This is a genomic window from Enterobacter sp. JJBC (genome assembly GCF_036936505.1).
Lineage (GTDB): Bacteria > Pseudomonadota > Gammaproteobacteria > Enterobacterales > Enterobacteriaceae > Enterobacter > Enterobacter hormaechei_C.
The window spans coordinates 3036733-3094403 of sequence record NZ_CP136935.1 but is presented as its reverse complement, the minus strand read 5'-3'; the positions used below and the strand labels follow the sequence as shown (position 1 = coordinate 3094403).

Here is a 57671-nt window from a genome sequence, read left to right as displayed (position 1 = left end):
AAGTTAAGATATAATCTCACACTGATATTAATATTGTACTTAGTGTCTCTGTTTATATCATTTGCTTATCTTTTGTTAAATAAAAACAATAGTGATTTCCAATACATTGTAGAGTCGATAGCACTCGCCAATTTCCTAATATTTGTTTTCTCATTGATCATCGTTTCTAAAAAGGAAAAACAACATGGGTAAGTATACTGAGGCATTTTTTGCTCTGTCGACTGAGTTCAAAGATCGATTGTTAGCAATTGGAAAAGATAAAGTGCCTGTTAATTATTACACTCGACATAATAATTGGGGTGATCAGCTTAACAAATATTTGATTGAGAAAATAACGAAGAAAACTGTAGTAAAAAATAATTTCAAACAATCACCTCATATACTTGCGATCGGTAGTGTTTTGTCCAGTGCATCGTCAAAAAGTATAATATGGGGAAGTGGTTTTATATCCAAGGATGCCCCGTTAAAAACCAAAGATTTAGATATTAGATCTGTACGTGGTGTTTTAACTCGTAATCGTCTGAGGAATGAATTTGGTATCAATTGCCCAGATGTGCTGGGGGATCCTGCTGTGTTGCTTCCTCTGTTCTATGATGCGAAACACATTACCAAAAAATACAAAGTGGGAGTAATTCCACATTACAAAGATAAAGAATTGCCTGCGGTACAGTCATTACTCAAAAACGGTTGTGTTTTGGTTGATATTCAGAATGATATTGAACCATTTATTGATAAAATGAATGAGTGCGAATTCATTATTTCCTCCTCACTACATGGGTTGATAGCCGCAGATACTTATGGCATACCTAATCTTTGGGTTGCTTTTAGTGACAAAGTTCTTGGAGGTGAATATAAATTCTGTGATTACTATAGTACCACTGATAACAATGCGCCGAAGGTATGTATCGTTAGCGGAGCTGGCAATTATTCGCTTGAAGATTTATTAGCAAAGTGTCGTTGTAACCAATTTACTCGTAGTAAAGAAGATTTGCTTAAGGCGTTTCCTACTGAATATCGATAACTGTTCTACTTCTTAGATGAGTTTTTAAATGCTAATAGCACTACTCGCAATATTACTTTTGCTACAATACCTTTCGTTATATCTTGAAGGTAATAAAGTAAATTCTCAGGTTTTAAATAGATTTTTATCATTTTTTGTATTTCTTACACTTCTGGTGCTATTTTTATTCAAAAATGAATATTTTGGTGCTGATACCAAGAACTATCTAAATGAATTTACGGACTATTGTTTAAATCCAGAATCTTACACTGGCTTAGACTATACCTATAAAATAATCTTTAACCTTTTGAATTTTTTAATGGCCGAAAGATGTGAAGTGAATTGGATAATTTGGCTATGGCCGTATTTTGTTATTAGCATTATTTTCATTACAACGCTGGTATTTAAGCTTGATAAACTGATAATAATAACGCTCTTCTCTTCATTTATTGGTATTGAATTATTAACAAATGCCATGAGGCAAGGGTTTTCAATTGCAATACTTTTTTTATCTTTTTCATTTTATTTCAAACGACGCTATGTTTCTTTTGGAGTCCTGGCTGCACTATCTCTACTTTTTCATCAGGCATCTGCACTAATTATTGTTATATTTATAATATCAAGGTTAAATTATAAGTTAATCGTTCCATCAATGGTAATGGGTATATTCTTATTATTTGGAACGGCATATCTAGATTTTGTGCCAGGTGTATTAAGTTTCAAAGCTTCAATTTATAAATATATGCCATATGCCAGTGATGATTTTATCGTAAGGTTAATTAGTCTAATAAATTTAATGCTAACTTTTTTTGTTTATTTGTCCTTTGCAAGAAAGTTCTTAGTAAAAGATGTCCTTACATTAAATGTTATTATTAACATAGTTGCTATATGCTCAATAGTTTCAATCGTGCCATATTTAGGCTTTAGAGTGGTTTACGGAGTATATCCTTTATTTTTATTAATGACGTATATTAGCGTTAAACGGTATAGTCAACAATCGTACAAATTTCTTTCATATGTGACATGTGGTAACATCTTTATTACCATTTTGTGGTTATGTGGTTCGGCTCATATGCGTGCAATACCTTTTGTGAGTATAATATGAAAACAAGAGAATTTGGTATCTCTGTTGTAATTCCATCTTATAATAGAATTGATACTTTACTTAGAGCTGTAGATTCAATTGATTCTTGTCAAAAAGAAAAGGTGGAGATTATAGTTGTAGATGATTGCTCAGATTTTGATATTTATTCGGTGTTACAGCGTTATAATAAAAATAATATTCCAATTCGTATTTTTAAAAATAGCACAAATAAAGGGCCACAGGTCTCCAGAAATGTAGGGATTAGGCGTGCTTCATTTGAGTTTGTTGCGTTCCTCGACTCAGATGATTATTTTAGCCCTGATAAGATTGACTGGCTTTTACAAATTTTAGCGAATCAAGACATTGATCTTTTATATCATGCCGTTGATGGTTGCGAAAAGTACAATAAAATCTCAAATTTATGGTTTAAAACTTTTGGTAAATTACTCCATTTTCGCTGGTTTATATGTCTCCTTAATCCATGTGTAACGCCTAGTGTGGTGATTAGAGTTAAAAAATGCCTTTTTAATCCAACATTAAGATATTCGGAAGATTATGCATTTCTTTTATCATATGTAGAATCCACAACTAGGGTTAAGTATTGTGATAGCGTGCATACTACGGTACCACGAGCAATTGGTACTACTGGCGGGGTGTCTGGTAATTTAATTAAAATGCGTAAAGGTGAAATTAAAGGTAAGGAAAATCTACTTCGGAAAAACAACGTATCACATATTTTCCAGTATGCCCTTTCTTTAATTTTTGTCAGTGCTCGTGTATTATCTGATTTAATACGAAAAAGATATAATTTCAAAGACTTTATCAAATCAAATTGAAATGCATATCCTTGCTAAGGATTTAGGTTTTATATGCGTAATGAGAATGCAAAAAAAAATATCGATATCATTGGGATTGTGGGGGTGCCGGCTTGTTATGGTGGTTTTGAGTCACTTGTTCAAAATCTTGTTGATCATCAAAGTGAAAAAATTAATTATACGATTTATTGCTCTGGAAAGTCTTATAAGTCAAAAAGTAAAAATTATAAAGACGCTCAACTTAAATATGTACCATTGAAGGCTAACGGCAGTTCGAGTATCCCTTATGATATATTCTCACTGATGAGATCCATGTTCTGTAAGCCTGATGTTGTTCTCGTGCTAGGTGTTTCAGGTTGTATTTTTTTGCCTCTTTTTAAATTCTTTTCTTCAGCTAAGATTATTACAAATATTGATGGGCTTGAATGGCGACGTGATAAATGGGGGAAATTTGCAAAATGGTTCTTGAAATATTCGGAAAAAATTGCGGTTCATTATTCTGATACTATAATTGCAGATAACGAAGCGATATCAAACTATGTGTTAAAAGAATATGGAGTTAAAAGTAGTGTGATAGCTTATGGTGGCGATCATGCTATCGGGAATAAAGTAGTGGCTCAAGATAAGGATAATTATTACTTTACAGTTTGTCGCATAGAGCCAGAAAATAATATTGAAATGATCCTTGAAGCATTCAGCCAGACAAATAGCTGCTTTAAAATGGTAGGTAACTGGAATTCAAGCGCGTATGGGCGTGAACTAAGAAATCGATATAGTCCTTTCAAAAATATTGAATTGCTGGATCCGATATATGACATCAACATTCTCTTTGAGTACAGAAGTAAGTGTCGAGGATACATTCATGGTCATTCTGCTGGGGGAACAAATCCTTCATTAGTAGAAGCAATGCATTTCAATACGGCTATTTTTGCGTTTGATTGTGATTTCAATAGGTATTCCACTGAGAATTCAGCCTTTTACTTTAAAAATTCTAAAGAACTAGTTAACTTGTTGGAACAACGATCACAGGTGCTCCACACAGCTGAAGATGAGATTTGCGCAAATAAATTACAGCATATTGCGGACCAACGATATACTTGGATTAATGTTACTAAACAATATGAAGATCTGTACTGATACATGAAAAATGTCAGTGCGGAAAAGCCTTTAAGGCACAACTTTACTACACAGTTGCGGCTAATTTGAGTTAACATAATTGATACATTCAAGCCACGTCTTTTGCGTGGCGACCACACCTGACAGGAGTATGTAATGTCCAAGCAACAGATCGGCGTTGTCGGTATGGCAGTGATGGGGCGCAACCTGGCGCTCAACATCGAAAGCCGTGGTTATACCGTCTCCGTTTTCAACCGCTCCCGTGATAAGACCGAAGAAGTCATCGCTGAGAATTCAGGCAAAAAACTGGTTCCTTTCTATACGGTTAAAGAGTTCGTTGAGTCTCTGGAAACACCTCGTCGTATCCTGTTAATGGTGAAAGCGGGCGCAGGAACCGACGCTGCTATCGATTCACTTAAACCGTATCTTGATAAAGGCGACATCATTATCGATGGCGGCAACACCTTCTTCCAGGACACCATTCGTCGTAACCGTGAACTGTCTGCTGAAGGCTTTAACTTCATTGGTACTGGCGTATCCGGCGGTGAAGAAGGCGCTCTGAAAGGTCCATCCATCATGCCTGGCGGTCAGAAAGAAGCGTACGAACTGGTTGCGCCAATCCTGACTAAAATCGCAGCCGTTGCTGAAGACGGCGAGCCATGCGTGACATATATCGGTCCTGATGGCGCTGGTCATTACGTGAAAATGGTTCACAACGGCATTGAATATGGTGATATGCAGCTGATTGCTGAAGCCTACTCTCTGCTGAAGGGCGGTCTGAACCTCTCCAACGAGGAGCTCGCAAAGACCTTCACCGAGTGGAACAAAGGCGAGCTGAACAGCTACCTGATCGACATCACCAAAGATATCTTCACCAAGAAAGATGAAGAGGGTAAATACCTGGTTGATGTGATTCTGGATGAAGCCGCGAACAAAGGCACCGGGAAATGGACCAGCCAGAGCTCTCTGGATCTGGGTGAGCCACTGTCCCTGATCACCGAGTCTGTATTTGCACGTTATATCTCTTCTCTGAAAGAGCAGCGTGTGGCGGCATCTAAGGTGTTGTCTGGTCCTCAGGCCAAACCCGCTGGTGATAAAGCGGAGTTCGTTGAGAAAGTCCGTCGCGCGCTGTATCTGGGTAAAATCGTCTCTTACGCGCAGGGCTTCTCTCAGCTGCGTGCAGCTTCAGACGAGAACAACTGGGATCTGAACTACGGTGAGATTGCGAAGATCTTCCGTGCCGGCTGTATCATTCGTGCTCAGTTCCTGCAAAAAATCACCGATGCCTATGCTGAAAATGCGGGTATCGCAAACCTTCTGCTGGCACCTTACTTCAAGCAGATTGCTGACGAATATCAGCAGGCGCTGCGTGATGTGGTTGCGTACGCGGTGCAGAATGGTATCCCGGTTCCGACCTTCTCCGCTGCGGTGGCATACTACGACAGCTATCGTTCTGCCGTTCTGCCAGCTAACCTGATTCAGGCACAGCGTGACTACTTCGGTGCGCATACCTATAAGCGTACTGATAAAGAAGGCGTGTTCCACACCGAATGGCTGGAATGAGTTGATTGATTCGTTGTGAATATAACCCGGAGACCTCTCCGGGTTTTTTTATGCTAAAAATAACGATTCGTTTCGAAGTTGTCTGAATGTTTGTCCTCTCGCGGGGATTACTCCTGGTTTGCCTTGACAGTTCTGTCGGGCAGGAGGTACAAAGCCCAACAGCCAAGTTTATCGCGATGGTCAGGCGACCATCTGTTCAGTTAACTTAAAGAAGTCATTAGCGAATGAAAATAACTATCTCCGGAACAGGCTATGTCGGACTCTCGAACGGTATTCTGATTGCACAAAACCATGAAGTGGTTGCGCTGGACATCGTGCAGGCCAAAGTGGATATGCTCAATCAGAAGAAGTCTCCGATTGTCGATAAAGAGATTCAGGATTACCTTTCTAATAAGTCGCTTAATTTCCGCGCAACCACGGACAAAGAAGACGCATACCGCGATGCGGATTTCGTCATCATTGCCACGCCAACAGACTACGATCCTAAAACCAACTACTTCAATACCTCAACCGTTGAAGCGGTGATCAAAGACGTTACGGCAATCAACCCGAACGCAGTGATGATCATCAAGTCGACAATTCCAGTGGGTTTCACCAAATCGATTAAAGAAGAGTTGGGTATTGATAATGTCTTCTTCTCGCCGGAATTTCTCCGCGAGGGCAGGGCGTTATACGATAACCTGCACCCATCCCGTATCGTGATTGGCGAGCGTTCCGAGCGTGCGGAGCGTTTTGCTGCGTTGCTTCAGGAAGGCGCAATCAAAAAAGATATTCCGGTGCTGTTCACCGATTCCACCGAGGCAGAGGCCATTAAGCTTTTCGCTAATACCTATCTGGCGATGCGTGTGGCTTACTTCAACGAGCTGGACAGCTATGCCGAGAGCTTAGGTCTAAACACCCGTCAGATCATCGAGGGCGTGTGTCTTGACCCGCGTATCGGTAACCATTACAACAACCCGTCCTTCGGTTACGGCGGCTACTGTCTGCCAAAAGACACCAAGCAGTTGCTGGCTAACTATCAGGCGGTGCCGAACAACCTGATTTCCGCCATTGTGGATGCCAACCGCACGCGTAAAGACTTCATCTCGGATTCCATTCTCGCGCGTCAGCCGAAAGTGGTGGGCGTGTATCGCCTGATCATGAAGAGCGGTTCCGATAACTTCCGCGCTTCTTCCATTCAGGGGATCATGAAGCGTATTAAGGCGAAGGGCGTGCAGGTCATTATTTATGAACCGGCCATGCAGGAAGATGAGTTCTTCCATTCGCGTGTGATCCGCGATCTGGATGCGTTTAAGAAAGAAGCGGATGTAATTATCTCCAACCGTATGGCGGAAGAGCTGGCGGACGTGAAAGATAAAGTCTATACCCGCGATTTGTTCGGCAGCGACTGATCAAAATCGTGATATAAAAAAACCCGGCACTGTGCCGGGTTTTTTGTTTTTAAACGTTATAGAAGTTGCGGTACCAGTCGACGAAGTTTTTCACGCCTTCTTTGACTGAGGTTTGTGGTTTAAACCCAATAACGTCATACAGCGCTTTGGTGTCCGCACTGGTCTCCAGCACGTCCCCCGGCTGGATCGGCATCATATTTTTCACCGCTTCTTTCCCCAGTGCCTCTTCAAGCGCGGTGATGTAATCCATCAGTTCGACAGGTGAGCTGTTACCGATGTTATACACGCGATACGGGGCAGAGCTGGTTGCTGGCGAACCGGCTTCGACCGTCCAGTCGGCATCGGCCTGAGGAATAACGTCCTGTAGGCGGATAATCGCCTCCGCAATATCATCGATATAGGTGAAGTCGCGCTTCATCTTGCCGTAGTTGTATACGTCGATGCTGTTGCCTTCAATCATGGCTTTGGTGAATTTGAACAGCGCCATGTCCGGGCGTCCCCACGGGCCGTAGACGGTAAAGAAGCGCAGGCCAGTGGTCGGCAGGTTGTACAGATGCGAATAGGTATGCGACATCAGCTCGTTAGCTTTTTTGGTTGCCGCATACAGGGATACCGGATGATCCACGGAGTCGTCAGTAGAAAACGGCATCTTACGGTTGAGGCCGTAAACAGAACTGGATGAAGCATACAGAAGATGCTGAACCTTGTTGTGGCGACAGCCTTCCAGCACGTTCAGGTGACCTACCAGGTTCGCATCCGCATAGGCATGCGGGTTTTCCAGCGAGTAACGCACGCCCGCCTGGGCGGCAAGATGGATCACGCGGTCAAATTTTTCATTGGCGAAGAGCGCAGCCATGCCCTCGCGGTCCGCTAAGTCCAGCTTGTGGAAAGTGAAACTCTCGGATTTGAGCAGTTCGACGCGAGCGAGCTTGAGGTTTGGGTCATAGTAATCATTCAGATTATCAAGCCCAACAACTTCATGCCCTGCATCAAGCAGGCGCTTGCTGACATGAGAACCGATAAAGCCCGCGGCGCCCGTTACAAGAAATTTCATAGCTTCCCTCATTCACAGTGTTCTTGTTGATGTCCCAGGACATCAGAATCCGACTATGATAGCGCGTCGCACTTCACTTACATAACCCATCTTTCCGATATAACTCATCGGATTCTTATAGAAAAATCGCCAGCAACAGATACACTATGGAAACAAGATTGTTTTTGCCCTTTTTCATCTGTTAGGGATTGTATGACGCACAACAACGATAACCTGGTCACACGCAACAATGACCCGGAGCAAATTGATTTACTGGATTTAGTGCTACAGCTGTGGCGTGGTAAGTGGGTAATAGGGGCCGTTATTGCTGCTTTTATCGTTCTCGCCGTTGTTTACATCACTGTTGCTAAAGAGAAATGGACATCATCGGCTATCATTGCTCAACCTGATGCTGCTCAAATAGCTACTTATTCCAATGCGTTGAATATTCTCTATGGCGGTGCTGCTCCCTCAATGCTGGACATTCAATCTCGAGCTATCAGTCGTTTCAACTCTTCTTTCTCTGCTTTGGCACAAGCACTTGAGAATCAGGAAGACCCCGAAGAACTGACTATTGAACCTACTGTAAAAGGTCAAGGTTTACCTTTGACCGTAACCTACCAGGGGGAGACAGCTGAAGCGGCACAAAAGCAGCTTGCGCAATATATCCAGCAGATCGATGAACAGACAGCAAAAGAACTGACGCTTGACCTCAATGACAATCTCAAGCAGCAGATCACAACCCTGAACGACTCCCTCCAGAACCAGGAGAAAGTCGCACAGGAGCAAAAAGATCTGCGTATTAAACAGATCACTGAGTCATTTAAGAATGCGGAAGCCGCGAAGATTACTACACCCCAGATTCAGCAAACACAGGATGTGACTCAAGAAACTATGTTCCTGTTGGGGACAGCAGCGCTGAAATCAATGATTGATAACGAAGCGTCACGTCCGCTGGTCTTCTCAGGCGCTTACTACCAAACCAAACAGAACTTACTGGATATCCAGAATCTCAACGTTAACCCAGACACTATTCACGTCTATCGTTACGTCATGAAGCCGAACCTTCCTATCCGACGCGACAGCCCGAAAATTGCTATTACCCTCATCCTTGCCGTTCTCCTCGGCGGGATCATCGGTTCTGCTGTCGTCCTCGGCCGTAACGCGCTGAGAAACTACAAACCAAGAGCCTGATTTACACACAAAAAAAGACCGGGTTTCCCCGGTCTTTTTTATTTATGCCGTTTCCGCAAATTCTCAATCACCGTCGTTAAATCCAGCTCCTGATCCTGAAGCAGTACCAGCAGGTGATACATTAAATCCGACGCTTCGTTCGTCAGCTCCTCCCGATCATGCACGGTGGCCGCCAGCGCCGTTTCAACGCCTTCCTCACCCACTTTCTGCGCAATACGTTTGGTGCCGCTGGCGTACAGTTTCGCCGTGTACGAGCTCTCGGGATCCGCTGATTTACGCTCTGCCAGCAGCTGTTCCAGCTGATAGAGGAACAGCCACTGGTGGCTCGTCTCGCCGAAGCAGCTGCTGGTGCCTTTGTGGCAGGTAGGCCCAATCGGGTTGACCAGCACCAGCAGGGTGTCGTTGTCGCAATCTGGCGTAATGCTGACCACATTCAGGAAGTGACCCGAGGTTTCCCCTTTCGTCCACAGGCGCTGTTTGGTGCGCGAGAAAAACGTTACCTTGCCGCTGTCGAGCGTTTTTGTCAGTGCCTCCAGGTTCATGTATCCCAGCATCAGCACTTCGCCTGAAACGGCATGCTGTACAACCACCGGCAGTAATCCGTCAGTTTTTTCCCAGTCCAGCTGCGCCTGTTGTTGCTCTGTTAACATACCCTGATCTCCACGCCCTGGTCGGCCAGGTACGTTTTTAACTCACCAATATTGATAATCTGTTTATGGAACACGGAGGCGGCCAGCGCGCCGTCCACGTTCGCATCGCGGAAGGCTTGAAGGAAGTGTTCCATGGTGCCTGCGCCGCCGGAGGCAATCAGCGGAACCTGGCAGACCGCGCGCACTTTTTTCAGCTGCTCGAGGTCGTAGCCGTTACGAACGCCGTCCTGGTTCATCATGTTCAGAACGATTTCACCCGCACCGCGTTTTTGCACTTCCTGCACCCAGTCCAGCGTCTCCCATTGGGTGACGCGCGTGCGGCTTTCATCGCCGGTGTACTGGTTAACGTGATATTTTCCCGTCGCGGTATCAAACCAGGTGTCGATCCCCACGACAATGCACTGCACGCCAAAGCGGTCCGCCAGACGCGTAATCAGCGCCGGATCTGCAAGCGCAGGGGAGTTAATCGAAATTTTGTCCGCACCGAAAGAGAGAATTTTCGCCGCATCGTCAGCAGATTTAATCCCGCCCGCTACACAGAAGGGAATATCAATCACCTCTGCCACGCGCGCCACCCAGCTTTTGTCCACCACGCGGCCATCGCTGGAGGCGGTGATATCGTAAAATACCAGTTCGTCTGCGCCTTCTTCGGCATAGCGTTTTGCCAGCGGAACGATGTCGCCAATGATCTCGTGGTTGCGGAACTGCACGCCTTTTACAACCTGACCATCACGCACGTCCAGGCAGGGAATTATCCGTTTTGCCAGCATTGAATCGCCTCCTTCACCGTAAATTTGCCTTCCAGCAGCGCGCGACCCACGATCACGCCGCGTACACCGGTTCCGCGCAGAGCGGCGATATCCGCCAGGTCGCCGATACCGCCAGAGGACTGGAACGCCACCTGCGGATAACGCGCGCAAACCTCTTCATACAGCGAGACGTTAGAGCCTGCGAGCGTACCATCGCGTGAAATATCCGTGCACAGGACGTGCTTCAGCCCTACGGGGAGATACATCCCGACCAGCTCTTCCAGCGTTACGCCGGAGTTTTCCTGCCAGCCGCTGACCGCGACCTGCTTATTACCCTGCTCGTCAATGCGTACATCCAGCGCCAGCACCAGCGCATCCGCACCGAAGCGGCGGAACCAGCCCTTGACCGTCTCAGGATCTTTCACAGCGGTCGAACCGACCACCACGCGCGCCACGCCCGCGTCCAGTAAGGCGGCAACATCGGCTTCCGTACGCACGCCGCCGCCCACCTGCACCGGGACGTCCACGCCAGCCACCAGTGTTTTAAGCAGCGGGATCTGGCGCTTCGCCGGATCTTTCGCGCCGGTCAGATCGACCAGATGCAACACCTCAGCGCCCTCGGCGGCGTAAGCCTGTAATCGCGGCAGCGGGTCGTTGCCGTAGTCGCGCTGCTGCCCGTAATCGCCCTGGTGGAGACGAACAACCGTGCCGTCAATTAAATCTAAAGCGGGAATTATCATCACATCTCCAGGAAATTTTTCAGCAGTTGCGCACCGGCGGCACCGGAGCGTTCCGGGTGAAACTGCACGCCGTAAAAGTTATCTTTCTGCACGGCGGCGGTGAACGCCTCGCCGTAATTGCACTGGGCGATGGTGTAGGTATTCACGGGCATGGCGTAGCTGTGGACGAAATAGAAGTACGCGCCGTCTTCAATACCCTGGAACAGCCTGTTGCCCGCCTTCGGATAAACGCGGTTCCAGCCCATGTGCGGCAGTGGCAGGCCGTGGTCGGTCATTTTCGGTACGTCTTCTTCAATAATGCCCAGCAGATCAACGCCGTTGCTCTCTTCGCTGCGGCGGCCAAGCAGCTGCATGCCGAGGCAAATGCCCAGCACCGGTTGAGTACAGGCTTTGATGAGATCTACCAGCTCGCGCTCATGGATCTGATCCATCGCCGCCTGGGCGGTGCCAACCCCCGGCAGAAAGAGTTTATCTGCGCGCAGAACCACGTCCGGGTCGCGGCTCACCACCGGCTCGTAGCCGTGGCGCATAATCGCCGACTGTACGGAGTTCAGATTGGCGCATCCGGTGTCCAGAATCACCACGTTCATTACAGCACTCCTTTCGACGAGGGCAGGGCGTCACCTTCCACGCGGATCGCCTGGCGCAGGGTACGGCCAAAGGCTTTGAACAGGCTCTCGACGCGGTGGTGATCGTTTTTGCCTTTGGTTTTCAGGTGCAGCGTCAGGCCCATAGTGTAAGAAAGCGAGCGGAAGAAGTGTTCCACCATCTCGGTGCTGAGATCGCCCACGCGCTGGTAGGTGAAGTCAGCTTTATATTCCAGGTGCGGACGTCCGGAGATATCCATCGCGCAGCGCGCCAGGCACTCGTCCATCGGCAGAACAAAGCCGAAGCGGTTGATGCCGCGCTTGTCGCCGAGCGCCAGCTTCAGGGCTTCGCCCAGCGCCAGGCCGGTATCTTCCACGGTGTGGTGATCGTCGATATACAGGTCGCCCTTAACCGTGATCTCCATACGGAAGCCGCCGTGCGTGGCGATTTGATCCAGCATGTGGTCAAAGAAACCGACGCCGGTGTGGATCTTGCTGCCGCCTTCGCGGTCGAGCCAGACCTTCACGTCGATCTGCGTCTCTTTGGTGTTGCGTTCAACGTGGGAATAGCGGTCGCGTCTGGTGAGCTGCTCGCCAATCATCGCCCAGTTTAGCGTGTCGCGGTTATAGCGCAGACCCGCAATGCCCATGTTTTCCGCCAGCGTGATATCCGTGACGCGATCGCCAATCACATAGCTGTTGGCTTTATCCAGCGCCTCTTCAGCCAGATAACGTTCAACAAGCTTCAATTTTGGCTTGCGGCAGTCGCACTCGTCGGCAGGCATATGCGGGCAGATCAGCACCTCGTCGAAGGCGATGCCCTGCGAGGTCAGCACCTGCATCATCAGGTTGTGCGGGCCGTCAAAGTCCGCCTGCGGGAAGCTGTCGGTGCCCAGACCGTCCTGGTTGGTGATCATCACCAGCTTATAGCCTGCTTTCTGAAGCTTCAGCAGCACCGGGATCACGTCGGGTTCAAACGCCAGCTTGTCGAAACGATCGACCTGAAAATCGCTGGGTGGCTCCGAGATGATGGTGCCGTCACGATCGATAAAGAGATACTTCTGACTCATACTTTCTCCGCTTTCAGGGCGTCAATCACGCGCTGGCTCTCTGCACGGGTGCCGACGGTAATACGCAGGCAGCCGCTCAGGGTAGGTTGTTTATTCTGGTCTCGTAAGATAATGCCCTGATCCCACAACGATTTAAATATCGCGCTTGAGGCGGTGAAGCGCACCAGGATGTAGTTGGTTTCCGAGTCGAACACCTCTTCCACGCACGGAATCGTTTTCAGGGCATCGACAAGATACTGACGCTCTTCCAGGATCTGCGCCACACGCTCGCGCATCGCGCTGATGCCCTGCGGGGCCAGCGCCTGTGCCGCAATATCGGCAACCGGCGTCGAGAGCGGATACGGGGCGATGACTTTCAGCAGCAGGTCGATAATTGCTTTATTTGCCAGCGTAAATCCACAGCGAAGGCCGGCGAGGGCGAAGGCTTTGGAAAGGGTACGCAGCACAACGAGATGCGGATACTCTTCAAGCCAGCCTGCCAGTGTCGCCTGTGGGCAGAACTCAATGTAGGCTTCGTCGGCCACGACCAGCGCTTTGCCGCGCGTCATTTCCAGCAGAGAACGGATATCCTGCGGATTGATAATCTGCCCGGTCGGGTTGTTCGGGCTACAGACAAACACCACCTTCACGCCGTCGAGGTTATCGGCAATGCCCTGCAAATCCAGCTGCCAGTTGTCCAGCGCCTGCACGTTGCGGCAGGCCACGCCAAAGGTTTCGGCGCTGACGCTGTACATGCCGTAGGTGGGCTGGCAGTACATCACCGCGTCTTTACCCGGCTCGCAGAAGGCGCGGATCAGCAGCTCAATCCCTTCATCCGCCCCACGGCTGACCAGCACCTGCTCAGGCTTTACGCCTGCATACTGCGCATAGTTCTCGATCACCGCTTTCGGCTGACACTCCGGGTAGCGGTTCAGCGTCTGCTGCGAGAGCTCAAAGGCCACCGACGTGGGATATTCGTTGGCATTCAGCCAGACATCGCCGTTGCCGCCAAGACGACGCGCAGACTGATAGGGCGTCAGGCGACGGACATTTTCGCGGGCTAATTCTTCGATGTTCATGCTTGCTCCTTCAGGGCGGCAACGCGCAGCGTCACGGCATTTTTGTGGGCAGTCAGGCGCTCGGCGGCGGCCAGGGTTTCAATGGTCGACGCCAGCGAGGCAAATCCCTCGCGGGAGAGTTCCTGCACGGTCATGCGCTTCTGGAAATCCGCCAGCCCCAGGCTGGAGCAGGTTGAGGTATAGCCATACGTGGGCAGCACGTGGTTGGTGCCGGAGGCGTAATCCCCGGCGGATTCCGGTGACCAGTCCCCGAGGAACACTGAGCCTGCGCTGGTTATGCTGTCGACCAGATCGCGCGCGTTACGGGTCTGAATAATCAGGTGCTCAGGACCGTACTGGTTGGAGATGGCGATGCACTGGTCAAGATCGCGGGCCACAATCAGGCGGCTAGCCAATAGCGCCTGACGCGCCGTTTCCGCACGCGGCAGGTCAGCCAGCTGACGCTCAACGGCGTCGCCCACGCGTTTTGCCATGTCGGCATCTGGCGTCAGTAAAATCACCTGCGAGTCAGGGCCGTGCTCGGCCTGCGAGAGCAGGTCAGAGGCCACGAAATCTGGTGTAGCGCCGCTGTCGGCAATCACCAGCACTTCAGACGGACCGGCAGGCATATCAATCGCCGCGCCGTCCAGACGCTGGCTGACCTGACGCTTCGCTTCGGTTACGTACGCATTGCCCGGACCAAAGATTTTGTCGACCTTAGGAATGGATCCCGTCCCGAACGCCAGGGCGGAAATCGCCTGCGCACCGCCCACTTTATAAATTGCCTGCACGCCGCACAGCTTCGCCGCGTACAGGATCTCGTCGGCGATCGGTGGCGGAGAGCAGAGCACCACCTTCTGACAACCGGCAATACGTGCCGGGGTGGCCAGCATCAGGACGGTCGAAAACAGCGGAGCAGAGCCGCCGGGAATATAGAGGCCAACGGACGCCACCGGGCGCGTCACCTGCTGGCAGCGCACGCCGGGCAGGGTTTCCACATCCACCGCCTGCAATTTCTGCGCGGTGTGGAAGGTATCAATATTTTTCACCGCGACGGCCATCGCCTGTTTGATGTCATCACCCAGACGATTGCTGGCATCATTGATTTCCTGCTCGGTAACCTGTAAAGCGCCGACTTCCGTCTTGTCAAACTTTGCGCTGTACTCGCGCAGCGCGTCGTCCCCGCGGGCTTTGACGTTATCGAGGATCTCCGCCACGGTGCGGGTGATGCTCTCCGAAGCGGAAATTGCCGGGCGCATCAGCAGCTCGCGCTGTTGCGCGTCGCTACAGGTATTCCAGTCGATGATTGTGTTAAAGCTCATGGTCGTTACTCCATCATCTTCTCAATTGGCAGCACCAGAATGGAGCTTGCGCCCAGCGCCTTCAGTTTTTCCATGGTTTCCCAGAACAGGGTTTCGCTGCTCACCATGTGCATCGCCACGCGCTGCTGGTCGCCCGCCAGCGGCAGAATGGTTGGACGCTCAGCGCCCGGCAGCAGGGCAATCACTTCCTCCAGACGCTCGGTTGGCGCATGCATCATGATGTATTTGGATTCACGCGCCTGAATCACGCCCTGAATGCGGGTCAGCAGTTTGTCGATGAGCTGCTGTTTGGCGTCGGCCATCTCGCCGTCGCGCTGGATAAGGCACGCTTTGGAGCGGTAGATCACCTCCACTTCGCGCAGGCCGTTCGCTTCGAGCGTGGCGCCGGTGGAGACGAGGTCACAGATGGCATCGGCCAGGCCCGCACGCGGCGCCACTTCAACAGAGCCATTCAGCAGACAGGATTTAAACTGCACGCCTTTTTGATCGAGGTAACGCTTCAGCAGGTGAGGGTAAGAGGTGGCGATACGTTTGCCGTTCAGCGCGGCCGGGCCGTCCCAGGCTTCATCGACCGGCGTGGCCAGCGACAGGCGGCAGCCGCCAAAGTCCAGACGACGCAGGGTAAAGTAACGCGGATCTTCGCCCTGCGCGCGGCGGGTTAACAACTCTTCTTCCAGTACGTTTTCGCCGATGATGCCGAGATCAACGACGCCATCCATCACCAGGCCCGGGATATCGTCATCACGTACGCGCAGAATGTCGATCGGCATATTTTCAGCCAGGGCGATCAGGCGCTGGGTGTGCAGGTTGATTTTAATCCCGCAGCGGGCCAGCAGTTCGCGTGAATCGTCGCTTAAACGGCCTGATTTTTGAATAGCTATGCGTAAACGTGAGTTATCTAACATTCTGTGTTCCTCGTTAACCTGTTTTAACCTGTCTGAATGCGGTCCAAAAAAAAGCCCCCGGAAGAAGATCTTCCGGGGGCTTTTTCATGCGTTCATGCACCACTGGAAGATCCAAACGTCTTCCAGCACACATCGCCTGAAAGACTAGTCAGGATGATGGTGATGATGGTGGTTTTTAAAAGGAACGCGTGTCATATAAATTCTCGTTGAATGCTTATGCATTTGATGTCTTTTAACCTAAACCAGTTGTACGCCATAAAGCAAGGGCTTTTTTTGATCATTAATTCATTTCATATTGATGGTATGAATTGTGCGTTCCACCAGGCTGGCGTAGCCTTATAACAGGCATCGTTAAGCGGAGAATGTAATGAAAAAGGTCGCGATTGTCGGGTTAGGGTGGTTAGGAATGCCACTGGCGATGTCATTAGCCGCGAAAGGCTGGCAGGTGACAGGGAGTAAGACCACCCGAGATGGGGTTGAAGCGGCACGCATGTGCGGCATTGATGGTGTCGAGCTGCGTCTCGAACCCGAGCTTATCTGCGATACCGACGAGCTGGATGAACTGATGAATGTGGACGCGCTGGTCATTACCTTACCGGCGCGGCGCAGCGGCCCGGGCGAGACGTTTTACTTGCAGGCGGTGCAGGAGATTGTCGACAGCGCCCTGGCGCACCATATCCCGCGCATCATTTTCACCAGCTCCACCTCCGTCTATGGCGCTATCGACGGTACGGCGAAAGAAAACACCGAGCGCCGTCCGGTGACCGCCAGCGGCCGGGTGCTGAAAGAGCTGGAAGACTGGCTGCACAATCTGCCTGGTACGCAGGTGGATATCTTACGTCTGGCCGGGCTGGTGGGGCCGGGGCGTCATCCGGGGCGCTTCTTTGCCGGTAAATCCGCGCCGGATGGCCAGCACGGGGTTAATCTTGTGCACCTTGAGGATGTTATCGGTGCAATAGAGCTGCTTTTACAGGCTCCGAAAGGGGGGCACATCTATAATATATGTGCGCCTTCGCATCCGCCGCGTAGTACCTTTTATCCGCTGATGGCGCGCCAGCTTGGCCTGGCGCCGCCGGTATTCAGTGATGCGCAGGGGGAGCGCAAAGGCAAAATTATTGATGGCAATCGTATTTGCCATGAACTGGGATTTGAATATCAGTATCCCGATCCGCTGGTAATGCCCATGGAATAATTGCGCCGGCGGAGACAATCGCACACCGCAAGGGGGCGAAGATGAAACCGCTGCTGGATGTTCTTGTTATTCTGGATGCGCTGGAAAAAGAGGGGAGCTTTGCCGCCGCCTCGGCGAAGCTCTATAAAACCCCTTCGGCTCTGAGCTACACCGTGCAAAAGCTCGAGAGCGATCTTAATATCCAAATCCTTGACCGCACCGGGCATCGCGCGCGTTTCACCCGTACAGGGCAGATGTTGCTGGAAAAAGGGCGTGACGTGCTGCATACGGTTCGCGAGCTGGAAAAACAGGCCGTCAAACTTCATCAGGGCTGGGAAAATGAGCTGGTGATTGGGGTTGATGATACATTCCCTTTCTCCCTGCTTACCCCGCTTATTGAGGCGTTCTATCAGCGCCACAGCGTCACGCGGTTGGTTTTTATCAATGGCGTGCTGGGCGGTTCCTGGGAGGCCCTGACGCAGGGCAGGGCGGATATCATCGTTGGCGCGCTGCATGAGCCTCCCCAGTTGAGCGAATTTGGTTTTGCGCGGCTGGGTGTTCTGGAGCAGGTTTTTGCCGTTGCGCCTCATCACCCGCTGGCGAATGAACCGGAGCCGGTTACCCGACGCGTCATTAAAAACTATCGTGCCATTGTGGTTGGAGACAGTTCTCGCCCCGAGTGCGGCATTTCATCGCAGCTGCTGGATGAGCAGGAGGCCATCACCGTTTTTGATTTTAAAACCAAGCTGGAGCTGCAAATAAGCGGCCTGGGGTGCGGTTACCTTCCCCGTTATTTAGCGCAGCGGTTTATTGACAGCGGAGCGCTGGTGGAAAAACAAGTTTTAGCGCAGAGCAGTAACGAATCGGTATGGGTGGGCTGGAATGAACAGACCGCCGGCCTTGCCAGCGCCTGGTGGCGAGACGAAATTTTAGCAAATAGTGCTATCGCGACAGTTTACACTCAGGCAGATGATGGTAAATCAACCAGTTAGAAAAATTATTTTATGGGCAGGTTTCTCAATGTATTGCCTTTTGTATCTTGAATAGGGCAAAATGCCGCCGCTGCAAACAAATAAATAATCGACGATATAAAAGGCGTCGGTTATTTTTTTTTGCATGTACGAAACGAAACTAAAAACCAAGAGGCCGGGCTTCGTACCGGATAGATACTTACTAAAATCCGACAGTTGTTGTCGCTGAGGAAGAAAGAAATGGGGCAATTTTTCGCTTACGTGGCGGTTATCACCGTAAAGGAGAATAACTATGTCGCATAACGCAACTCCAAACACCTCTCGCGTGGAATTACGTAAAACGCTTACGTTGATTCCGGTTGTCATGATGGGCCTTGCCTATATGCAACCGATGACGCTGTTCGATACATTCGGTATCGTTTCAGGCCTCACGGACGGTCATGTGCCGACGGCTTACGGCTTTGCACTGATTGCGATCCTCTTTACCGCGCTCAGCTACGGTAAACTGGTGCGCCGCTATCCGTCTGCCGGTTCCGCCTACACCTATGCCCAGAAATCCATCAGCCCGACGGTGGGCTTTATGGTGGGCTGGTCTTCGCTGCTCGACTATCTGTTCGCGCCGATGATCAACATTCTGCTGGCAAAAATTTATTTTGAAGCGCTGGTGCCATCGATTCCATCCTGGATGTTCGTCGTGGCGCTGGTGGCCTTTATGACGGCCTTCAACCTTCGCAGCATCAAGTCCGTTGCCAACTTTAACTCCGTTATCGTTGTGCTTCAGGTTGTACTGATTGCCGTGATTCTCGGCATGGTGATTTACGGTGTGTTCCACGGTGAAGGCGCGGGCACTCTGGCGAGCAGCAAGCCGTTCTGGTCTGGTGATGCGCATGTGATCCCGATGATTACCGGGGCGACGATTCTGTGCTTCTCCTTTACCGGTTTTGACGGTATCAGCAACCTGTCTGAAGAAACGAAAGATGCAGAGCGAGTAATTCCGCGTGCAATCTTCCTGACGGCGCTGATTGGTGGCCTGATCTTTATTTTCTCGACCTATTTCCTCCAGCTGTACTTCCCGGATATCTCTCGCTTCAAAGATCCGGATGCTTCTCAGCCGGAAATTATGCTCTATGTGGCGGGTAAAGCGTTCCAGGTCGGCGCGCTGATCTTCTCCACCATCACCGTACTGGCGTCCGGTATGGCCGCGCATGCAGGCGTTGCGCGTCTGATGTACGTTATGGGCCGCGATGGCGTATTCCCGAAAAGCTTCTTCGGCTACGTGCATCCAACATGGCGTACCCCGGCGATGAACATCATTCTGGTCGGTGCGATCGCGCTTCTGGCGATTAACTTTGACCTGGTGATGGCAACGGCGCTGATTAACTTTGGTGCGCTGGTGGCGTTTACCTTTGTTAACCTGTCGGTGATCTCTCAGTTCTGGATCCGTGAAAAGCGTAACAAGACGCTGAAAGACCACTTCCAGTATCTGTTCCTGCCGATGTGTGGTGCTATGACCGTGGGCGCGCTGTGGGTTAACCTGGAAGAGAGCTCAATGGTGCTTGGCCTGATTTGGGCAGGTATCGGCCTGGTTTACCTGGCCTGTGTGACGAAGAGCTTCCGCAACCCGGTTCCTCAGTACGAAGACGTCGCGTAAGACTGCGTCGGGTGGCGGCTACGTCTTACCCGACCTAAATACCCCGCAGGCCCGCGTAAGCGAAGCGCCATCGGGCAAAAAAAAAGCCGGAGACATCGCCTCCGGCTTTTTTGTACCTGCTATTCAGACAATCTCTTGCGCATACTGGAACAGCGCTTTCAGCAGCGCCTGCTTCTCAGCATTCCCTTCATACTGACCGTAAAGCATCTCCAGCTCCTGGGCGTAGCTATTAAGAAACTCCGGCGTAAACACGTTGCGCCGATGCTGTAACCAGCGCTCCTGCTCTGCTTCATCCAGCGTGCCGGGATAGTTGCGCGCGCGATAATTAAACATCAGCTTCTCAATGCGCTTATCTGCGAAGGTGATATCCAGCGCGGGCAGGTTACGCGGGTCGGTTTGCAGCACGATATTCATCGCCGCGCGATCGGCATCGCTGAAGAAGCCGTTATAAAGCTGCGCATCCACATTCTCAGACTGCACGAACGGCTCTGCTTCGGCAAATATGGCGACGACTTTCTCGCGCACCTGCGGGTTGTCGCGCAGCACTTTCAGGTTATCGAGGCAGTGCTGACGGTTAATCCCCAGCCGGTCGGCGTCTTCCGGGCGTAGCGTGTTGGCCTGCGCCAGCACCGGGCACTTATTAATGTGCACCAGTTTTACCGGTACGGCTGGCAGGTCACCCAGCGCCTCTTTCGGCGTATAGAGCCGTTCACGTAAGGTGTCGCTGTCGAGCTCAAGCAGCGGGGAGATATCTCCGGCAAGATCCACCATGATGACGGCGTTACGGTTGTCCGGATGCCAGGCAAGCGGCGCCACCCAGCTTGTGTTCCCGCGCCACGCGCCGAACATCCCTGAAATATGCACCAGCGGTTTCATCTGCGGCACGTCAATCAGTGTCATCAGCTTTTGCTTGCTGCGATGGCTCAATAGATACTCAAACAGGCGCGGCTGCGCGGTTTTTACAAGTTTCGCCATTGCGATGGTCGCGTAAACGTCTGCCATCGCGTCGTGGGCATTGCTGTGCTCAATGCCGTTGGCCCGCGTCAGGTGCTCGAGCCTGAAGCTCGGCAAGCCGTCGTCGTTCTCCGGCCAGTTAATCCCCTCCGGGCGCAGCGCATAGCAGGCGCGCATGATATCCAGCAAATCCCAGCGTGAATTACGGTTCTGCCAGCTCCAGGCGTACGGATCGTAGAAGTTGCGGTAGAAGATATTGCGCGTCACTTCATCGTCAAAACGGATGTTGTTGTAACCCACCACGCAGGTATTGGGCACCGTGAACAGGTCGTGGATGCGACGGGCAAATTCTGCTTCGCTAACGCCTTTATCCCACGCTTCCTGAGGCGTGATGCCCGTCACCATCACCGCGCCCGGCTGCGGCAGATAGTCATCGGCGGGTTTACAGTAAAACACCTCGGGTTCGCCAATGACGTTAAATTCGTCATCGGTACGGATAGCCGCAAACTGCGCCGGTCGGTCCAGCGCCGGATGGGTGCCAAAGGTTTCGTAATCATGGAACAGGAAGGTTGGTTTTTTTTCGGTGTCTGCCATAACTTATTTTTGTCCACATTAATTTACAACAGTTTACAACGTCTGATTATCAGAAAAAAGACATTATCATTTGGTCTTTTACTTGAGCGTGATATAGTTTTGTACTGTATAATATTGTTCAGCTAATAATTTTTTAAAGTTGTATGCCAAATGTTTTTTAAATGTATAAAAATTATTTATGATACCAGCGACCCATAACAAGCATATGTTCATAATAAACTATATTTAAGCTGATATATGGTTGCTTGTGCTCCTAAATTTAATATTAGCATTTTTTGCTCTATCTTTTTTTTATCATATAACACATTCATGGTGTTTAAATCTTGTATCATTTAGAATTTTGTAGATTGCCATTGAAGCTTGCTGGTTGCTACGATACTGAGTTCGATTTTTTAGCCCGCAGGCTTTTATACTTTACATAAGCCTTGACTCCAGCACTTCTGGGCATCAAGCATGTAACCTGAATGGTAAGGTTAATAATCCGCTAATTTAGTCAGGAATAACCTTTATCGAGAGCTATATCCGGAAGACGGAAAAATAATGGAGGATATATTGATAAAGTTAATATGGTTAAAATCTAGCTCAGTAAAAATTACTTACTAAGTAAGCGCTTCTTTTCGGTATCTTTCTTTCGTTAGCAATTCAACTTATTTCAATCTGTAGTCGCCAGTTCACTGGCTGAATTTTAGCGGTTGATATTAAAGGGGCTGTTTTTATCCAAATAGATTCTATAACCTGTAAAAATTTAGGTTTCCCAAAGAAAAGCCAAAAACATTTCAGATGGCCTTAGTTTTATGTGCTTCTTTTTGTGAGTGTCAAATTAAGCTCAGAAATGATAACTATATTTTGAGAAAAATGCGTTATGTTTTAACCCCAAAGTTAGATAATGCAGAGCATCTATATTATTGACATGACCGTTTAGAATGAGTAAAGACGACAACTGTTGGCTTTACCAGCATGCATCTGGTTGCGAGCAATAGAAAACCTATTGGTCAATTTTTATCATAATAAATGATTTAAATCAAAGGGATAGCTGGTTTTGCTTGGTGGCGGAGTCGTTCGGTATTGATAGGCTACTAATAAAAAATTGAAAATGCTGCATTGCAGTGCTAATATTCAAAAAAATTACAATCTCTTGGGAAATAAAATGATTTTTAGCTCTCCTGAATTTATATTCATTTTCCTTCCTGTTACGTTCTTGATATATTTTTCTTTGAATAAGGCTCGTAAGCACAAATTGGCCAAAATTAGCCTTGTTCTTGCAAGTCTCTATTTTTATAGTTATTGGAGCTTAGAATACCTCCCTTTAATGGTTGGATCTATTATATTTAATTATTCTGTTGGCGTCCTAATATCCAGTAAAACTGGGAGAGCTAAAAAGTTTTTCTTAAGTGTAGGTGTGATTACTAACCTAGCCATACTTGGATATTATAAGTACGCGAATTTCTTCCTGGATAATATAAACGCTTTATCAGGAAGCGATTTCCATACTATGTCGATAATATTGCCAATAGGAATTAGCTTCTATACCTTTACACAAATAGCCTTCTTGGTAGATAACTATAAAGGTTATGTTAAAGAATTCGATATTATTAATTATACTTTATTTGTGACTTTTTTTCCACATCTGATTGCTGGTCCGATATTGCATCACAAAGAAATGATGAGTCAGTTTAAGTCAAAATGGACCTATGCCATACGATACAGACATATTATAATGGGAGTGATGATATTTGGTGTAGGCCTTTTTAAAAAAACAATTATTGCTGATACTTTTGCTATATCAGCCAACATAGGTTTTGCTCCAGGTTTTGCTCCAGGTTTTGAACACAACTTCATTAGTGCATGGGTAGCGAGTTTATCTTACACATTTCAACTATATTTTGATTTTAGCGGCTACTGTGATATGGCTGTAGGAGCTGCACTTTTGTTTAATATATGGCTGCCTATAAACTTTAACTCTCCATATAAAGCTCTTGATATACAGGATTTTTGGAGACGTTGGCATATTACCTTGGGGCGTTACCTGAGAGATTATCTCTATATACCCTTGGGCGGCAATAGATGTCCCACTTTCAGGGTTTACATCAATCTTTTCATAACATTTGTTTTGGGGGGGTTATGGCATGGTGCGAGTTGGATGTTTATCATTTGGGGGGCCTTACATGGGCTCGCCTTGGCTATTCATAGAGCCTGGAAAACATTAGGCATGAGCATGCCTAATCCTCTTGCATGGATAGTTACATTCTTGTACGTTAATACAGCATGGGTTTTTTTTAGAGCATCATCGATACAAGACGCAATTAATATTTTGAAAGCCATGATTGATATTGATTCGATTAGTTCTGTCCCTATAAATGATATACCGATTAAAAACCTTTCCGCGTTAGGAGTCCTCGCAGATAATATGGCAGATTTTGTGCCTCTGGGGGTTGCCGCATATGTGACACAAATGATGGCAATATTATTTGGTTTCTTTATTATATCTAGAAAAAACTCCATCGAAATGTTTACATCTTCGCGCTTGGGCTACCATACAGTAATGAAAACAGCTTTTGTTACAGTGCTTGGTCTTTATATGACATTACACACAACTAGTGCGGTTTTCTTGTATTTTAATTTTTAAAGATGGTGGTTATGAATGAAATGTAGGCTGAGGGTATTTGTGGTTATTGTTTTTATTTCTCTATTGATCGTTCCTGCAATTAATTTAACGCTTGGGCGAAATGCTATGCCAAAATCTTTCCCGGAAACCTTCAAAAAACTCTATAATCTGGATATAATCGAGTCATTTATCGGTTATGCAGGATATGCAATTGGCATGTCATCTGACCCAGGTAAGGTGGTTGTAGGGCATGACGGTTGGTTGTTTTTGGGGGATGACATATCATCCCCAATAACGACAAAAATCCGGGGTGTGGACGATAAAATAAATTCAACAATAAATCCAATTCACAACAATATGTATGAGTGGAATAATTTCTTTAAGCGATGCGGAGTGAAGGAATTTAGAGTTATAATTGGACCCGATAAGGACAGTGTTTATAGTGAAAAAACACCCGCTTGGAATAGGCAAAGTGATAAAAAAATACTAAAAACATTAACTGCGGGGCAAAATCTTCTATTTGTTAATACCTACGATGCTTTCAAAATTGCTAAATCAAAGTTCATTATGCCAATGTATTTCCATACCGATACTCACTGGAATGAGTTAGGTGCGGTAGTTGCATTCAGTGCTTTGGTTAAAACTCTTGATGGATCTGATCTTAATTTTCATGCTGAACCAACCGAAAATGATTTCTATCTTAAACATAGCCGGGCCGGTGACTTAGCTGCATTTCTTCGTATTAATAAATTTATCGAGGATCAAGTTGTTTTGCACAAAGATAAGTCTATTGATAATTTAATTATAAAGAAGTATGATTTTGAATCGGGTAAGCTTATATCAAAATCAAAATTTTCACAAATTGGCGCTCCTTCATCACCAGTGCTGTTTATTTCAAATGGAGCGTTAAATAATGTAAAAGTACTATGGTTACGTGATTCATTTGGCACAGCGATGTCTCCATTTATGGTGCAGGCGTTTAAGGAAACGCTCCAGGTTCATTATGGAAAAGTTGATGCTTCAACAATAAAAAATCTTGTTAAAGCTTTTAGACCTGATTATGTGTTTATAACTGGAGTTGAAAGAGATGCTTTGTCAGCATTTTATAGAAAGTCTTTGTAAATATTTTTCCATGCGTTTGATAACCGCGTCTGTTAATGTAGTTTAAGTTGGGAGTATGCTTAAAAATATTGATAAATCTGACTGTGAACATGTTTGTTAAGCAAATATAATAATTTCAACCTTGACGCAGGTTGTCGAGGTAAAAATCAACTTCCGTATATGCACTCCTTGAGCATTGTTTTGAAAGTGCACGAATTGGGACGCAGCGTAAGTAAAGTTTATGGTGAGGCAGGTATATCAGAATGAAGCTATTTCATTTGGGGAATGTTATCCAGCTTCATAATAGCTGAAGTGATAATAAAACAAATAATATTAGTTGAAAAAACCTTCACTTGTGGCGAATGGTTAAAGATATTAAATCTCGAGTGGTATTTTCCCATAGCCCTTATCGAAAGTTCCAAAATCGATATGGAAAGTTAATTTTTTTCACTAAATACACGAGTTGTTGAACAAGTATTTTGAAATTAACTGGACGTCTGAATAACAATAGTAATATGAAATCAATAATTTTTGACTTTTTTCTCAGGTAGAACGATAACTAAAACCAGGAAAGCTAACCCAGAACCGATTTATTGAGCGTTTAAAAGAGGTTTCTTACAACGATACACAATTATCCACCACCTTATTGTAATGAATGAAGTAGGGGGAAATCAACAAGGCATGGAATAAATCCCTGGTGTTTATTCCAGTAATCTCATCCTGTTAAAAGTTGACGTCTCTATGGTAAACGATTGGGGTGAGCAGTCCGAACAAAAAGCACCGTCAGGCAAGAAATTTGCGAGATTTGTTCCGAAAAAATCTGCGTTCTGTCACATTTTTTTGCAATTAAGGCAGGTAACGACATCAGAACTCCCGTAAAAAGGTCATCGATTTTTACTGACCTGAGGATATACCGTTGAAACGCCGTCTGTTTATTGCTGTTTCTTTACTCGCTTCGAGTATTTCATCCGCGCTGGCTGCCGAGCCGCTGGATTTTTCACCTCAGCCGCCTGCCATCCAGGCTGGCTCCTGGGTATTGATGGATTACACCACGGGTCAAATCTTAACGGCGGGCAACGAACATCAGCAGCGCAATCCGGCGAGCCTGACCAAACTTATGACGGGGTACGTTGTCGATCGCGCCATTGATAGCCACCGCATCAGCCCCGATGACATTGTGACGGTCGGACGTGACGCCTGGGCAAAAGGCAATCCGGTCTTTGACGGTTCGTCGCTGATGTTTCTGAAGGAGGGCGATCGGGTTTCCGTGCGCGATCTCAGCCGCGGCCTGATTGTTGATTCCGGCAATGATGCCTGCGTGGCGCTGGCGGATCACGTGGCGGGCGGTCAGCCGCAGTTCGTCAGGATGATGAATGACTATGTTGAAAAACTGAACCTGCGCGATACCCACTTCGAAACCGTACACGGGCTGGATGCACCGGGTCAGCACAGCTCCGCCTACGATCTCGCCGTGCTTTCCCGGGCCATCATTCACGGCGAGCCTGAGTTCTACCACATGTACAGCGAGAAGAGCCTGACCTGGAACGGCATCACCCAGCAGAACCGCAACGGCCTGCTGTGGGATAAGACCATGAACGTGGATGGCCTGAAAACGGGACACACCTCGGGCGCGGGCTTTAACCTGATTGCCTCAGCGGTGGACGGTCAGCGTCGACTGATTGCGGTGGTGATGGGGGCAGACAGCCCGAAAGGACGTGAAGATCAGGCGCGCAAGCTGCTGCACTGGGGACAGCAAAATTTTGATACGGTGCAGATCCTGCATAACGGTAAAAAAGTGGGAACCGAGCGCATCTGGTACGGCGATAAAGAGCAGATCGCGCTGGGCACGGATCAGGACTTCTGGCTGGCATTACCCAAATCGGAAGTGCCGAACATCAAGGCGAAATACGTGATGGATAAAAAAGAGCTGGAAGCGCCGATCGCCGCGCATCAGCGGGTAGGGGAGATCCAGCTGTACGATCGTGACAAGGTGGTCGCGCACTGGCCATTGGTTACGCTGGAAAGCGTTGAAAAGGGTGGGCTTTTCTCCCGTCTTGGCGATTATCTGCATCATAAACTCTGACCTTTTCGGGCAGACTGGCAGTGTTGCGAGTCTGCTCACATAATAAACACTCCTGGATTGCCGATAATCTCGATTCTGCTTTACAGTGTATATATATACAGTAATAAACGGAGGCAGCATGGACTACAGCATCAGGCAGCAACAGAAACGTACGATTGCAGGCTTTCATCTCGTGGGGCCGTGGGAAAAGACGGTCAAGCAGGGATTTGAACAGCTGGTCATGTGGGTAGATGGTCGTCATATTCAGCCGCAGGAGTGGGTGGCCGTTTATTATGACAATCCGGATGACGTGCCGGCAGAAAAGCTCCGCTGCGTTACCGCCGTAACGGTAGTAGACGATTTCACTATTCCTGAAAACAGCGAAGGGGTGATGATGACCGAAATTGCTGCCGGAGAGTATGCTATTGCCGCCGCGCGCGTTGAAAATCATGATTTCGCTACTCCATGGTATCAGTTCTTCAACTCCCTGCTGGAAGACAGCAAATTCCAGATTGCAGCAAAACCCTGCTTCGAACGCTATCTGAACGATGGCAATGCTGACGGCTACTGGGATATTGAGATGTTTGTACCGGTAGAGCACAAAGTGGGATAATCCTGCGAAACGCAGGGTTTTTCAGCCGGGCGCGATCCACCCGGCTGAAAACACAGTACAATTGTGGTTTGCCGTAGAGCTGGAGACGGGTGTGCGCCCCGACAAGTCATTAACCCCTTTTGAAATTCGGTTATACAAACATTATCGCGTGGTGCACGGTTGCCGCATTGCGCTGGCGTTTGTGTTGACCTTCGTACTGGTTCGTTTGCTGGATATCCCGGAAGGGACGTGGCCGCTGATCACGCTGGTGGTGGTGATGGGGCCGATCTCATTCTGGGGGAACGTGGTCCCGCGCGCTTTCGAACGTATAGGCGGTACCGTTTTAGGCTCAGCGCTTGGGCTTATCGCCCTGAAGCTGGAGCTGATTTCATTTCCGTTCATGTTGCTGTGGTGCGCGGTGGCGATGTTTCTTTGCGGATGGCTGGCCCTCGGCAAGAAACCGTATCAGGCGCTGCTGATTGGCATTACGCTCGCGGTTGTGGTCGGCGCACCTGCGGGCGATATGACCACCGCATTGTGGCGAAGCGGGGACGTGATCCTCGGCTCGTTGCTCGCCATGCTGTTTACCGGCATCTGGCCGCAGCGCGCCTTCCTGCACTGGCGCATTCAGATGGCAAACTACGTCACGGCATTTAACCGGGTCTACCAGGCCGGGTTTTCGCCGAATCTGATTGAGCGTCCGCGGCTGGAAAAGCATCTGCAAAAAATCCTCAATGATGTGGTCAAAATGCGCGGGTTAATTACGCCAGCAAGCAAAGAAACCCATATCCAGAAAGCCATCTTTGAAGCTATTCAGACGGTCAGCCGTAATCTGGTCTGTATGCTTGAACTGCAAATCAATGCCCACTGGGCCTCACGCCCCAGCCATCTTCTGATGCTCAACGCGCATACGCTGAAAGAGACGCAGCAGATGACGCAACAAACCCTGCTGACCATCGCTCATGCGCTCTATGAAGGTAACCCGCAGCCAATACGGGCGAACAGCGAGCGGCTGAACGAAATCGTCGCCGAGCTCAAACAGCTGATGAATGAGCGCCAGGGCGACAATGTGGCGGAAACGCCCATCCATGGTTATGTCTGGCTGAGTATGGAGCTGGCGCGGCAGCTGGAGTTGTTATCGCAGCTGATTTGCCGGGCTCTGCGCAAATAAAAAGCGTATGTGATGCCTGCTGCTTCGATTCAGCAACAATTAGGGTTATGATGGTTTTAAACGATATACTCATTGTCATTCGCAGCCGCTGTCTGTTAAAACGGTTGCTTTAACGAATCCGAATCTCACATTATCAGGGGTGTAAAAATGGAAACTACCAAGCCTTCGTTCCAGGATGTTCTGGAGTTCGTCCGCCTGTTCCGCCGCAAAAACAAGCTACAGCGCGAAATCCAGGACGTAGAGAAGAAGATCCGTGACAACCAGAAACGTGTCCTGCTGCTGGACAACCTGAGCGACTACATCAAGCCAGGTATGAGCGTTGAAGCTATTCAGGGCATCATCGCCAGCATGAAGAGCGATTATGAAGATCGCGTTGATGACTACATCATCAAAAACGCTGAGCTGTCCAAAGAGCGTCGCGACATCTCCAAGAAGCTGAAAGTGATGGGCGAAATCAAAAACGTCGACGCGAAAGGCGAGTAATCGCACACTCTGTTGCCCGGTGGCGCTGCGCTTACCGGGCCTACAGGACTGTTATCACGTAGGTCGGGTAAGGCGAAGCCGCCACCCGACAATTTTACCGAACGCAAAAAAGCAAAAAGCCTGCTCTAAAAGCAGGCTTTTTAAATTTGGCTCCTCTGACTGGACTCGAACCAGTGACATACGGATTAACAGTCCGCCGTTCTACCGACTGAACTACAGAGGAATCGTTGTGGAGGCTTATCTTAGCGGCGAAAAAACTTTTGTCAAACCTGATCTCAGGCAAAAGCGTTTGTTTGATGATTCTGTCGTCATTTTGTTGTAAATCCAAACATAATTTTATGGAAAATACTTTGCAGGATACGCATTTCTGCCCCATCATTTGAAATGGAGTTTCAACTTTCTCGCTAAGGTCCATTTTGAACGTCACCGCACCCCTACGCCAGGCGATTATGCGCACGCCCTGGTATGCAAAACGTAAAAGTTATCGAGTTCTCTTCTGGCGTGAAATCACCCCCCTTGCTGTGCCTATTTTCCTGGAGAATACCTGCGTCCTGTTGATGGGCGTGCTGAGCACATTCCTGGTGAGCTGGCTCGGTAAAGAAGCTATGGCCGGGGTAGGGCTGGCGGACAGTTTCAATATGGTGGTGATGTCCTTCTTTGCCGCTATCGATCTCGGTACGACGGTGGTGGTGGCGTTTAGCCTGGGTAAGCTCGATCCGAAGCGTGCCCGCGAAGCGGCCAGACAGTCGCTGATGATCATGACCCTCTTTTCGATCATCCTTGCGGCGGTTATCCATTATTACGGCAAAGAAATTATCGACTTTGTCGCGGGAGAAGCGACCAGTGAGGTGAAGGATCTGGCTCTCACCTACCTGGAAATGACGGTGCTGAGTTATCCGGCGGCTGCCATCGCGCTGATTGGTAGCGGTGCGCTTCGTGGAGCAGGGAATACCAAAATTCCGCTGCTGATCAATGGCGGCATGAACATCCTGAACATCATTATCAGCAGCGTTTTGATTTATGGCGTCTTTTCCTGGGAGGGGCTGGGCTTTGTCGGCGCGGGTTTAGGGCTGACCATTTCCCGTTATATTGGTGCGGCAGCGATAATTGGCGTACTGATGGCGGGAATTACGCCATCGCTGCGCCTGACGCTGAAAAGTTATTTCCGTCCGCTTAACTTCGCCATTATCTGGGAAGTGATGGGGATCGGGATTCCGGCCAGCATCGAATCCGTGTTGTTTAACGGCGGGAAACTGCTGACGCAGATGTTTGTTGCCGGGATGGGAACAGACGTCATCGCCGGCAACTTTATTGCCTTCTCCATTGCCTCACTCATTAACCTGCCGGGAAACGCGCTGGGGTCGGCGTCGACGATCATCACCGGCAGACGTCTCGGAAAGGGGCAGATAGGGCAGGCGGAACGGCAGCTTCGGCATGTCTTCTGGCTTTCAACCATTGGGCTGACGGCGATTGCGTGGGGAACTGCGCCTTTTGCCGGGCTGATGGCCTCGTTCTATACGCATGAAAATGACGTGAAAGAGGTCGTGAAGGTGCTCATTTGGCTCAACGCGGCGTTTATGCCAATCTGGGCCGCGTCCTGGGTACTTCCTGCCGGGCTGAAAGGGGCGCGCGATGCCCGGTTTGCGATGTGGGTCTCCATGCTCGGCATGTGGGGCTGTCGCGTCGTGGCGGGCTACACGCTGGGGGTGATGTTAGGTATGGGCGTTGTCGGCGTCTGGCTGGGGATGTTCCTTGACTGGGCCGTGCGCGGCGCGCTGTTCTACTGGCGCATGGTGAGCGGGCGCTGGCTGTGGAAATATCCGCGAAAAAAACCGGAGCAGGAGGTTTCGGAAACGACAAGTGCCTGACAAATGTGCGAAGTGGAGAATAAATCGGCAAACGATTGAAAATCTGCATTCACCCTTTGACATCCTCAGGGCGCATCGATAATATGCGCCCCGTTCACACGATTCCTCTGTAGTTCAGTCGGTAGAACGGCGGACTGTTAATCCGTATGTCACTGGTTCGAGTCCAGTCAGAGGAGCCAAATTTAAAAAGCCTGCTTTTAAAGCAGGCTTTTTGCTTTTCTGCGTTCGTGAAATTGTCGGGTGGCGGCTTCGCCTTACCCGACCTACGAAATCCCAGGCCGGGTGAGTGGTATGCGTGATGTGTCCTTGTTATCAGCGGAACGGTGGCTCATTGAAGGTGCGCAGCTTGCGGGAATGCAGTTTGTCGCCCTCTGCACGCAGTAAATCGATGGCGCGAATACCAATCTGAAGGTGCTCTGAGATCGCCCCTTCGTAAAAACGGTTCGCCTGGCCCGGCAGTTTGATCTCGCCGTGCAGCGGTTTATCGGACACGCACAGTAGCGTGCCGTAAGGGACGCGGAAGCGGTAGCCCTGCGCGGCAATGGTGGCGCTTTCCATATCGATTGCGACCGCACGGCTAAGATTGAAACGCAGGGCGGAGGCGGAATAGCGCAGCTCCCAGTTACGATCGTCGGTGGTGACGACCGTACCGGTACGCAGGCGCTGCTTCACCTCTTCACCCGGCATGCCGCTCACCTCTTTGGTGGCGTCGTACAGGGCGCGCTGCACTTCCGCGATACTCGGGATAGGAATATCCGGCGGCAGAACCGCGTCAAGAACATGGTCGTCACGCAGATAAGCGTGGGCGAGGACGTAATCGCCAATCAGCTGGCTTTCACGCAGGCCGCCGCAGTGGCCGATCATCAGCCAGACGTCCGGGCGCAATACCGCCAGATGGTCGCAGATGGTTTTCGCATTCGACGGGCCAACGCCGATGTTAATCAGCGTAATGCCCTGACCGTCGGCGGTGATCAGGTGCCAGGCTGGCATCTGGTGCTTTTTCCACGCCAGGTCGGAGATGGCCTCTTCCGGTGCTTCGGTTTCGGCGGTGATCCAGATCCCGCCCGCGCAGGAGAGGGCGACGTAAGGGCTGTCCGGGTCGAGGATCTGGCTACAGCCCCAGCGGACAAATTCGTCTACATAGCGGGTGTAGTTGGTAAACAGCACGAACGGCTGGAAATGTTCGGCTGGCGTGCCGGTGTAGTGGCGCAGGCGTGCCAGCGAGAAATCGACACGGCGGGCATCAAAGTGCGACAGCGGTGAAAACTCTGCCGGGTGATAGATCCCGTCCGCCGTCTCATCGCCAATCTGCGACAGCTCAGTGGTCGGGAAATGACGGGTCAGCCCTGCGCTCATGGAGCGATCCAGCGTCAGCGCTGAGCCGTCTATCACGTACGGGTAAGGGATCTCGTGCAGGGACGGCTCAACGCTGATATGCGCGCCGTAATCCTGATACAGCAGGGTAAGCTGCTCTTCCAGGTACGGGCGGAACAGCGCAGGTCGCGTGATGGTTGTGCTGTAACAGCCGGAGTGGGTGAAACGCGCATAGGCGCGGGTTTTCGGATTACTGCTGGCGCTGCCGTCCCAGGTGACAGAGAGCGATGGATAAACAAAAAGGCCCTGGGTTCTGGCCTTTTCATCGGGAAGTTTCCCTGTTTCGATATAGTCACTGATGGCGCTGCGCAGTGCATTGACGGACTGTTCATACAGCGCGTCGAGTTTTTCCAGTGCCTGAGCCGGGGTCAGGCTGGAGCCCTTATTATTCATGTCTGTCTCCTTGTTCCACAGGTGTGCGGCTATACCCGATAGTATGTCACACGCCTGTGAAACAAAAGTGAGGAGATCAGCTGTGCGCGGTTTCCTTCATCAACAGGGCGGTGGCAGCAGAAAGCAGGCAACCCGCCAGCAGATAAATCGCCACGCTATGCCAGTTACCGCCGGAGAACGTCACCAGCGCGGCGGCGATAAACGGCGTAAACCCGCCGCCGACCACGCTCGCCACCTGATATCCCACGCCCGCGCCGCTGTAGCGGTAGCTTGCGCCAAACAGCTCGGTAAACATCGGCTGCTGCACGCAGACCACCATATCGTGAGCGATGTTCGCAAGCATGATCGCGAAGAAGACAATCCAGAAGACCGACTGTGCCTCCAGGGCCATAAAGAACGGCCAGGCGCTAAGTGTGCCTATGAGCGCCCCGGTGATATACACCCGTCGACGGCCAAAGCGATCCGCCAGCCAGGCGAAGCAGGGGATGGTCAGGCAGCTGATCCCGCCCACCACCAGGCCAATATTCAGGAACAATTCCCGCGGAAGGCCGAGGTTTTGCGTGGAATAGTTGAGGGCAAAGGCGGTGACGATATACATCGTCAGCAGTTCGCACAGGCGCAGGGCGATAATTTTCAGAAAAGCGCCAGGGTGCTGCACCAGCGCTTCCATCACTGGCAGCCGTTTTTTGGCGACCGGTTTTTCGCGCTGCTGCCGCTCAAACTCAGCCGACTCTTCCATGCCGTTACGGATCCACAGGGCCACCACGACCAGCACAATGCTGAAGATAAACGGAATACGCCAGCCCCAGCTCAGGAACTGCTCGTCTGTCGTGAGCTGGCTTATTAGCGACACCAGGCCCGTGGAGAGCAGCAGACCCACGCCATAACCTACCTGCACGCCGCTGCTGTAGAACGCTTTCTTGTTCTTCGGCGCGCTTTCCACGGACAGCAATGCCGCACCGCCCCATTCGCCGCCAACGGCAAAGCCCTGAATGGCGCGCAGCGTCACCAGCAACACCGGGGCCCACCAGCCAATCGATGCAAAGGAGGGCAAAATACCGATTAGCGCGGTGGCAATACCCATCATCCACACGGTGAGCATCAGCATACGTTTCCGGCCAAGGCGATCGCCGAAGTGGCCGAAAATTATCCCGCCCAGCGGACGAAACAGAAAACCGACACCGAAGGTGGCAAACGCAGCAAGCGTACCCATGGCGGGGCTGATCTGGGGAAAGAATTCACGGTTAAAGACCAGCGCAGCGGTAATACCGTAGAGCAGAAAGTCATACCAGTCGACGACGGCGCCTGCGAAGCTACCTAAAGCGGCGCGGCGGGCGCGGTTAAGCGAGGGTGTCTCCTCGTTGCGGCGAGCGGAGATAAGGGTGGAGTCCATAGTTGTCCTGTCTGTACTGATTTTTAATTATTGGTATAAGGAAAGGTTACTCACATCACGGCCGTCATATTGGCGGAACGTATGAGACTACCGCGACACGCGGCCTGAGAAAACGTTTTTATCTTTCCTGAAAGCGCAGAATAAATAAATTTCATCTTATCGGGCGACAACATAAATCAGCCTGTTTGGCTCCGGTTAGGGCTGAATGGTTTACAGTAATAATGATCGCTGTGTGACGTAAGCTGAGGGAATAACGATGCAACGCCTCTTTCCTGCACTGTGGGTAGTCCTGTTTTTAGTCGTATCTCCGCTGCATGCGGAGCCGAAAGTCTATGGCGAACAGCGTATTCATCGCTGGTGGGATGCAGTAACGGACGATATTGCGCAAACCTGGGAACAGCCGGATCGTTACGATCTCTACCTTCCGTTTTTGAGCTGGCATGCACGCTTCATGTATGACAAAGAGAAAACGGATAATTACAACGAAATGCCGTGGGGCGGGGGGCTGGGCGTGTCTCGCTACAACGACGAGGGCAACTGGAGCGCGCTGTTTGCCATGATGTTTAAAGATTCCCACAACGAGTGGCAGCCCGCGATGGGTTACGGCTGGGAGAAGGGGTGGTATCTGGATAACGCAAAAGATTTCCGTCTGGGGCTCGGGGCCGCCGCGGGGATCACCGCGCGCGACGACTTTGCCAACTATGTCCCGCTGCCGTTTATCTTCCCGCTTTTCTCTGCCGGATATAAGCGTGTCACCGTCCAGTTCACGTATATTCCCGGGACCTACAACAACGGCAACGTGCTGTTTGCCTGGCTGCGCCTGGGCTTTTAGAGGGTGATCACTTTTTTGGCCACTGCGTTGGACAGGATCAGCAGCGAAAACAGGACCGACGTAACAAAGGTAAGCACAATCAGAACAAGTTTGGTGCTGAGGGACGTCACCGGAATGAGCGCGGTCAGCAGGTGAAACACCGAGTAGTGCATGATATAGACCCCGGTCATCGTTTTGCTAATGGCGGCCAGCACGGACTCTTTAAACTCCGCATTGCGGCGAAACCGCACGCCATTTGCCGCAATCACCAGGGCAATAATCAGAATGTAAATTTGCGATCCGGTGAGGATAAAGGCGTTTCTGTCTGCTTTAAATAGCGCAAAAAAGAAGTGCCGTTCGTAAAACCATGTGAAGAGATAGATAAACGGTATCGCAATCACCGCGGCCCCGACCACGTTTTTGCGGCCGATCCACGCCGCGATCTGCGGATCGCAAAAGAGCTGGCCTGTCAGATAAAACAGCAGCCACGTCCACAGGCGATACTGCGGCGACAATGAAAGGACGTGGGCATCAGGATAGAGGGCCGACAGCAAATCGTACCCGTAAGAAAAAAGCAGCAGGGCGGCAATCACCCCGCAAAAGAGCATTCGTCGCTGGCTGAGCCGCTCCACCACCGGGTGAAACGTGTAAATCACGATAAACGCGAACACGAACCAGGGCTGGATCAGATATCCGCGCTGATAGGGTTCCCACAGGTAGTAAATCGTTACCCAGAACAGAAAGACGATCACCAGGCGTTTGATCTTATCCAGCTGCCAGCGCGTGCCGTGTCGGGATTGCCCGTCCAGATACCCTGCAACCACAAAAAACAGCGGCGTGGCAATGGTCGAGATAAACGTTAAAAAGCCGAGGATCCAGTGATAGTCATAATCGTACCGATCCCAGGTATTGTAGATGGTGAAGAAGGTCACCGCCGTCATACAGCCCAGCGTCTTGATGATGTTCAGCCCTGTCGCATTCATTGTTGTTCAGCTTCGTCCTTACGATGGAAACACGCGTAAATTACGGGGAGTACCAGCAGCGTCAGGATTGTAGCAAACCCAAGCCCAAACATAATCACAACGGCCATGCTCTGGAAGAACACATCCAGCAGCAGAGGGGCGAGGCCGAGTACGGTCGTAAAGGCGGTGAGGAGGATGGGACGCAGGCGCGACGTGGCGGCGTAAACGATCGCACTGTGCTGATCCTGCTGCGCTTTCTGCTGTTCTATCTCTTCCACCAGCACAATGCCGTTGCGGATCAGCATCCCGCTCAGGCTCAGCAGGCCAATCAACGCCATAAAGCCAAAGGGGATGCCGGTAATTAAAAACCCCGGCGTCACGCCGATCAGCGCCAGCGGCACGGTCAGCCAGATAGCGACGGCGTTTTTCACCGAACTGAACATCAGCACCGTGATCACAAACATCACCAGATACCCGATCGGCAGCGTGGTAAATAGCCCCTTCTGCGCTTCGCTGGAATTCTCCGCGTCCCCGCCCCACTCAATACTGTAGCCGTGGGGCAGGGGCAGGGCATCTATTTGCGGCTTCACGCGGGCGAGAATATCGCCGGACGTTTGCTGGCTCAACGGGTCAGGGTCGGTCTGCACGGTCAGCACGCGCGAGCGGTCGCGACGCAGGATCAGCGGATCTTCCCACTCCAGCGCGAAGCCGCTGACGACGTTGCTCAGCGGAATATACTGCTGCCGGGTCTGGCTCCAGACCAGGACGTTGTTCAGGTGGTTGGCGTCCAGCCGCTCGCTTTCCGGCGGGCGCACCACCACGGGTAACAGATCGCTTCCTTCTCTGTACAGGCCTGCCCGGCTGCCGGAGAAATTCATCTCCAGTGCGTTATCGACGTCCTGCTTATCCACGCCAAGCTCACGTCCGAGCGCGGTGACGTACTGCGGGCGGATCACTTTGCTGCGGTTTTGCCAGTCGTTCCTGACGCTGTCCGTCGCCGGATCGCGCGTAAGAATGTTGTCTACCTGGCTGGCGATCAGACGCAGCCTGTCGGGATCGGGGCCTTTAATACGCACTTCAATAGCGCTGTCGCCGGAGGGGCCAAACATCACCCGCTTCGTGCTGGCGTTAACCTGCGGATAGTTCCGGGCGATGTACTCATCAACGTGGCGGGTCAGGGCGGGGATGTTACGCTGGTCGTCCATTCTCACCATGATTTGCGCATAGTTGCTGTACTGCCGCTGTCCGCTGTAGGTCAAAATAAATCGCATACTTCCCTGACCAATCGTCGAGACCGTGGTTTCCACGCCAGGCTGGCCGTTAATGGTTTTCTCGATATCACTGGTCATCTTCTCGGTCCATTTAATGTCGGTACCGTAAGGGAGCCAGAGGTCGACAAAGAAAATCGGCGTGCTGGAGGAGGGGAAGAAGTTCTGCCGCACCGAGCCAAAGCCCCAGATGGCGGCTGCCAGCAGTGCGGCCATCACCACCAGCGTTGGCGCTTTACGCCGTAACAGCGCGTTGAGCACCGCCTGATAGATCCGATAGATGCGTTTGTCATAGGGATCCGTTTCGTCAGCCTCTGGCGGCGCAGCGTCCCGTTTAAACAGCCACCATTTGATCAGCACCGGTGTAATGGTGAGGGCAGAGAACCAGCTCAGCATGAGCGAAATCAGCAGAACCTGAAACAGCGACTTACAGTATTCGCCGGTAGAGTCCTGCGACAGCCCGACGGGCGCAAAGGCCAGGATGGCGATCACCGTCGCACCCAGCAGCGGCAGCGCAGAACGGCGAATAATGTTGCTAATGGCGTTCATCAGGGACGAGCCCTGCTGCCGGGCTATCAGTACCCCTTCGACAATAACAATGGCATTGTCGACCAGCATGCTGAGGGCGATGATCAGCGCGCCCAGTGAAATGCGCTGTAGTTCAATACCCCAGAGATACATGATCAGCAGCGTACCCAGCACATTAAGCGCGAGGGAAAAGGCGATAATGATCCCGCTGCGTAAGCCCATAAAGATCAGCAACACACCGACGACAATCGCCAGCGCCATCAGGAAATTAATGATAAATCCGTTGACGGAATGCCCGACCTCCGCCGCCTGATCGTAAAACAGGTCGATGTGGATACCTGCCGGTTTCTCGGCTGACATCTGCTCAAGCTTCGCCTCCAGGGCATCTCCCACGTCGATCACGTTAACGCCGGGGATAAAGGAGACGCCCATGGTGACGGCTTTTCTGCCGTTGGCATGGTAGATGCTGGCAGGGGAGGCATCCAGCCCGCGTGACAGGGTGGCAATATCCCGTAAGCGGGTAGCCGCCCCAACGCCCGGCGGGGTCACGATGAGATCGGCCAGCTCGTCAATACTTTCGAATTCACCGGTAGGATGCAGACGAATTGACTCAGTACCGGAGGGGATCTCTCCCGCGCTGGAGACCACGTTCAGCCTGCTGAGCTGGGCAGAAAGCTGGTTCAGCGTTATCCCGCGCGCGGCCATTTTGCTCAGAGAAATATCCACGTTAATCTGCTGGGTGAGGGCTCCGCCGATGGCCACTTTGCCCACGCCTGGCACGAGGACCAACTCCCGGCGCAGCTGCTCGGCATACCGGACCAGTTCCGGATTGCTGAATTCATCGCCGGAAATGGCAAAGAAAAAGCCGAACACATCGCCAAAATCGTCATTCACAAACGGGGTCACTACGCCGGGTGGAAACTGTCGGGCGGCATCTCCCACCCGGCGACGCAGTTCATCCCAGATTTGCGGCAGCGCATTTGAGTGGTAGCGCGAGGCTATATTGACCGTGATCTGCGACAGGCCGCTGGAGGAGATGGAGCTGACGTTATCCAGGTAAGGTAATTGCTGAAGCGCGTTTTCCAGCGGCAGGGTGACCTCTTCCTCAACCTGCTGCGCCGACGCGCCCGGATAATGGGTGATCACCACCGCCGTTTTGATGGTAAACGCCGGATCTTCCAGTCTGCCGATGTTCAACAGGGCAATAATGCCGCCTACGCCCAGCAGCAAAATCGTCAGCCAGACGCGAACCGGGTTGCTGATAAACTGACGAGAGATATCCATTACAGTCCCCGTTCACGCGTCCAGATACGTACCGGCTGGTTGGGATGTAACTCCCCAACGCCTGCGGCCACCACGCGTTCACCCGCCTTAAGCCCACCGACGATGATGACCCCCTCAGCGCTGACTTGTCCCACGCTGACCTTACGATCTTCAAGGTGCAACGTATCGCCTTCGCCCGTCACCACCCAGACGTGTGGCTCATTGCGCGGGCGGTTATCCGGGTTAAAGACCGCTTCAACCGGCACCACCAGCGCCTCACTGCCCACGCCCGCCGGTAGGTTGGTTAAATTGATGGTGACCGTTCCGCTGACGCCGCCCACGACGGGAAAATCATCCGGGCGGGGCATGGTTAAAATTATCTGCCAGGTCAAAGTGTTGCTGTCGCTACTGCCTGAGTGCTCTTTGTACACAGCGGTAAACTCGCGACCGGGCAGGGCGTTGATCCTCACTACCGGTTTGTACTGCGCATTGCGGATATCGAAGGTGTTAAACAGGTTCTCTGGAAGGCTGAACACCACGTCCAGCAGATCGGTACGGGTCAATGTGACGACGGGCTGGCCGGCTGAGACGACCTGATGATTTCGCACATGTACGCTGGCCGCTGTCCCGCTAAAGGGGGCGACGAGCGTCATCTGACTCAATTCTTCGCGTGCAATCTGAAGCGCGGCGTTTGCAGAATCGCGGTTTGCGCGCTGGACATCCATCTCGGCCTTCGACACGGCCTGGCGTCCTGCCAGGGTCTGGAAGCGGTCGAATTGCCGCTGAGCCAGGGTCGCCGCCGTTTGCCTGTCGTTCAGACGCTGCCGGGCTTCGCGATCGTTAAGACTGGCGAGCCGTTGCCCCTGTTTGACAACGACACCCTGGCGAATGTCCAGGGTCTCAATCTGCCCGGCACGTTTGAACGCAAGATCCGTGGCGTCGCCGGATTCGATACGGGCGGGAAAGACGCGCTGCTGCGCGTTGCCAGCCTTCACCACCTCTGCGACTTTTACCATTTTCGGCAGGGGCGCGGCGCGGTCGGATTTCGGATCGCACGCCGTCAGCAGCAATAAAACAACAGGCAGAAGAGAGAGGTAGCGCTTCACAGTATTCCCCTGATAATAATTGTTTTATTTATTTCGTCATCAATGCTGGGGTGGCGCTATTCTGCCAGGGCCGAGACGACCACATAGGTAAATAAACCGATTGCTGTGCTGGCGATAATGGCGAGCGCAATAAACAAACCAAGGCGAATCAGGCTTAAACCGTACATGCATTCCTCCATGAGGTTGAAGGTGGCGCGGGATAAAGAGAATGAACGTGTTGCATGCCTGACTATGAGCATAGTCGGTGAATAAATAAATGTTAAATAACCATTATTAGTGGCGTGACATACTCAGGCGAAACAAGCGTTACGATAGCGTATCCCCTTTGAATAACATCCTGATATTCCTGTGCTACGTTTAATAGCATCCATTCCTTTTTTCCGTAAAAGGCATTCACGCCTGTACCCATGGGGTTGATGCGATCTCTCCTGATTCACTCACTGTTGTGTTGGTTATAAAAAGGATGCTTGATATGTATAAAACGATTCTGGTGCCGGTGGATGTATACGAAACAGCGTTGTCTGATAAAGCGCTACAGCATGCCCAATTCCTGGCGCAAAGCGCATCGGGTAATGTCCATCTGCTGTACGTTATGCCAAAGTTCTCGGCGGAACTGACCCGCGGTTTTATTGCAGACGCGAGAAAGATGGATGAATATATGATTAATAATGCTAAAGAAAAACTGGCTGCGCTGGTAAAAAAAATCAACCTGCCGGAAGCAAATGTCCATCTGCATGTTCGCAGCGGGAATATACGTGATGAGGTAATCAAACTGGCGGATGAACTTAACGTCGGTGCGATTATTGTGGGATCGCGTAATCCCAATATTCAAACCCATTTATTAGGGTCAGAGGCGGCGAGTATCGTTCGTTATGCGCATGTTCCTGTTTTCGTTATTCGTTAATGACATGAAAGCAAGGTGATTTCTGAAAAGAACCCGAGGAAGGAACGATGATAACAGAAAAGCCTCACCGCCCGTATTATCAACAGACCGTTGATGAAACCCTGACAAATATCCAATCCAGCCTCGACGGACTCAGCAGTACAGAAGCGACCGCCAGGCTGGAAAAATACGGCGAAAACGCCTTACCGCAAAAACCGGGTAAACCCGGCTGGCTGCGCTTTCTGGCCCATTTCAACGATGTCCTTATTTACGTCCTTCTGGCGGCGGCGCTGCTGAAGCTGATAATGGGACACTGGGTGGATATGTTTGTCATTCTTGGGGTGGCTATCATTAACGCCCTGATTGGCCATATTCAGGAGAGCAATGCGGAGAAATCGCTGCAAAGCATTCGTAATATGCTCTCCAGCGAGGCTGTGGTCATCCGGCAGGGCAACCATGAAACTATCCCGACGACAGCGCTGGTGCCCGGAGATATCGTGGTGATACGCGCCGGGGATCGCATTCCTGCCGATCTTCGCGTGATAGAGGCGCACAACCTGCGGGTGGAAGAAGCTATTCTCACCGGCGAATCCACGGTAGTGGAGAAAAGCAGCGATGTGCTCAGCGGCGAACTCCCGTTAGGTGACCGTTACAATCTGCTGTATTCGGGCACCACCGTCAGCTCCGGCGGGGGAAAAGGGCTGGTGGTGGCAACCGGTGGGGAGACCGAACTCGGCCATATCAACCAGATGATGTCAGACATTGAAAAACACCGTACCCCGTTGATGGTGCAAATGGACAAGCTCGGCAAGACCATTTTTATCACCATTCTGGTGATGATGCTGGCGCTGTTCGTTTTCAGCCTCATCTTCCGCGATATGCCCGTTTCAGAGCTGGTGCTGTCGCTGATTAGCCTTGCGGTGGCGGCGGTGCCGGAAGGATTACCGGCCATTATCTCGATCATCCTCTCGCTGGGCGTGCAGGCGATGGCGCGTCGCAAGGCGATTATTCGCAAGCTGCCTACCGTGGAAACGCTGGGGGCGATGACGGTTATCTGCTCGGATAAAACCGGCACCCTGACCATGAATGAGATGACGGTAAAAGCGGTGATTACCGCGGACACCACCTACCGCGTCGAGGGAGACAGTTACGAACCGGTGGGCGCTATTCACCCTGTTGACGATCCAACACCGGTCACCGTGACCCAGGGGTCTGTGCTTGAGCGCTATCTGCGCACCGTCGATCTCTGTAATGACAGCCAGCTGATCAAAGATGAGCAGGGGCTGTGGAAAATCACCGGCGGGCCCACTGAAGGCGCGCTGAAGGTGCTGGCGGCCAAAATCCCGCTTCCGACAATTGACGCCGAATTGCGCAGTAAAATCCCATTCGATTCGCAATATAAATACATGTCCACCCTTTATCGCCTGGGCGACGAAGAGGTGATGTTAATCACCGGTGCGCCGGACGTCCTTTTCCGTCTTTGCCAGCACCAGCAGACCCAAAACGGGCTGGAGCCGTTCAACCTGCACTATTGGGAAGAGAAGATTGAAGAGTATGCGCGCGAGGGATTGCGCATGGTGGCTGCGGCCTGGAAACCGGCCGCCAGCGGGCAGCGCGAGCTGACGCATGCGGATCTGCAAGAGGGGGTCATACTGCTCGGCATTGCGGGCATGATGGATCCCCCGCGCCCGGAAGCCATTTCGGCCATTGCCGACTGCTTGCAGGCGGGCATTCGCGTGAAAATGATTACCGGGGATCATCCACAAACGGCGATGAGCATTGGACAGATGCTGGGTATTGGCAACGCGGCGAGCGCCATTACCGGGCGCGAGCTGGAAGCGATGGACGACCACCAGCTGAGCGAGGCGGCGCAAAAATACGATATCTTTGCCCGAACCAGCCCGGAAGATAAATTCCGCCTGGTGCAGGCGCTGCAAAGTAAGCAGGAAGTGGTCGGAATGACCGGGGACGGGGTGAACGATGCGCCTGCGCTGAAGCGGGCGGATGTCGGCATCGCGATGGGGATCAAAGGTACTGAAGTCACCAAAGAAGCCGCCGATATGGTGTTAACGGATGATAACTTTGCCACCATTGCCCGGGCGGTCCATGAAGGGCGTCGGGTCTACGACAACCTGAAAAAGACCATTTTGTTCGTTATCCCGAGCAACATCGCCCAGGCCCTGCTGATCATTATTGCCCTGCTGGCGGGGAACCTGATCCCGTTAACACCGGTACTGATCCTGTGGATGAACATGGCAACCTCGGCAACGCTGTCGTTTGGCCTGGCGTTTGAAGCGGGTGAGAAGGACATCATGAACCGGCCGCCGCGTAAGTCTAACCTGCATGTGATGGACGGTTATGCCATCTGGCGAGTGGTGTTTGTCGGCCTGATGATTGCCATCAGCGCCTTTGTGCTGGAGGCCTGGCTGCAACCTCGCGGCTACTCGCCGGAGTTCATCCGCACCGTGTTGCTGCAAACGCTGGTCACCGCCCAGTGGTTTTACATGCTCAACTGCCGCGTCACTGACGGCTTCTCCCTGAGTAAAGGTCTGCTGGCTAATAAGGGGATATGGATCGTGAGCGGCGTACTTCTGGCCCTTCAGCTTCTGATCATCTATGCGCCGTTCATGCAAATGCTGTTCGGTACCGAAGCGCTACCGTTCCGCTACTGGATCATTACCTTCCTGATTGGGTTTGCGATGTTCATGATTGTTGAAGCAGAAAAAGTCCTTACCCGGAGATGGCGCACGACGAAAAGATGACTGAATGAGCAGGCTAAGCCTGCCCACCGGCAGGCTTTCTCTTTGACTGAGTACAGAACACTATGATTCGATTTGCCTCGTTCGTTTTTACGCTTGGTATTCTGGTTCCCGCTGCATCTGCTGTAACCTACCCCCTCCCTCCCGAGGGCAGCCGCCTGGTGGGGGTGCCGATCACCATCACCGTGCCTGAGGGCAATACTCTGCCGCTCGAAGCGTTTGCAGCGCAGCACGGACAGGGGTTGAGCAATATGCTGGAAGCCAACCCGGGGGTGGATCCGTTTTTACCGCGAGCCGGAACACAGCTTGCGGTACCCCAGCAGCTTATTCTGCCGCCAACGGTGCGTGAGGGAATTGTGGTGAACGTCGCGGAAATGCGGCTTTACTATTATCCACCCGGCAGCAACACGGTTGAGGTGCTGCCTATTGGCATCGGTCAGGCCGGGCGCGAAACGCCGCGTAACTGGGTAACCGCCGTTGAGCGCAAACAGGAAGGCCCAACCTGGTCACCCACGCCAAATACGCGACGCGCTTACGCGAAGGAAGGGAAAACGTTGCCCGCGTTCGTTCCCGCCGGGCCGGATAACCCGATGGGGCTGTATGCCCTTTATATCGGCAGGCTGTACGCGATCCACGGTACTAACTCAAATTTCGGCATTGGTCTGCGCGTCAGCCAGGGCTGCATTCGCCTGCGTAATAACGATATCAAATACCTGTTCGATAACGTTTCGGTGGGGACGCGGGTACAGCTTATCGATCAGCCCGTAAAAGTGACCACGGAGCCGGACGGTAGCCGTTGGGTAGAGGTTCACGAGCCGCTTTCACGCAATCGCGCGGAATTTGAATCGACAAATAAGGTGCCGCTGCCCATTTCAGCCGCACAAAGGACGCAGCTGATAAGTGAAGGGGCGGGCGCTGAACTGGAACGGCGGTCGGGGATGCCGGTGAAGCTTGCTATGACTGGTAGCGCTTCGCTTGCCGGGCCTTGAGTACCGTAGGTCGGGTAAGCGGAGCGCCACCCGACAAACTTACCGAACGCAGAAAAGTAAAAAGCCTGCTTTAAAAGCAGGCTTTTCAAATTTGGCTCCTCTGACTGGACTCGAACCAGTGACATACGGATTAACAGTCCGCCGTTCTACCGACTGAACTACAGAGGAATCGTGTGAACGGGGCGCATATTATCGACCTCCGTACGCCTTGTCAAAGGATGGATCGCCCACTTTAGACTGTTTGCTGACAAAACCAGCAAAGTGACGTTTTTGCCAACGGAATGCACCATTATTGTGCAGATATACCCCGAATGGGGCAGATCGGAAACCGTTGTCCCCATCTCAAAACAGGCATCAGTGATTGGCTTTCCTTATTTTCAGCCGCTTAGCAGAGACATACACCCGCTGCAAAAAACTGGCATCCATATTGCAAAACCTGTTTAACAACACAGCCGTTACCGGCACGCTATTTTCGAACAGGGGGCAACATGAACTTAAGACGACTGAAATACTTCGTAAAAATCGTCGATATCGGCAGCCTGACCCAGGCGGCTGAAGTGCTGCATATCGCGCAGCCTGCGCTGAGCCAGCAGGTCGCGACTCTGGAAGGCGAAATGGACCAGCAACTGTTGATCCGCACCAAGCGCGGCGTAACGCCTACCGAAGCGGGAAAAATTTTATATACCCATGCCCGCACGATCCTGCGTCAGTGTGAACAAGCGCAGCTGGCCGTGCACAATGTGGGTCAGACCCTGAGTGGCCATGTCTCTATCGGGCTGGCGCCGGGAACGGCCGCATCGTCGGTAACCATGCCGCTGCTTCAGGCGGTGCGAGCAGAGCTACCGGAAGTGCTGGTTTATCTGCATGAGAACAGTGGTTCCGTGCTCAATGACAAACTGCTCAACGGTCAGCTGGATATGGCGGTGCTGTACGATCGCTCCCCGGTTGCCGGGATCACCAGCCAGCCGCTGCTGAAGGAAGATCTTTATCTGGTCGGTACCCGTGATTGCCCTGGCCAGAGCATTGATTTAACCGCTGTGGCAGAGATGAACCTGTTTCTGCCGCGCGACTACAGTGCCGTGCGCGTGCGCGTTGACGAAGCGTTTTCGCTGCGCCGTCTGACGGCGAAGATCATCGGCGAGATCGACTCCATCTCCACGCTGACTGCCGCCATTGCCAGCGGCATGGGTGTAACGGTTCTGCCCGAGTCTGCCGCACGTTCACTGTGCAGCGCGGCAAACGGCTGGATGGCCCGTATCACCACGCCATCCATGAGCTTACCGCTGTCGTTAAATATGTCCGCGCGCGGCTCCCTGTCACCGCAGGCGCAGGCGGTGAAAGAGATCCTGATGTCTCTGGTCAGTAAGCCGTCGCTGGAAAATCGCGAGCTGCAACTGGTCAGCTGATATGCCAAATAAGCATAAGATGCTGGTTTTTATTATTTGTTCTCCAGCCCGGCTGACTCTAACAATAGCCTTATGTCAGATGCGCCGGAGTGAATTGTGAATTTCCAGCAACTTAAAATTATTCGTGAGGCGGCCAGGCGGGATTACAACCTGACCGAAGTCGCCAATATGCTTTACACCTCTCAGTCGGGCGTCAGCCGGCATATCCGCGAGCTGGAGGAGGAGTTAGGCATTGAGATTTTTATCCGTCGCGGCAAGCGCCTGCTGGGTATGACCGAGCCAGGCAAGGCATTGCTGACCATCGCTGAGCGCATTCTCAACGAGGCCAGCAACGTTCGCCGGCTGGCGGATCTCTTTACCAACGACGCTTCCGGTATGCTGACTATCGCCACCACCCATACGCAGGCGCGCTACAGTCTTCCGACGGTTATCAAAGCATTTCGTGAGATCTTCCCGGACGTACGTCTCGAACTGATCCAGGGCACGCCGCAGGAAATCGAAGTGCTGCTGCATAACGGCGGAGCCGATATCGGTATCGCCAGTGAACGGCTGAGCAACGACCCGCTGCTGGTGGCGTTCCCGTGGTTCCGCTGGCACCACAGCCTGCTGTTACCCGCCGATCACCCGCTGAATCAGGTTTCGCCGTTGACGCTGGAAGAGATCGTCAAATGGCCGCTGATTACCTACCGGCAGGGCATTACCGGGCGCTCGCGCATTGATGAAGCGTTCAAGCGTAAAGGGCTCACGCCGGACGTGGTGCTGAGCGCGCAGGATTCCGACGTGATCAAAACCTACGTCGAGTTAGGGCTGGGGATTGGCCTGGTGGCCGAGCAGTCTGGCGGAGAATATGAGGCCGGAAATCTGGTGCGTCTGGATACGCGTCATCTGTTCGATGCGAATACCGTCTGGCTGGGGCTAAAGCGCGGGCAGCTTCAGCGTAACTACGTGTGGCGTTTTATTGAGCTATGCAACGCGGGGCTGTCGGTGGATGAGATCAAACGCCAGGTGATGGAGCCGGAAGAGGTGGCGATTGATTATCAGATTTAGTAGCTAATCAGTAGGCCGGGTAAGGCGCAGCCGCCACCCGGCAAATTTACCGAACCCACAAAAGCAAAAAGCCTGCTTTAAAAGCAGGCTTTTCAAATTTGGCTCCTCTGACTGGACTCGAACCAGTGACATACGGATTAACAGTCCGCCGTTCTACCGACTGAACTACAGAGGAATCGTGTGAACGAGGCGCATATTATCGACCTGCGTGCGCCTTGTCAAAGGGGAAAACACCGTTTTTGTTCGTTTGTCGACAATTTCAGCAAACCGATGATTTAATAGCAAATTTGCTTTCAAATTGCACAGCAAATCGCGCCGCCCGCAGACAGGCGGCGCGCAGGATCAGAACAGAACGGAGTAATTCAGACCAAACGTACGTCCACGGCCTTTATAAGTATAAAGACCCGGTGCGCCGTAGGTTGGGCTATACAGCCCCGGTGCGCGCTGGCCCCAGGCGGTGGTGTAGTCTTTGTCCAGCAGGTTCTCCACGCTGAAGCTGACTTTGCCCACCGGCAGGGCGTAGCTACCCAGGAAATCAACGGTGTTATAGCCATCAATCTTCTTACCGTCGGCGTCAGACACGTCAAAGGTTTGTGTGCTCTGCACGCGTAGCGTCCAGTCGCCCGGCGCCCAGTTGACCCATGCGCTGGCTTTAGACGGGCTGGCGCTGTCGACCGTCAGCTTCTCCCATTTCCCGTTTTCACGCGTTTCGGACTTGATGGCGTTAAAGTTCGCCCCGGTGCTCCAGTCGCTGTCGGTGAAGAAATAATCCACCTGGCCTTCAATCCCGTAGATACGACGTTTGTCGTCCTCCAGGTTGATGGTCATGTCGCTCTTGTTGATGGTGATGGTTTTATCCGAGAGCGAGTAGTATGCCGCCACCTGGGTACGCAGGTTATCGCCGGTGAAGCGCCAGCCGAGCTCGTAAGCATTGACCTTAATCCCGTCCAGCGTTGAGTCGTTCACATTGACGCTGTTTTGCAGACGATAGTGACCATCGACCAGCTGATAGGTGCCGGAGCCGTAGTACTTCGCCAGGTCCGGGATCTCGAAGCCCTGGGAGAAGTTAAACCACAGCTGTTGCTGTTCGGTCAGACGTCCAAGGATCCCGGCGTTAAACAGGAAGTTGTTGTAGTCGGTTTTCCCGCCCGGCACCGCGTCAGCGGAGGTGGCTTTGCCCGTGGCGATTGCCTGCTGCTGGGCGTAACCGACAAAATCGTCCACCTTGTTTTCGGTGTACTGATAACGCACGCCGCCGCTCAGGGTGATGGCGTCAATGTCATAGCTGGCTTGCAGGAACGGCGCGAGGTTGGTAATGCTGTAACCCGGATAACGGCCCACGTTGTAGGCATTGTCCAGCTCCATGCCGCCGCTCGCCGCCGCTTTGCTTAAGTCGAAGAACTGCTGGTTGGCATCGAACGTTTCATGGTCGGCATCCACGCCCCAGGTGAGGGTCAGGTCGTCCATCGGCTTGCTGTTCAGCGTCAGCTTGCCGCCGTAAAAATCGGTTTTCTGCTGGGACGCGCCAATGCTGGTCACCGCGCCTTTGCTCAGCGTCGGGAACGGGTAGTAGGTCAGACTCTCATCACGGTAGTAAATCTGCGCAACCAGATCCTGACCCCAGAAATCGGTGTTCGAGTATTGCAGGTTGATCAGGTGACGCTCTGTGCCCGGGATACGGTCAGAGTTCAGGTTGTCTTTGTTATAGGCTTTGGCATCGCCCGTGACCGCAGCGAAATTCTCCCCAAGGAACAGGCCGTGCTTGCCGTCAGATTCGCTCTTGTAGTACTGCGTGGTTAACTGGAGCTGCTGATGATCGTCGATGTTGATGGTGCCTGTCCCCATCACGTCGATACGGTCGGAATACTGCAAGCCGGTCTGGGTGTTATCGATAATCACCTCGTCGCCGTTGCCGTCATACCAGCCGCCGTAGCGCTGATAGGAGACCGACAGACGGCCAGAGGCGTTGTCATTGCCGCCGCTCACGGCTGCGGAGACGTTCTCATCATGGTCGTTATGGCTGTTAAACCCGCTTTTTGCCCCGGTCTGGAACTCCACTTCGGTCTCCGGCTGGCCTTTTTTGGTGACGATGTTCACCAGCCCGCCGGTACTGCCGCCGCCGTACAGCGAGGTGGCGCCGGAGATCACTTCGATGCGGTCAATGTTGAACGGATCGATAGAGTCGAGCTGGCGGCTGTCGCTGCGGGACGAGTTCAGACGTACGCCGTCCACCATCACCATCATGGAGCGACCGCGCAGGTTCATGCCGTAGTTGGTACGTCCCTGGCTGCTGACGTCCATGCCGGGGATCAGCTGGGCCAGCACGTCTTTAATCTCTTTCCCGCCCTGAACCTGCTGCTCAATTTCCGCCCGCTCAATAACCCAGGTGGTTTGCGCCATCTCTGCCACGCTGCGATGTGCCCGGCTGGCGGAGACCACAATATCTTCTTCCTTTTGTTCTTCTGCCCACGCAGAGGTAGAAAGCATGGCAAGCAAGCACGGATTTAAAACCCAAAGATGAGAACGTTTCATTGTTATGTTGATCCTGAATGTGTGTGTCAGTACTCGGTGGTCTTTATTAATGATTTAAAAACCTGGCTGCTCTCCGGGCTGGTGGTGCTCCGCCAGTGGATCACGCCGGGGGTGGTTGCCAGCTCAAACGGCTCGTCATCGTGAGCGCGATTCAAAATTCGCGCCGCGCGCCAGGCCATCAGGCTGAGCTGGGGTTCGGCAATACCGAGACGGTGCATCCCGGCATTCACGGCAAACAGGCGGTTGCTCTGCGGGCCGTCCCATTCAAGGGTAAAATCGTTGTTGATGCAGAAGGCTTCATCCTCATCCAGACGCAGTCGGGAAGAGAGCGGGGCGAGAAAAGCAGGCTGCACGGCGCGGTAGCCGGTGGCGAAAATCACCACGTCGCTTTCAAGCTGTTCGCGCCCGCCGTCCAGGTGATGCTGGATGCTGAGGCGATGTCCGGTTTCCTGGCGCGTCAGCGCCGTCACCGAGCGGGACGGCATCAGGTGCGCCCAGGGTTTTTCACGCAGCACTTCGAAACGGTGGTACATGGCGCGGTAAATCGCCAGCAGGGACTCGGTGGTGATCCCGTCGGAGGTCATTTTCTGCTCCTGCAACATCTGACGTCGGGCGTCGTCATTGAGGGTCGAGAAGCTGTCCACATACTCTGGCGTGAAATACTCGTTAGCAAACGCGGCTTCATCCAGCGCGTTGTAGTTGTTGCGGCGCGACACCCAGTTGAGGCTCAGCGGCTGGCCCCATTCCCCACGGAAGATATTCAAAAACAGATCCGCACCGCTCTGGCCGCCGCCGACGACGGTGACGCGCTTGCCCGATAAATCCGGCGTGCGCAGCATCATTTCGCTGGCGTGGAAGCAGGTATCGTCCTGCGCGGTGACGCAGTCTGGCAGATTGATCTGCTTCCCAATCCCCACGCAGACGTGCCGCGCCAGGAAGCGATCCCGCTGGGTCACGATCTCAAACAGGCCGTTTTGCTCATCAAAGCTGACCTGCTGTACCTGCTGGCTGAAGGCCAGGTTGGTGAGGTTATCTGCCGCCCAGCACAGGTAGTCGGCAAACTCCTCGCGCGACACGGTGCGCTGCTCGGTGGTGAGGAAACGGTAGAACTTTTTGCGCTGTACCAGGTAGTTCAGGAAGCTGTGGCGGTTGGTTGGCTCTACGGCGCTGACCAGATCCTTCAGGAAGCTGGTCTGCATATGGCAGTCCGGCACCATCATCCCCGGGTGCCAGGAGAAGTGCGGCTTGCGTTCAAGAAACAGCGAGCTAAAACCGTCCAGCCCCTCCGCCAGCGCGGCAATACTGAGGTTGAACGGACCGATACCAATGCCGATGAAATCATAGGTTTTCATTGCGCTGACTCCCGGGAGACCAGAAAAAGAGGGTTATCAAGATCGCAGACGTAGTTCGGCAGCATGCGGCTGCCGCCGTCGTGTTCAGAGAAGGTCAGTTTGACCGGGTTGAGGATCACGCGAATAATCTGCGGCTTAAACAGGTCGAACTTCGCGAAGCGCGCCGCAAGATCCGTATGGGCGGCCATATAACGATGTAACACCAGCGCCAGGATCTGATAGAAGCGGGTTTCATTCACGCCGCATTGCAGGGTGAGGCGGGATATAAAGCGCAGCACCGTGACAAAGTTGCCGGTTTGCAGGTCGTGGATGATGTAATCCGCGCTGAGGCGCGCCGTCACCGCTTTTACCTGCTCCGGCAGGCTCTGCGCCTGCGGGAAATCTTCATCCACCAGGCGCATATCGCCCTGGAAATCCTTCAGCAAAATGCGCTGCGGAACGTAATCTTTCATCACCAGCGTGACGTTCTGGCCGTGGGCGATGAGCGCCACCCCGTAGCGACAGAGCAGGTGATAGAAGGGGATCACCGTCGCCTCAAACAGCTTTTCCAGCCATGCGTCAGCGGTTAACCCCGAGCGTTTGATCCATGCGTCAATCAGCGGGCGCCCCTGATTATCGGTTTCCATCAGCGCCGCCATCAGCACCGCCTGTTCACCATCCTGTAAATAGCAGGATGGGTTCTCGCGCCAGATCACCCCCAGCATCTCCTGATAGCGGTACGGCGCCTCAGGCAATGCGGCATAACCCGGATGCGACAGATATCCGGCAGCGGGTTCGCCAAGCACCTGCGCCCCGGAGCGAATCAGCGTGGCATCGCTGGCAAACTGCTGCTGTAGCCAACGCGAGGCCAGCGGACCGGCGGCAATATACTTGCCCGGAATACCGCGATAGCAGGAGGTGTTGTAGATGGTCAGCGGCAGCTTGATGTCATACGGCGCGCGACGGCTGGCGTTGGTCAGCGTGCGCAGGGACTGCTGCGCCAGATACTCATCGCCGAACTCACCCAGCTCCACCATTTCACCGCGTGCGAGCTGCGCCAGGAAATGAATGGCAATTTTTTGCTGCCACTGCCACGGGTGCACCGGCACCGGCAGCCAGCTATCATCCAGATCCAGCTCCTGCCAGCGGGCGTCGAACCGCTCGCGCTCGGCATCGTCCATGGCGCTGGAGAGCAGGGCGTTAATATCGCAATCGGCGTCGCTGCTCCAGACCAGACGATCGCGCTGCACGGCGACCCAGTGCAGGCGAAAACGCCCGCGATATTCCGGCGCGTACAGGCGCAGGGCATCCAGCCCCCAGCCGCGGCGTCCCTTATTGAAAATAAACTTCGGGTGACCGCGCATCAGGCACTGTAGCTCGTCCGGGTCAAGGTGGATCAGCGCATCGGCATCCAGCGTTTCACGCGCCTGCAACAGCTGCATGTCGCCCCGCAGCGTGGCGTAGAGATCTTCCATGTGCTCCGCCGTTTGCGCGTCGCTCATCTCCAGTACGGTGGCCAGTTGCAGCAGCGCGTTTTCCGCTTCGACCGCCGCGCCGCTGGTGGTGGTCAGGGTATCAGGGTCAATATGCAGCCAGCCCCAGATCCCACGCGTGGCGCGAAACTGCCAGCACGCGTTGCCCATACTGATGCGCCAGTAGTCCGTCGAAACCGGCTCGGCGCGCAGGGTGCGTTCATATTCCAGTTCGGCGAGGATCTTCGCCACCATCTCACGGTTCACTTTCTGCCAGAGTGCGTTCACAGTTCCACCTCGTGGAAGAAGCGATGACGCTCGCTCATGATGAGACGGGAGCGTTTGTGCGGGAAGTCGAACTCTTTCACCGTGTCGAAACCGGCGGACGCCAGATGGCGGAACAGACGCTGGTTGTCGAAGCGCGGTTCCGCCACAATGCGCGCCGTGCGCGGTTCATCGAGATACAGATAGTGGCTCAGGCCGCGCAGCCAGCTGCGGATATACTGCGCTCCGCGCCAGTTCTCTTCGCCCACCAGCATGTGCAGCCCGCGGTCAAAGGGCTGCCAGCGATAGTGGCGGCCAATGCGGTCTTCCGCCGCCCAGTAGAGTTCAAAATAGCCGAATGGCTGATCGTCAAAGCAGCCGATCACCGGGTAACAATAGGTCGAGTCGAGCTGACGGCGCAGGTAGTTTTCCTGCTCGGCCTGCGGGCCCGCCATCTCCCAGAAAGCGTTCACGCGTGGGGTGTTCATCCAGCGGGTAAAACGCTCGCCGTCCAGCGCCACGTCCGCCATGCGGAAGCTCAGGGTGCGCTTAATCTGCGGATCGTAACGGCGATACACCTCGCCCTGCGGGCGGTGAGGGCGCAGCGGGAAGTACAGCTGACGGCTTTCGTCAAACTGCATTCCGCCGCTCGCCTGCGGGCGTTCGCCTTTCAGCCACAGCGGCAGCTGCCAGAAAATTTCACGCGCCAGATAATCTCCGTGAACGAGGCTAAACAGCGCCTGCGCCTGAGGTTCATCCTGCCAGGCTGCCCACGGCAGGGTAATGCCGGTCAGGGCGGGCGCGGCAACAAACAGCTGGTCGAGGGCGTCCACCAGCCAGCCGTCCGGGAGCCCGGTCAGCCGCTCCATCACCGCGCTGCCGTCGAGACCCAGCGTCAGCGGCAGGTTTTGTTCCGTGACCGTGCAGCGAAAGCCGTAGCCGGAATGGACGATATTCGCGTTTGCCATCACGCCTTCTCCTTATAAAACGGGTTGCTGAAGTCGAAATAGATCACCGCCGGATCGACGATGGTGTTTTCGTTGCGATCGTGCAGATAGCAGAAGAAGTTGCCTTTACAGTTCCAGGTCGGGCTGTCGAGCACATAATCAAGGCAGCGGGTCTGCTTCGCCGTCGTGCGCAGTTCGGCCAGCGCGTCACGCACGCGGGACATCAGGTTCTCTTCGCTGTCGAAACCGGCAGCGGCGAGCGCGGCGGTGACGGCAAGGGTAGAGTTCAGCAGCAGGTAATAAGGGAAGTAGCGCAGCAGCTGGCTCTCACCGAAGCGGTTTTCAACTTCGGTTTCACCTGCCTCATTCAGCCACGCGTCGGCCCCTTCGGTCCAGGCGCTGCCCTGGCAGTCACGGTAGATCAGCCCAACGGGGAAATCCTGCTGCATCTCAACGAGGATATTTTGCTGGTGCGCCAGCAGGACCAGACCGTAGTCCGCCTCGGCGCTGAACAGCGGAAGCAATACGCGGTCGCAGTAGGCGTCCAGCCAGCAGCGCGCGGCTTGGGCGAGGGGTAAGTCCAGACGCTGGCTCAGACGACGCACCGCCGCGGCGAGCAGGCTGTCGCCGCTGTCCGGCGCGGCCTGGGTCAGGCTCACCAGCACGTTGGTTTGCGTTTCAGGGGTATCGAACAGCAGATTGACGCGCAGGGCCATCAGGCTCTCTTCCTGAATGACGCCGTGCTCATCGCGCAGCCCCGCCCAGCCGTCCTCCTGCATCACGCGCATGGTCGGGTAGCGCGCCTGAAGTTCCTGCCAGCGTGCCGTTTTCGCCAGCCGCGCCAGGCGCATGCCGCGCTTAACCTCTTTCACCGACAGCGTGCGCACGGAGTTGGTCAGGCGCACGCTCAGGGAGAATTTAATCATGTCGCTGTTGGTTTCACTGTACAGCGAGCGGGAAGAGCTGGTGGGTAGCCATGGCGCACCGGCTTCGCCCAGATCGCGCAGGGCGCCTTTTTCTACCAGACGCTGGCACCAGTCCTGCTCCAGCAGATAGTCGGCCTGCCACGGGTGCATCGGCAGTAGCCAGCAGGTGTCGGTGAAGTGACCGAGAAGAGCCGGCGCGCTCTGCGCTGCAAAGCGCAGCAGACGTTCCCGCAGGGAGACATTCAGGCTGTCGCCGGTAATCAGCTCATGCTCAACCGCAAACCAGCGCAGCGGGAAGCGGGAGGCGAAATCCGGCAGATAGCGACGCGCCTCGGCCTCGTTAAACGGCTCGTGCGACTTTGGGGCAGGATGAAAAGCATGGCCGACCAGCAGCGCCTGTTCCGCTTCGGCAAAGGTCAGCGGCTTATCGCGCAGGTTTGCCCAGTTGTGGCGTAAATCAATGGCCTGCCAGGTGTGTGTATGGCTTTCCAGGACGCGCTGCTTAAAGCGAGCCAGCGTATCGGCATCCAGAGCGCCTTTAACCGTCTATTTTTCAATAATTAAATCAATCAGTTGATGGAATGTGACCGTGTCACCGCCGTCGCTGTCGGCCTGAATCAGCGTTGCCGGGAAACGATACTGGTGATGCTGTGTGGGGGAGAAATAGCGTACCGGAACCCGAATGGCCTGGGTTGGGGAGAGCGGGATATGAATCAGTGATAACTCATCCGCACGGGTTGCGGGAAGATAGTGCCAGTCCTTCGTTTCGCGCAGCAGCGCGTTCAAAAAACACTGGGCCGCAACATCTGTACCGGCGGAGCGGGGCAGAGTACGCATAGTTGTACCTCATTCCATGACTGATAATAATTCTCGTTATGATATTCATTCTGTTTACAGTGGCAACTATTTTTGCAATATTTGTTTTCATAAACTTCATAATTTCCACACATTTATTGACATTATCTTCACAATTTTATGCGCACCCGTACCGAGAATTTCACTGACGTTGTGGCCCCCAAAGCTAACTGGCCCCTGGCACTGGGCGCCGGTTTATTAGGTATTGGACAAAACGGTTTGCTGGTCATGCTGCCGCAGCTGGTCTCCCTGACCGGATTGTCGCTCTCCGTCTGGGCCGGGCTGTTGATGTTCGGCTCGATGCTCTTTTTACCCGCATCGCCCTGGTGGGGACGCCAGAGCGAGCGGCACGGCTGTAAGATCATTATGCTGGCCTCGCTGGGCGGCTACCTGGCGAGCTTCGTCGTGATGGCGCTGGTAGTCTGGGCGATGGCGAACGGCGCGCTGAATGCCCTCTGGGGAATGGCGGGCCTGGTTCTGTCGCGCATGCTGTACGGCCTGACGGTATCGGGGCTGGTGCCTGCGGCCCAGACGTGGGCCATTCAACGTGCGGGGCTGGATAAAAGGATGGCGGCGCTGGCGACGATAAGCTCTGGCCTGAGCTGCGGGCGTCTGCTGGGACCGCCTCTGGCCGCGCTGATGCTCAGCGTCAGCCCGGTCGCACCGCTCTGGCTGATGGCGCTGGCGCCGTTGATCGCGCTGCTGCTGGTGCTGCGCGAAGCCGCCGATCCCCCGCTGCCGCCGGTGGCGCACCAGTCGACGCGGTTACAGGCCTCCATGCTGCCTTTCCTGGTGCTGGCGCTGCTGCTGGCAGCGCTGGTCAGCCTGATGCAGCTTGGCTTATCGCCGCATCTTCATCCGTTATTCAATGGCGATGCCGTGCAAATCAGCCATCATGTCGCGCTGCTGCTAAGTCTGGCCGCCCTGGCGACCCTGGCGGCGCAGTTTCTGGTGGTACGCCCGCAGCATTTTACCCCGAGAGTTTTGCTCTTAATTGCCGCAGTGCTGATGGTGGCGGGTCTTGGGCTGATGTCTCTCGCCAGTTTAGCCCTGTTCTACGTGGGCATTGTCATCACTTCGCTGGGGGCCGCCATGGCAACGCCGGGATACCAGCTTTTGCTCAACGATCGGCTGACGACGGGCAAAGGCGCAGGGGTGATCGCCACCAGCCATACGCTGGGCTACGGGGCCAGCGCGCTGCTGGTACCCGTGGTGACGCGCTTTTACGGTGAGCAGTTTTTGATTACTGCCGCATGGGGAATGGCACTGCTGTTTCTCGCGGTGAGCGTGTGGGTACGATCGACCGATCGTACCCCTTAAACATTAGTGGAACGGATGAGAGGATGTGCTGGCTGCGTCCTCACTTTGCCGCAGACGCTGGAGTGGATCCTGCTGATAAAACTGGCAAAAACGCTGCCACAGCGCCGGGAAGCGCGGGGCAAAAAGCTCAGGTGCGCTAAAGAAATACTCGGACAGCACCGCAAAGCACTCGGCGGGATCGGTCGCGGCGTAGGCATCAATGCTGGCCGCGCTTTCACCCACCAGGTCGATCTCATCCTGAATGTTTTCCATCGCCGCGTGCAGGTCGTGCTCCCATCCCGCGACTTCACGCAGCGGGATCAGCGGCACGCCGCTGGCGCGATCGCCGTTACGGGTATCCAGCTTATGCGCCACTTCGTGAAT

47 protein-coding genes, 4 tRNA genes, 1 pseudogene and 1 other annotated feature (2 of these 53 only partly in view) are annotated in these 57671 nt (G+C 52.8%); of the genes and pseudogenes, 27 read left to right on the top strand and 25 right to left on the bottom strand.

Annotated elements, in window-relative coordinates; translation table 11 throughout:
• The 7 genes from RY075_RS14970 to ugd all read left to right on the top strand — a co-directional run.
• Nucleotides 1-192 carry the 3' end of a hypothetical protein gene (locus RY075_RS14970; RefSeq protein ID WP_126297251.1) on the top strand. The gene continues 936 nt to the left of window position 1, outside the view, so 192 of the gene's 1128 nt are visible here — the last part of the coding sequence; its start codon lies beyond the left edge, outside the window; its stop codon occupies nt 190-192.
• Entirely contained in the window at nt 185-1021 is an 837-nt protein-coding gene (locus RY075_RS14965; protein WP_049126683.1) for a polysaccharide pyruvyl transferase family protein, read from the top strand. Before RY075_RS14970 ends, RY075_RS14965 begins: the two co-directional genes overlap by 8 nt.
• A gap of 28 nt (nt 1022-1049) precedes the next feature.
• Nucleotides 1050-2105, top strand: coding sequence for an EpsG family protein (locus RY075_RS14960; protein ID WP_338627812.1), 1056 nt, complete (start codon nt 1050-1052; stop codon nt 2103-2105).
• Nucleotides 2102-2920, top strand: coding sequence for a glycosyltransferase family A protein (locus RY075_RS14955; RefSeq protein WP_072050905.1), 819 nt, complete (start codon nt 2102-2104; stop codon nt 2918-2920). Before RY075_RS14960 ends, RY075_RS14955 begins: the two co-directional genes overlap by 4 nt.
• A gap of 33 nt (nt 2921-2953) precedes the next feature.
• Nucleotides 2954-4036 carry a DUF1972 domain-containing protein gene (locus RY075_RS14950; protein WP_338627811.1) on the top strand — a complete coding sequence of 361 codons (1083 nt, stop codon included), beginning with the start codon at nt 2954-2956 and terminating at the stop codon, nt 4034-4036.
• Nucleotides 4037-4171: 135 nt separating this feature from the next.
• Complete coding sequence (gndA, locus tag RY075_RS14945; protein WP_045896134.1) at nt 4172-5578, top strand: NADP-dependent phosphogluconate dehydrogenase; 1407 nt, start codon at nt 4172-4174, stop codon at nt 5576-5578.
• A 224-nt stretch (nt 5579-5802) separates the two neighbouring features.
• On the top strand, nt 5803-6969 hold the full coding sequence (gene ugd, locus RY075_RS14940) for a UDP-glucose 6-dehydrogenase (protein ID WP_045343191.1): 1167 nt from the start codon (nt 5803-5805) through the stop codon (nt 6967-6969).
• A gap of 49 nt (nt 6970-7018) precedes the next feature.
• On the opposite strand, the gene RY075_RS14935 is transcribed toward ugd, so the two are convergent.
• The gene (locus tag RY075_RS14935) at nt 7019-8023 is read right to left on the bottom strand and encodes an NAD-dependent epimerase (RefSeq protein ID WP_126297253.1); all 1005 of its coding nucleotides are present in this window, start codon (nt 8021-8023) and stop codon (nt 7019-7021) included.
• 192 nt (nt 8024-8215) lie between these two features.
• Between RY075_RS14935 and wzzB the strand changes: the two genes are divergently transcribed.
• A complete protein-coding gene (gene wzzB, locus RY075_RS14930) occupies nt 8216-9196 on the top strand; it encodes an LPS O-antigen chain length determinant protein WzzB (protein ID WP_045896129.1) in 981 nt (326 codons plus the stop codon).
• A gap of 38 nt (nt 9197-9234) precedes the next feature.
• On the opposite strand, the gene hisIE is transcribed toward wzzB, so the two are convergent.
• From hisIE to hisL, 9 genes are all read right to left on the bottom strand, one after another.
• A complete protein-coding gene (gene hisIE, locus RY075_RS14925) occupies nt 9235-9846 on the bottom strand; it encodes a bifunctional phosphoribosyl-AMP cyclohydrolase/phosphoribosyl-ATP diphosphatase HisIE (RefSeq protein WP_116290963.1) in 612 nt (203 codons plus the stop codon).
• Entirely contained in the window at nt 9840-10616 is a 777-nt protein-coding gene (hisF, locus tag RY075_RS14920; protein ID WP_058659479.1) for an imidazole glycerol phosphate synthase subunit HisF, read from the bottom strand. The genes hisIE and hisF overlap by 7 nt, the downstream gene beginning before the upstream one ends.
• Complete coding sequence (hisA, locus tag RY075_RS14915) at nt 10598-11335, bottom strand: 1-(5-phosphoribosyl)-5-[(5-phosphoribosylamino)methylideneamino]imidazole-4-carboxamide isomerase (RefSeq protein ID WP_045330397.1); 738 nt, start codon at nt 11333-11335, stop codon at nt 10598-10600. Before hisA ends, hisF begins: the two co-directional genes overlap by 19 nt.
• Nucleotides 11335-11925 (bottom strand): imidazole glycerol phosphate synthase subunit HisH, encoded by a 591-nt coding sequence (hisH, locus tag RY075_RS14910; protein ID WP_003859485.1) that lies wholly within the window; start codon nt 11923-11925, stop codon nt 11335-11337. The genes hisA and hisH overlap by 1 nt, the downstream gene beginning before the upstream one ends.
• Nucleotides 11925-12992, bottom strand: a complete 1068-nt coding sequence (hisB, locus tag RY075_RS14905; protein WP_003859487.1) for a bifunctional histidinol-phosphatase/imidazoleglycerol-phosphate dehydratase HisB — start codon at nt 12990-12992, stop codon at nt 11925-11927. The genes hisH and hisB overlap by 1 nt, the downstream gene beginning before the upstream one ends.
• A complete protein-coding gene (gene hisC, locus RY075_RS14900) occupies nt 12989-14050 on the bottom strand; it encodes a histidinol-phosphate transaminase (RefSeq protein WP_233132070.1) in 1062 nt (353 codons plus the stop codon). Before hisC ends, hisB begins: the two co-directional genes overlap by 4 nt.
• Nucleotides 14047-15351 carry a histidinol dehydrogenase gene (hisD, locus tag RY075_RS14895; RefSeq protein WP_126297256.1) on the bottom strand — a complete coding sequence of 435 codons (1305 nt, stop codon included), beginning with the start codon at nt 15349-15351 and terminating at the stop codon, nt 14047-14049. The genes hisC and hisD overlap by 4 nt, the downstream gene beginning before the upstream one ends.
• A gap of 5 nt (nt 15352-15356) precedes the next feature.
• Nucleotides 15357-16256, bottom strand: a complete 900-nt coding sequence (gene hisG, locus RY075_RS14890; protein WP_003859492.1) for an ATP phosphoribosyltransferase — start codon at nt 16254-16256, stop codon at nt 15357-15359.
• Nucleotides 16257-16301: 45 nt separating this feature from the next.
• Nucleotides 16302-16425: a sequence feature (His leader region), on the bottom strand.
• Nucleotides 16401-16451 carry a his operon leader peptide gene (gene hisL, locus RY075_RS14885; protein WP_099516347.1) on the bottom strand — a complete coding sequence of 17 codons (51 nt, stop codon included), beginning with the start codon at nt 16449-16451 and terminating at the stop codon, nt 16401-16403. (Overlaps the previous feature by 25 nt.)
• A gap of 172 nt (nt 16452-16623) precedes the next feature.
• Between hisL and RY075_RS14880 the strand changes: the two genes are divergently transcribed.
• The 4 genes from RY075_RS14880 (at nt 16624) to plaP (ending at nt 20049) form a co-directional block, all read left to right on the top strand.
• On the top strand, nt 16624-17448 hold the full coding sequence (locus RY075_RS14880; protein WP_003859494.1) for an SDR family oxidoreductase: 825 nt from the start codon (nt 16624-16626) through the stop codon (nt 17446-17448).
• Nucleotides 17449-17489: 41 nt separating this feature from the next.
• Nucleotides 17490-18419 (top strand): LysR substrate-binding domain-containing protein, encoded by a 930-nt coding sequence (locus tag RY075_RS14875; RefSeq protein ID WP_023314446.1) that lies wholly within the window; start codon nt 17490-17492, stop codon nt 18417-18419.
• Between the two features lie 219 nt (nt 18420-18638).
• Nucleotides 18639-18701 carry a membrane protein YoeI gene (yoeI, locus tag RY075_RS14870; RefSeq protein ID WP_099458931.1) on the top strand — a complete coding sequence of 21 codons (63 nt, stop codon included), beginning with the start codon at nt 18639-18641 and terminating at the stop codon, nt 18699-18701.
• Nucleotides 18691-20049 (top strand): putrescine/proton symporter PlaP, encoded by a 1359-nt coding sequence (gene plaP, locus RY075_RS14865; RefSeq protein ID WP_003859499.1) that lies wholly within the window; start codon nt 18691-18693, stop codon nt 20047-20049. The genes yoeI and plaP overlap by 11 nt, the downstream gene beginning before the upstream one ends.
• Before the next feature lie 123 nt (nt 20050-20172).
• On the opposite strand, the gene sbcB is transcribed toward plaP, so the two are convergent.
• Nucleotides 20173-21597, bottom strand: coding sequence for an exodeoxyribonuclease I (gene sbcB, locus RY075_RS14860; RefSeq protein WP_233132071.1), 1425 nt, complete (start codon nt 21595-21597; stop codon nt 20173-20175).
• A 1147-nt stretch (nt 21598-22744) separates the two neighbouring features.
• Here sbcB and RY075_RS14855 point away from each other — a divergent pair.
• The 6 genes from RY075_RS14855 (at nt 22745) to RY075_RS14830 (ending at nt 29611) form a co-directional block, all read left to right on the top strand.
• The gene (locus RY075_RS14855; RefSeq protein WP_338627810.1) at nt 22745-24223 is read left to right on the top strand and encodes an MBOAT family protein; all 1479 of its coding nucleotides are present in this window, start codon (nt 22745-22747) and stop codon (nt 24221-24223) included.
• 15 nt (nt 24224-24238) lie between these two features.
• Nucleotides 24239-25324 (top strand): hypothetical protein, encoded by a 1086-nt coding sequence (locus RY075_RS14850; protein ID WP_338627809.1) that lies wholly within the window; start codon nt 24239-24241, stop codon nt 25322-25324.
• An 889-nt stretch (nt 25325-26213) separates the two neighbouring features.
• The gene (gene dacD, locus RY075_RS14845) at nt 26214-27386 is read left to right on the top strand and encodes a serine-type D-Ala-D-Ala carboxypeptidase DacD (RefSeq protein ID WP_047740833.1); all 1173 of its coding nucleotides are present in this window, start codon (nt 26214-26216) and stop codon (nt 27384-27386) included.
• A gap of 118 nt (nt 27387-27504) precedes the next feature.
• Entirely contained in the window at nt 27505-27978 is a 474-nt protein-coding gene (sbmC, locus tag RY075_RS14840) for a DNA gyrase inhibitor SbmC (protein WP_023314443.1), read from the top strand.
• Between the two features lie 91 nt (nt 27979-28069).
• Complete coding sequence (locus RY075_RS14835; RefSeq protein WP_003859506.1) at nt 28070-29128, top strand: FUSC family protein; 1059 nt, start codon at nt 28070-28072, stop codon at nt 29126-29128.
• 147 nt (nt 29129-29275) lie between these two features.
• Nucleotides 29276-29611 carry a DUF496 family protein gene (locus RY075_RS14830; protein ID WP_000450410.1) on the top strand — a complete coding sequence of 112 codons (336 nt, stop codon included), beginning with the start codon at nt 29276-29278 and terminating at the stop codon, nt 29609-29611.
• Between the two features lie 147 nt (nt 29612-29758).
• Here the strand turns inward: RY075_RS14830 and RY075_RS14825 are convergent.
• A tRNA-Asn gene (locus tag RY075_RS14825) sits at nt 29759-29834 on the bottom strand.
• A 226-nt stretch (nt 29835-30060) separates the two neighbouring features.
• Between RY075_RS14825 and emmdR the strand changes: the two genes are divergently transcribed.
• Entirely contained in the window at nt 30061-31479 is a 1419-nt protein-coding gene (gene emmdR, locus RY075_RS14820) for a multidrug efflux MATE transporter EmmdR (protein ID WP_023314442.1), read from the top strand.
• 103 nt (nt 31480-31582) lie between these two features.
• Nucleotides 31583-31658, top strand: a tRNA-Asn gene (locus tag RY075_RS14815).
• Between the two features lie 133 nt (nt 31659-31791).
• On the opposite strand, the gene RY075_RS14810 is transcribed toward RY075_RS14815, so the two are convergent.
• Together RY075_RS14810 and shiA are read right to left on the bottom strand one after the other, a co-directional pair.
• Nucleotides 31792-33246 carry an AMP nucleosidase gene (locus RY075_RS14810; protein ID WP_023324933.1) on the bottom strand — a complete coding sequence of 485 codons (1455 nt, stop codon included), beginning with the start codon at nt 33244-33246 and terminating at the stop codon, nt 31792-31794.
• A gap of 76 nt (nt 33247-33322) precedes the next feature.
• The gene (shiA, locus tag RY075_RS14805; protein WP_017383305.1) at nt 33323-34639 is read right to left on the bottom strand and encodes a shikimate transporter; all 1317 of its coding nucleotides are present in this window, start codon (nt 34637-34639) and stop codon (nt 33323-33325) included.
• 256 nt (nt 34640-34895) lie between these two features.
• On the opposite strand from shiA, the gene pagP reads away from it, so the two are divergent.
• Nucleotides 34896-35471: a lipid IV(A) palmitoyltransferase PagP gene (gene pagP / locus RY075_RS14800; RefSeq protein ID WP_003859516.1), complete on the top strand. Its 576-nt coding sequence runs from the start codon at nt 34896-34898 to the stop codon at nt 35469-35471.
• Here the strand turns inward: pagP and RY075_RS14795 are convergent.
• The 3 genes from RY075_RS14795 to RY075_RS14785 are packed head-to-tail and all read right to left on the bottom strand — an operon-like array spanning nt 35468 to nt 40577.
• Nucleotides 35468-36433: an acyltransferase family protein gene (locus tag RY075_RS14795; RefSeq protein WP_059294331.1), complete on the bottom strand. Its 966-nt coding sequence runs from the start codon at nt 36431-36433 to the stop codon at nt 35468-35470. The two genes, pagP and RY075_RS14795, sit on opposite strands and share 4 nt — an antisense overlap.
• On the bottom strand, nt 36430-39492 hold the full coding sequence (locus tag RY075_RS14790) for an efflux RND transporter permease subunit (protein ID WP_233132074.1): 3063 nt from the start codon (nt 39490-39492) through the stop codon (nt 36430-36432). The genes RY075_RS14795 and RY075_RS14790 overlap by 4 nt, the downstream gene beginning before the upstream one ends.
• Nucleotides 39492-40577 carry an efflux RND transporter periplasmic adaptor subunit gene (locus RY075_RS14785; RefSeq protein WP_233132075.1) on the bottom strand — a complete coding sequence of 362 codons (1086 nt, stop codon included), beginning with the start codon at nt 40575-40577 and terminating at the stop codon, nt 39492-39494. Before RY075_RS14785 ends, RY075_RS14790 begins: the two co-directional genes overlap by 1 nt.
• A gap of 472 nt (nt 40578-41049) precedes the next feature.
• Here RY075_RS14785 and RY075_RS14780 point away from each other — a divergent pair, with 472 nt between their 5' ends.
• From RY075_RS14780 to ldtA, 3 genes are all read left to right on the top strand, one after another.
• Nucleotides 41050-41481: a universal stress protein gene (locus tag RY075_RS14780; protein ID WP_003859525.1), complete on the top strand. Its 432-nt coding sequence runs from the start codon at nt 41050-41052 to the stop codon at nt 41479-41481.
• 47 nt (nt 41482-41528) lie between these two features.
• Nucleotides 41529-44222 carry a cation-transporting P-type ATPase gene (locus RY075_RS14775; RefSeq protein WP_023324926.1) on the top strand — a complete coding sequence of 898 codons (2694 nt, stop codon included), beginning with the start codon at nt 41529-41531 and terminating at the stop codon, nt 44220-44222.
• Nucleotides 44223-44284: 62 nt separating this feature from the next.
• Nucleotides 44285-45208 (top strand): L,D-transpeptidase, encoded by a 924-nt coding sequence (gene ldtA, locus RY075_RS14770; protein ID WP_023324925.1) that lies wholly within the window; start codon nt 44285-44287, stop codon nt 45206-45208.
• 92 nt (nt 45209-45300) lie between these two features.
• On the opposite strand, the gene RY075_RS14765 is transcribed toward ldtA, so the two are convergent.
• Nucleotides 45301-45376: transfer RNA gene (locus RY075_RS14765), tRNA-Asn, on the bottom strand.
• A 320-nt stretch (nt 45377-45696) separates the two neighbouring features.
• Here RY075_RS14765 and nac point away from each other — a divergent pair.
• Nucleotides 45697-46614 (top strand): nitrogen assimilation transcriptional regulator NAC, encoded by a 918-nt coding sequence (nac, locus tag RY075_RS14760; protein WP_003859531.1) that lies wholly within the window; start codon nt 45697-45699, stop codon nt 46612-46614.
• A 96-nt stretch (nt 46615-46710) separates the two neighbouring features.
• Nucleotides 46711-47661, top strand: coding sequence for an HTH-type transcriptional regulator Cbl (cbl, locus tag RY075_RS14755; RefSeq protein WP_063944315.1), 951 nt, complete (start codon nt 46711-46713; stop codon nt 47659-47661).
• Between the two features lie 99 nt (nt 47662-47760).
• On the opposite strand, the gene RY075_RS14750 is transcribed toward cbl, so the two are convergent.
• The 6 genes and pseudogenes from RY075_RS14750 to RY075_RS14725 all read right to left on the bottom strand — a co-directional run bounded on the left by RY075_RS14750 (nt 47761) and on the right by RY075_RS14725 (nt 55970).
• A tRNA-Asn gene (locus tag RY075_RS14750) sits at nt 47761-47836 on the bottom strand.
• 167 nt (nt 47837-48003) lie between these two features.
• Complete coding sequence (locus RY075_RS14745; RefSeq protein ID WP_003859533.1) at nt 48004-50193, bottom strand: TonB-dependent siderophore receptor; 2190 nt, start codon at nt 50191-50193, stop codon at nt 48004-48006.
• Between the two features lie 26 nt (nt 50194-50219).
• A complete protein-coding gene (locus RY075_RS14740) occupies nt 50220-51545 on the bottom strand; it encodes a SidA/IucD/PvdA family monooxygenase (RefSeq protein WP_302378095.1) in 1326 nt (441 codons plus the stop codon).
• Nucleotides 51542-53284, bottom strand: a complete 1743-nt coding sequence (gene iucC / locus RY075_RS14735; RefSeq protein ID WP_302378094.1) for an aerobactin synthase IucC — start codon at nt 53282-53284, stop codon at nt 51542-51544. The genes RY075_RS14740 and iucC overlap by 4 nt, the downstream gene beginning before the upstream one ends.
• Complete coding sequence (locus RY075_RS14730) at nt 53281-54228, bottom strand: GNAT family N-acetyltransferase (RefSeq protein WP_302378093.1); 948 nt, start codon at nt 54226-54228, stop codon at nt 53281-53283. Before RY075_RS14730 ends, iucC begins: the two co-directional genes overlap by 4 nt.
• Nucleotides 54228-55970: pseudogene (locus RY075_RS14725) on the bottom strand (IucA/IucC family protein). Before RY075_RS14725 ends, RY075_RS14730 begins: the two are co-directional and overlap by 1 nt.
• 138 nt (nt 55971-56108) lie before the next feature.
• Here RY075_RS14725 and RY075_RS14720 point away from each other — a divergent pair.
• Nucleotides 56109-57308: an MFS transporter gene (locus tag RY075_RS14720; RefSeq protein WP_302378091.1), complete on the top strand. Its 1200-nt coding sequence runs from the start codon at nt 56109-56111 to the stop codon at nt 57306-57308.
• A 3-nt stretch (nt 57309-57311) separates the two neighbouring features.
• Here RY075_RS14720 and mtfA read toward each other — a convergent pair whose 3' ends face one another.
• Nucleotides 57312-57671: the end of a DgsA anti-repressor MtfA gene (mtfA, locus tag RY075_RS14715; protein ID WP_003859539.1), read on the bottom strand. 438 nt of this gene lie beyond the right edge of the window; the window shows 360 of its 798 coding nt (coding positions 439-798); its start codon lies off the right edge, out of view — the gene reads right to left on this strand; the stop codon is at nt 57312-57314.

Bases quoted from the DNA above. Each gene is read 5' to 3' on its own strand.
- RY075_RS14965 (WP_049126683.1), top strand. From the start codon at position 185: ATGGGTAAGTATACTGAGGCATTTTTTGCTCTGTCGACTGAGTTCAAA.
- RY075_RS14960 (WP_338627812.1), top strand. From the start codon at position 1,050: ATGCTAATAGCACTACTCGCAATATTACTTTTGCTACAATACCTTTCG.
- RY075_RS14955 (WP_072050905.1), top strand. From the start codon at position 2,102: ATGAAAACAAGAGAATTTGGTATCTCTGTTGTAATTCCATCTTATAAT.
- RY075_RS14950 (WP_338627811.1), top strand. From the start codon at position 2,954: ATGCGTAATGAGAATGCAAAAAAAAATATCGATATCATTGGGATTGTG.
- gndA (WP_045896134.1), top strand. From the start codon at position 4,172: ATGTCCAAGCAACAGATCGGCGTTGTCGGTATGGCAGTGATGGGGCGC.
- ugd (WP_045343191.1), top strand. From the start codon at position 5,803: ATGAAAATAACTATCTCCGGAACAGGCTATGTCGGACTCTCGAACGGT.
- RY075_RS14935 (WP_126297253.1), bottom strand. From the start codon at position 8,023: ATGAAATTTCTTGTAACGGGCGCCGCGGGCTTTATCGGTTCTCATGTC.
- wzzB (WP_045896129.1), top strand. From the start codon at position 8,216: ATGACGCACAACAACGATAACCTGGTCACACGCAACAATGACCCGGAG.
- hisIE (WP_116290963.1), bottom strand. From the start codon at position 9,846: ATGTTAACAGAGCAACAACAGGCGCAGCTGGACTGGGAAAAAACTGAC.
- hisF (WP_058659479.1), bottom strand. From the start codon at position 10,616: ATGCTGGCAAAACGGATAATTCCCTGCCTGGACGTGCGTGATGGTCAG.
- hisA (WP_045330397.1), bottom strand. From the start codon at position 11,335: ATGATAATTCCCGCTTTAGATTTAATTGACGGCACGGTTGTTCGTCTC.
- hisH (WP_003859485.1), bottom strand. From the start codon at position 11,925: ATGAACGTGGTGATTCTGGACACCGGATGCGCCAATCTGAACTCCGTA.
- hisB (WP_003859487.1), bottom strand. From the start codon at position 12,992: ATGAGTCAGAAGTATCTCTTTATCGATCGTGACGGCACCATCATCTCG.
- hisC (WP_233132070.1), bottom strand. From the start codon at position 14,050: ATGAACATCGAAGAATTAGCCCGCGAAAATGTCCGTCGCCTGACGCCC.
- hisD (WP_126297256.1), bottom strand. From the start codon at position 15,351: ATGAGCTTTAACACAATCATCGACTGGAATACCTGTAGCGACGCGCAA.
- hisG (WP_003859492.1), bottom strand. From the start codon at position 16,256: ATGTTAGATAACTCACGTTTACGCATAGCTATTCAAAAATCAGGCCGT.
- RY075_RS14880 (WP_003859494.1), top strand. From the start codon at position 16,624: ATGAAAAAGGTCGCGATTGTCGGGTTAGGGTGGTTAGGAATGCCACTG.
- RY075_RS14875 (WP_023314446.1), top strand. From the start codon at position 17,490: ATGAAACCGCTGCTGGATGTTCTTGTTATTCTGGATGCGCTGGAAAAA.
- plaP (WP_003859499.1), top strand. From the start codon at position 18,691: ATGTCGCATAACGCAACTCCAAACACCTCTCGCGTGGAATTACGTAAA.
- sbcB (WP_233132071.1), bottom strand. From the start codon at position 21,597: ATGGCAGACACCGAAAAAAAACCAACCTTCCTGTTCCATGATTACGAA.
- RY075_RS14855 (WP_338627810.1), top strand. From the start codon at position 22,745: ATGATTTTTAGCTCTCCTGAATTTATATTCATTTTCCTTCCTGTTACG.
- RY075_RS14850 (WP_338627809.1), top strand. From the start codon at position 24,239: ATGAAATGTAGGCTGAGGGTATTTGTGGTTATTGTTTTTATTTCTCTA.
- sbmC (WP_023314443.1), top strand. From the start codon at position 27,505: ATGGACTACAGCATCAGGCAGCAACAGAAACGTACGATTGCAGGCTTT.
- RY075_RS14830 (WP_000450410.1), top strand. From the start codon at position 29,276: ATGGAAACTACCAAGCCTTCGTTCCAGGATGTTCTGGAGTTCGTCCGC.
- emmdR (WP_023314442.1), top strand. From the start codon at position 30,061: ATGCGCACGCCCTGGTATGCAAAACGTAAAAGTTATCGAGTTCTCTTC.
- RY075_RS14810 (WP_023324933.1), bottom strand. From the start codon at position 33,246: ATGAATAATAAGGGCTCCAGCCTGACCCCGGCTCAGGCACTGGAAAAA.
- shiA (WP_017383305.1), bottom strand. From the start codon at position 34,639: ATGGACTCCACCCTTATCTCCGCTCGCCGCAACGAGGAGACACCCTCG.
- pagP (WP_003859516.1), top strand. From the start codon at position 34,896: ATGCAACGCCTCTTTCCTGCACTGTGGGTAGTCCTGTTTTTAGTCGTA.
- RY075_RS14795 (WP_059294331.1), bottom strand. From the start codon at position 36,433: ATGAATGCGACAGGGCTGAACATCATCAAGACGCTGGGCTGTATGACG.
- RY075_RS14790 (WP_233132074.1), bottom strand. From the start codon at position 39,492: ATGGATATCTCTCGTCAGTTTATCAGCAACCCGGTTCGCGTCTGGCTG.
- RY075_RS14780 (WP_003859525.1), top strand. From the start codon at position 41,050: ATGTATAAAACGATTCTGGTGCCGGTGGATGTATACGAAACAGCGTTG.
- RY075_RS14775 (WP_023324926.1), top strand. From the start codon at position 41,529: ATGATAACAGAAAAGCCTCACCGCCCGTATTATCAACAGACCGTTGAT.
- ldtA (WP_023324925.1), top strand. From the start codon at position 44,285: ATGATTCGATTTGCCTCGTTCGTTTTTACGCTTGGTATTCTGGTTCCC.
- nac (WP_003859531.1), top strand. From the start codon at position 45,697: ATGAACTTAAGACGACTGAAATACTTCGTAAAAATCGTCGATATCGGC.
- RY075_RS14745 (WP_003859533.1), bottom strand. From the start codon at position 50,193: ATGAAACGTTCTCATCTTTGGGTTTTAAATCCGTGCTTGCTTGCCATG.
- RY075_RS14740 (WP_302378095.1), bottom strand. From the start codon at position 51,545: ATGAAAACCTATGATTTCATCGGCATTGGTATCGGTCCGTTCAACCTC.
- RY075_RS14730 (WP_302378093.1), bottom strand. From the start codon at position 54,228: ATGGCAAACGCGAATATCGTCCATTCCGGCTACGGCTTTCGCTGCACG.
- RY075_RS14720 (WP_302378091.1), top strand. From the start codon at position 56,109: ATGCGCACCCGTACCGAGAATTTCACTGACGTTGTGGCCCCCAAAGCT.